Here is a 55,539-nt window from a genome sequence, read left to right on the forward strand (position 1 = left end):
AAGCGCTAGCGGCTATGCTTAAAAATCGTCACCCGACCCCATCGCCAGGTTCTCGAACCGTGTCTGGTTTTTCTGGAAGAACAGCTTGATCGTGCCGGTGGGTCCGTTCCGCTGCTTGCCGATGATGACCTCGGCCACGTTGGGCTCCTTGGAGTCCTTGTTGTAGTAGTCGTCGCGGTAGATGAACATGATGATGTCCGCATCCTGCTCGATGGCGCCGGATTCGCGCAGGTCGGACATCATGGGACGCTTGTCAGTGCGCTGCTCCACCGAGCGGTTGAGCTGCGACAGCGCGATCACCGGGCACTGCAGCTCCTTGGCCAGCATCTTGAGGCCCCGGGAAATTTCCCCCAGCTCCGTGGCCCGGTTGTCCGAGCCCGATGAGCCTGAGCCGCTCATGAGCTGCAGGTAGTCCACCACGATCAGGCCCAGCTTGCCGCACTGGCGCGCCAGGCGCCGCGCGTTGGCGCGCAGTTCGCTCGGTGTGAGGCCCGGGGTTTCGTCGATGTGCAGCGACACGGTGCGCAGCTTTTCGATGGCTTCGGTCAGGCGTGGCCATTCGTCGTCGGTGAGCTTGCCGGTGCGCAGGTTGCCCTGATTCACCCGGCCAATCGAGCCCACGATACGCACCGCCAGCTGTGCGGCGCCCATTTCCATCGAGAAGATGGCGACCGGCAGACCTTCGTTGAGGGCCACGTGCTCGGCGATGTTCACGGCAAACGAGGTCTTGCCCATGGACGGGCGCGCCGCCAGCACCACCATGTCACCGGCCTGCAGGCCACTGGTCATCCGGTCGAGATCGGCAAAGCCGGTGGGTACGCCAGTGACGTCCACGGGGTTGTCCGCCATCTCCTGCACGCGGTCGAGCAGGTCGATCACCAGGGTGTCGAGCGACTGGAAGCCTTGCTTGGTGCGCGAGCCCTCCTCACCGATGGCAAAGATCCTGGCTTCGGCCTCGTCCAGGATGCGTTCCACCGTCTTGCCCTGCGGGTTGAAGGCGTTGGTGGAAATCTCGTCGCTGGCCGTGACCAGTTTGCGCAGGATGGCGCGCTCGCGCACGATCTCGGCATAGCGCCGGATGTTGCTGGCGCTGGGCACGTACTGCGCCAGGTTGTTCAGATAGGTCAGCCCGCCCATCTCCTGCGCCTTGCCCTGGTTTTGCAGGTGCTCGAACACGGTGATCACATCGGCCGGCTTGCTGGCGTTGATAAGCGCGCCGATGGCCGTGTAGATCATCTGGTGTTCATGGCGGTAGAAATGGCTCTCCACCAGCAGGTCGCCCACACGGTCCCAGGCGTTGTTGTCCAGCAGCAGGCCGCCCAGCACGCTGGATTCGGCCTCGATGGAGTGCGGTGGCACACGCAGCTGGGCAATTTCACGGTCCGGCACGGGCGTGAAGCCATCGTCAAGCGGGGGGAAAACGGCAGACATGGGAATCCTCGGAGCTAACCCGGCATGCTAGCGCCCGTGCGGCGCGCCGTCATGGCACAAGTCTGTGGATAAGGTTGGGGCAACCGGTGGGCAAGCGTGTACAAACCAGTGCAGCACAAAAACAAAAGCCGCCCGAAGGCGGCTTTGCGTGAAACACCGAAGTGAATCTCAGGCGGTTTCGCCGTAGACCGACACGGTCACGTCCACCACCACGTCGGTGTGCAGGGCCACCGACACGGTGCTTTCGCTCACGACCTTGATGGGGCCGTTGGGCAGGCGAACTTGCGACTTGGCAACCTTGTAGCCTTGCTTGTTCAGCTCTTCGGCGATGTCGTGGTTGGTCACGGAACCAAACAGACGGCCATCGACGCCAGCCTTTTGCGTCAGCTTGACGGTGGTGCCGGCCAGCTTTTCGCCTTGGGCCTGGGCTTCTGCCAGCTTGGCAGCCGCCGCCTTTTCGAGTTCGACGCGCTTGGCTTCGAACTCAGCCTTGTTGGCTTCGGTGGCGCGACGGGCGCGGCCCGAAGGGATCAGGAAGTTGCGGGCGTAGCCGTCCTTGACCTTGACGATTTCACCGAGGTTGCCGAGGTTCACAACCTTGTCGAGCAGGATGATTTGCATGGGTTGTGCTCCTTAGATCTTGTGCTGGTCGCTGTAAGGCACCAGGGCCAGGAAGCGTGCGCGCTTGATGGCGGTGTTCAGCTGACGCTGGAAGATGGCGCGCGTGCCGGTCAGGCGTGCGGGGATGATCTTGCCGTTTTCGGCGATGAAATCGCGCAGCGTGTCGACATCCTTGTAGTCGATTTCTTCAACACCGGTCACCGTGAAGCGGCAAAAGCGCTTGCGCTTGAACAGCAGGGACTGGGTGTTGCGCTTTGGGCGCTTGTCTTTGTTGAACTTCTTGAACGTGGCCATTGCGGACCCCTTGAAAATTAATTTTGTTGAATATCCTGGATGTGCAGCACTGCGGTCTTGCCATTGCGCGGGTTGGCCAGAAATCCCTCAAAAGTCCAGAGACTTCCAATGTTCTGCCGTGCCAGTCGCTCGGCCATCGCTCCAAAAGCAATGGCCTTCATGGCGGCCTTGACTTCGCGGGGGTGGCCTGCTTCGTTTTGCCGGGATTCGTGTTCGAGGCGCAGCGAAAGGGCAGGTAATCCGGCGGGTGTGTAGCGCAGGGGTTCAGCCTCTGCGATACAAGCGGTCAAGACGACGCGGTTCTCCACTCCAACGAGGATGGATCAGCGCTCGGCGCGCTCGCCACGGTCCTGGCGTTCGCCGCCGGCAGCTGCGTATTCAGCCTGGCTGGCCTTGCGGGCTTCTTCGCGCTCAACGGTCTTCATCATGGAAGATGGACCCGTATCGGCCTTCTTCTTTTGAACGGTGAGGTGGCGCAGCACGGCGTCGTTGAACTTGAAGGCGTGCTCCAGTTCAGCCATCACGGCCTGGTCGGCTTCGATGTTCACGCACAGGTAGTGGGCCTTGGCCAGCTTGTTGATCAGGTACGCCAGTTGACGGCGGCCCCAGTCTTCCACACGGTGCACCTTGCCACCGCCAGCGGTGATCATGCCCTTGTAGCGCTCCAGCATGGCTGGAACTTGTTCGCTTTGATCCGGATGGATCAACAAAATGATTTCGTAATGACGCATGCAGACTCCTTTTGGGCAAGACCACCCACCGCGTCCAGAAGTGGTGTGGCAAGGGAAAGCCTGCGATTATAGCCCGGCCGCTGCCGCTTGTACACTCCGCGCTGCGCCAATCCACGCAGGGCTTGGCGAGACCGAAGGCTTTGCAGCGCTACGAACCCGGAAAACCGGGCGATACACTCGTTCGGCTCTTGCAAATCAGGATGGCGGGCCGACATGCCCTACACCTGGATGCTCCTAACCGTACGGCCAGCCACGACATATCCCTGGCGCAGGCCTTGATTTAAGGCGGGGCATCCCCAGATGCCGCGCGTACTGCTTGCGCGTCGACTGATTCATTCACCTCTTACAGATCAAGACATGTCAGATAACAGCCAAACCACCGCGTCCCAGAACAACCCTGCCCCCGAAGAAGTCGAGGCCGCCATGGCTGCCCACACATCCGATGAGCTGGCGCGTCTGCAGGGCGAGCTGGCCGAGCTCAAGGCCAAAAGCGCCGATCTGGCCGACCAGTTCCTGCGCGCCAAGGCGGAGGCCGAAAACGCCCGCCGCCGTGCAGAGGACGAAGTCTCCAAGGCACGCAAGTTCGGTATCGAAAGCTTTGCAGAGAGCATGCTGCCGGTCTGCGACAGCCTGGATGCAGCCCTGGCCATCAAGGAGGCCACCGCCCAGCAATTGCGCGAGGGTTCGGACGCCACTTTGCGGCAGCTGACATCGGCTCTGGAGCGCAACAAGGTGCTGGCCATCAATCCAGAGGCCGGAGCCAAGTTCGACCCCCACCAGCACCAGGCCATCAGCGTGGTGCCCGCCGAGCAGGAAGCCAACACCGTCGTGGCCGTGCTGCAAAAGGGTTATGTGATTGCTGACCGCGTGCTGCGCCCGGCACTGGTGACCGTCGCGGCTCCCAAGTAAGAAAACCTCAAATAAATCAGCACGGACGACTTGAACCCCTGCAGGTTATCCACAAGTTACTAGCCATCCAAACCATTCAAGCATTCGGAGAATAATCATGGGAAAAATCATCGGCATTGACCTGGGTACGACCAACAGCTGCGTCTCCATCATGGAGGGCAACACGACCCGCGTGATTGAAAACAGCGAAGGCGCGCGCACCACGCCCTCCATCGTGGCCTACCAGGAAGACGGCGAGATCCTCGTCGGTGCCTCGGCCAAGCGCCAGGCCGTGACCAACCCCAAGAACACGCTGTACGCCGTCAAGCGCCTGATCGGCCGCAAGTTCACCGAAAAAGAAGTGCAAAAGGACATCGACCTGATGCCCTACAAGATCGTGGCCGCCGACAACGGCGACGCCTGGATCGAAGTGCGCGGCAACAAGCTGTCGGCCCAGCAGGTGTCTGCCGACATCCTGCGCAAGATGAAGAAGACCGCCGAAGACTACCTGGGCGAGCCCGTGACGGAAGCCGTCATCACCGTGCCCGCGTACTTCAACGACGCACAGCGCCAGGCCACCAAGGACGCCGGCCGCATTGCGGGCCTGGACGTCAAGCGCATCATCAACGAACCCACCGCAGCAGCCCTGGCCTTTGGCCTGGACAAGCAGGAAAAGGGCGACCGCAAGATCGCCGTATATGACCTGGGCGGCGGCACGTTCGACGTGTCGATCATCGAAATCGCCGACGTGGACGGCGAAAAGCAGTTTGAAGTGCTGTCCACCAACGGCGATACGTTCCTGGGCGGCGAAGACTTCGACCAGCGCATCATCGACTACATCATTGACGAGTTCAAGAAGGAATCGGGCGTCAACCTCAAGAACGACGTTCTGGCCTTGCAGCGCCTGAAGGAAGCGGCCGAAAAGGCCAAGATCGAACTGTCGAACTCGGCCTCGACCGACATCAACCTGCCTTACGTAACGGCCGATGCATCGGGCCCCAAGCACCTGAACATCAAGCTCACGCGTTCCAAGCTCGAAGCCCTGGTGGAAGAACTGATTGAACGCACCATCGCTCCTTGCCGCATGGCCATCAAGGACGCTGGCGTGTCGGTGTCCGACATCCATGACGTGATCCTGGTGGGCGGCATGACCCGCATGCCCAAGGTGCAGGAGAAGGTCAAGGAATTCTTCGGCAAGGACCCCCGCAAGGATGTGAACCCCGATGAAGCCGTGGCCGTGGGCGCCGCCATTCAGGGCCAGGTGCTGTCGGGTGACCGCAAGGACGTGCTGCTGCTGGACGTGACTCCGCTGTCGCTGGGCATTGAAACCCTGGGTGGCGTGATGACCAAGATGATCCAGAAGAACACGACCATCCCGACCAAGTTCGCACAAACCTACTCGACGGCCGATGACAACCAGCCTGCCGTGACCATCAAGGTCTACCAGGGTGAACGTGAAATGGCATCGGGCAACAAGCTCCTGGGCGAGTTCAATCTCGAGGGCATCCCACCTGCAGCGCGCGGCGTGCCACAGATCGAAGTGTCGTTCGACATCGACGCCAACGGCATCCTGCACGTAGGCGCCAAGGACAAGGGCACGGGCAAGGAAAACAAGATCACCATCAAGGCCAACTCGGGCCTGTCGGAAGAAGAGATTCAGCAGATGGTGAAGGACGCCGAGCTCAACGCCGCCGACGACAAGAAGAAGCTTGAGCTGGTGCAGGCCCGCAACCAGGGCGAAGCCGCCGTGCACAGCGTGAACAAGAGCCTGGCCGAACACGGCGACAAGCTCGACGCGGGCGAAAAAGACGCGATCACCGCTGCCGTGAAGGCGCTGGAAGACGTTCTGAAAGGCGAAGACAAGGCCGCGATTGACGAGAAGACGACCGCGCTGATGGCTGCCAGCCAGAAGCTGGGCGAGAAGATGTATGCAGACTCCCAGGCAGCGCAAGCGGCCCAGGCTGCTGGTGCTGCCGACGCAGGCGCCTCGGCGTCCGCGTCTTCGGCCAAGCCTGCTGACGACGACAACGTCGTCGACGCCGAAGTCAAGGAAGTCAAGAAGGGCTGAGCGAGCCCCCGTTGACCCGAGCCGCCGCGCAATGCTCTTGAGGGAGCTGCGCGGCGTTCCTGTTCCAACCGGGTTCTGAATCACTATGTCCAAACGAGACTTTTACGAAATCCTGGGCGTTCCCAAGAACGCCTCGGATGAAGAGATCAAGAAGGCTTATCGCAAGCTGGCGATGAAGCACCACCCTGACCGCAATCAGGGGGACGCGGCCAAGCCTGCCGAAGAGAAATTCAAGGAGGCCAAGGAGGCCTATGAGATGCTCTCCGACCCGCAAAAGCGGGCGGCGTACGACCAGTATGGCCACGCGGGCGTGGACCCCAACATGCGCGGCCCCGGGGCCCGGGCGCAGAAGGTTTTGGCGGATTTGCCGAGGCTTTCGGCGACATCTTTGGCGACATGTTCGGCCAGCAAGGTGGGCGGCGCGGTGCAGGTGGGCGTCAGGTGTACCGGGGCAGCGACCTCAGCTACGCCATGGAGATCACCCTGGAGGAAGCCGCGCGCGGCAAGGATGCGCAGATCCGCATCCCCTCGTGGGAGAGCTGCGACACCTGCCACGGCAGCGGCGCCAAACCCGGCACCAGCGCCAAGACCTGCGGCACCTGCCAGGGTGCAGGCACGGTGCAGATGCGCCAGGGCTTCTTCAGCGTGCAGCAGACCTGCCCGCACTGCCGGGGCACGGGCAAGATCATTCCCGAGCCCTGCACCACCTGCCATGGCCAGGGCAAGCTCAAGAAGCAAAAGACGCTGGAAGTGAAGATCCCTGCGGGCATCGACGACGGCATGCGCATCCGCTCCACCGGCAACGGCGAGCCGGGCACGAATGGCGGCCCACCGGGCGACCTGTACATCGAGATCCGCCTGAAGAAGCACGACATCTTCGAGCGCGACGGTGACGACCTGCACTGCCAGGTGCCGGTGAGCTTCATCACAGCGGCGCTGGGCGGCGAGATCGAAGTGCCCACGCTGCAAGGCAAGGCCGCCATCGACATCCCCGAAGGCACCCAGGCCGGCAAGCAGTTCCGCCTGCGCGGCAAAGGCATCAAGGGCGTGCGCGCCAGCTACCCGGGCGACCTGTACTGCCACATTGCAGTCGAGACACCCGTGAAGCTGACCGAGCACCAGCGCAAACTGCTGCGCGAGCTCGAAGATTCCCTCAAGAAGGGCGGCGCGCGCCATTCACCCAGCGGCGAGAGCTGGACGGACCGGCTGAAGAATTTCTTCAGCTGACCGGGACCGGCAATACCGCGATCACCGCCTGCGGCCTTGCGCCCCAGGCGGTTTTTTCTTGATGCAAGGCAAGAAATAACCAGTGGCCGCAGGCTTTCGCCGCCCGGCGCAGTACGATGAAACCCATCATCGAACAACCGGAGCATTGGCACATGGACGTCAACATCACCTTTCTGGGTGGCTCCGGCACCGTCACCGGCTCCAAATACCTGGTGCGCCACAACGGCAAGAGCATGCTGGTTGATTGCGGCCTGTTCCAGGGCTACAAGCAACTGCGCCTGCGTAACTGGCAGCCGCTGCCCGTCACGCCGCACCAGATCGACGCCGTGGTGCTCACCCACGCCCACCTGGACCACAGCGGCTACCTGCCTCTGCTGGTGCGTGACGGCTACACCCGCGCCATCCACTGCACGCCGGGCACGCGCGACCTCTGCACCATCCTGCTGCCCGACAGCGGGCACCTGCAAGAAGAAGACGCGGCCTTTCTCAATCGCCACAAGCTCAGCAGCCACAGCCCGGCCCTGCCGCTCTACACCCGGCTGGATGCGCTGCACTGCCTCAAACAGTTCCAGATTCACCCATTTCACAAGGCGTTCGAACCCCTGCCCGGCTGGCGTGTGACCTTCTCGCCCGCTGGCCACATTCTGGGCGCCGCCAGCGTGCTGCTGGAGGTGGGCGGGCGGCGCATTCTGTTCTCGGGCGACCTGGGCCGGCCCGATGACCTGCTCATGAACCCTCCCGATGCGCCGCCCCAGGCCGACACGGTGCTCATCGAATCCACCTATGGCGACCGCGAGCACCCGCCCGAAGGCCTGCTCGACGAACTGGGCCCCGCCCTTCAGCGCCTGGCAGCGCGCGGCGGCATTGCCGTGGTACCGGTGTTCGCCGTGGGGCGCGCGCAGGTCGTGCTGCATGCCATTGGTCTGCTCAAGGCGCAGGGTGTGGTGCCCGCATCGCTCAAGGTGTTTCTGGACAGCCCCATGGCCGTCAGCACCACCGGCCTGTTCCAGCACCACATGCAGGAACACCGTTTGAGCAGCCGTGAAGTCCACGCCCTGGAGCGCGGGGCCACCATGGTCCAGACCACCGAGCAATCCAAGGGCCTGGCCAAACTGCACGGCCCCATGGTCATTCTGTCGGCCAGCGGCATGGCCACCGGCGGCCGCGTGCTGCACCACCTGGCACTGCATGCGGGTGACCACCGCAACATGATCATCCTGACCGGCCACCAGGCGCCCGGCACACGCGGGGCGCGTCTGGCCGATGGAGAAAAGACCATCCGCATCCACAGCCAGAACGTTGCCGTGCGGGCCGAGGTGGTGCGGCTGTCGTCCGCATCCGCCCATGCCGACGGCAACCAGCTCATCGCCTGGCTGCGCAGCATGGGCCACGCACCCGACCAGGTGTATGTGGTGCATGGCGAAATGGGTGCCGCCGACATGCTGCGCCAGCGGATCGAGCACGAACTGCGCTGGCGGGCCGCGGTGCCGGAACACGGCAGCACTCTGGCTGCGTAGCCAAGCCAGCCTGCTGCTTCAAAAAAAGGAGCTGTTTGCGCTTGTATTTATTGGTTTTCAGCATGAAAAGTACCTGAAACCCTTTTTAATCAAGCGCAGGCAGCTCACTTTTTTAATCAACTGCCCCCATGCACGATGATTGCCATCGCATTCAGCGACGACAACATCGAATAAATGGGTGGAAAATACAAAGTCTTCGTGAAACAAGAAGACCCACCCCATCCATGAAAAGCTCCGAGCGCAGCTTTGCGCGCCGCATCGACCTGACCTCGCTACAACTGTTTGTAGCGGTGTGCGAGCTCGGCAGCATTGGGCGCGCGGCCGAGCGTGAGTTCATTGCCGCATCGGCCGTCAGCAAGCGCCTGTCTGACCTGGAAGCGGCCGTGGACACGCAGCTGCTGTACCGCCACAGCCGGGGCGTGACGCTCACCCCCGCGGGCGAGAGCCTGCTGCACCACGCGCGCACCGTGCTGTTTGGGCTGGAGCGCATGCAGGGCGAGCTCAGCGAATATGCCGACGGCGTGCGCGGCCATGTGCGCATGCACGCCAACATCTCGGCCATCTTTCAGTTTCTGCCCGAAGACCTGGGCGCCTTTGCGCGCGAACACAGCCAGATCAAGATCGACCTGCAGGAGCACCTCTCCAGCGACGTGCTGCATGCCGTGCAGGAGGGCGCCGCCGACCTGGGCATCTGCAACGTGGGCATGGCGAGCGGCGGGGGCGCCCTGCCGCTGCAAAGCCGCCCCTACCGCGCCGACAATCTGGTGCTTGTAGTGCCCCGGGCGCACGCCCTGTCTGCGCTAACAGCTATCAATTTTGAAGAAGTGCTGGACTGGGACATCGTGGGCCTGCACGCCAACAGCAGCATCAGCCTGGCCATGCGCGCCGCTGCTGCTGCCGCAGGGCGCCCGCTGCGCCAGCGCATCCAGGTCACGGGGCTCGATGCCATGTGCCGCATGATCGACAACGGCCTGGGCGTGGGCCTGCTGCCCGACCGGGCGTTTGCGCTGATGCGTGGCGTGGGCAACCTGCAGGCCATAGCGCTGACCGACGCCTGGGCCCACCGCGAGCTGCGCGTGGTGGCCCGCGACTTCGACGCCCTGCCCGTCACGGCGCGGCTGCTGGTGGAACACCTGTCACCCCGGCCAGACCCCGACACTAAAATCCAATCACCCACCTGAAAAGCAGAAAGAAAGCCACGCCATGGGACGCACGCTGTACGACAAGATCTGGGACGAGCATGTCGTCCACACCGAAGAGGACGGCACGTCCATCCTCTACATCGACCGGCATCTGGTGCACGAGGTGACCAGCCCCCAGGCGTTTGAAGGCCTGCGCGAGGCGGGCCGCAAGGTCTGGCGCATGAGCTCCATCGTGGCCACCGCCGACCACAACACGCCCACCACGGGCTGGGAAAACGGCTACGACGGCATCACCGACCCGATCAGCAAAGAGCAGATCACCACGCTGAACGACAACATGGCGCAGATCTCGCCCGCTGCGTTCTTCCCCTTCATGCACAAGCGCCAGGGCATCGTGCACGTGATCGGCCCTGAAAACGGCGCCACGCTTCCGGGCATGACCGTGGTGTGCGGCGACTCGCACACATCCACCCACGGCGCTTTCGGCGCGCTGGCCCACGGCATCGGCACCTCCGAGGTCGAGCATGTGATGGCCACGCAGACCCTGCTGGCCAAGAAAGCCAAGAACATGCTGGTGCAGGTGGACGGCACGCTCGCCAAGGGCGTGACGCCCAAGGACGTGGTGCTGGCCATCATCGGCAAGATCGGCACGGCCGGCGGCACGGGCTACACCATCGAATTTGCGGGCTCCGTCTTCCGCGCGATGAGCATGGAAGGCCGCATGACCGTGTGCAACATGGCCATCGAAGGCGGCGCGCGCGCGGGCCTGGTGGCGGTGGACGACAAGACCATTGAATATGTCAAAGGCCGCCCCCTGTCGCCCACGGGCGTGGAATGGGACCAGGCCGTGGCCTACTGGAAGACGCTGCACTCCGACCCCGATGCCAAGTTCGACACCGTGGTCAAGCTCGACGCCTCCGAGATCGTGCCGCAGGTCACCTGGGGCACCAGCCCCGAGATGGTGCTGGGCGTGGACGCCCGCGTGCCCGACCCCGACAAGGAAAAAGACGCCAACAAGCGCGGCGCCATCGAGCGCGCGTTGACCTACATGGGTCTTGCGCCCGGCAAGGCAATCAACGACATCACCATCGACAAGGTGTTCATCGGCAGCTGCACCAACAGCCGCATCGAAGACATGCGCGAAGCCGCCGCTGTGGTCAAGAACCTGGGCCGCAAGGTGGCCAGCAACGTGAAGCTGGCCATGGTGGTGCCGGGCTCGGGCCTCGTCAAGGAACAGGCCGAGCGGGAAGGCCTGGACAAGATTTTTGTGGCTGCAGGTTTTGAGTGGCGCGAACCCGGCTGCAGCATGTGCCTGGCCATGAACGCCGACCGCCTGGAGCCCGGCGAGCGCTGCGCCTCTACCTCCAACCGCAATTTTGAAGGCCGCCAGGGCGCTGGTGGCCGCACCCATCTCGTCAGCCCCGCCATGGCAGCAGCCGCCGCCGTGCACGGTCATTTTGTGGACATTCGCCAATTCGCCTGAAGGAGACCGCCATGAAGAAGATTGCCACCCTCATCGCCCTGTCCGCCGCTTTCGTGCTGGCCGGCTGCAACACCGTCAAGGGCGTGGGCCAGGACGTTCAACGGGCCGGAGGCGCGCTTGAGCGCGCCGCCAAGTAACAAAGAACGTCATGCAGAAATTCACCAAGCTCCAGGGCCTTGTGGCCCCGATGGACCGCGAGAACGTCGACACCGACGCGATCATCCCCAAGCAGTTTCTAAAGTCGATCAAGAAGACCGGCTTCGGCGTGAACCTGTTTGACGAATGGCGCTACCTGGACCACGGCGAGCCGGGCCAGGACCCGGCCAGCCGCAAGCCCAACCCCGACTTCGTGCTGAACCAGCCGCGCTATGCAGGCGCCTCCATCCTGCTGGCGCGCAAGAATTTTGGCTGCGGCTCCAGCCGCGAACACGCCCCCTGGGCGCTGGACCAGTACGGCTTTCGCGCCGTGATCGCGCCGAGTTTTGCCGACATCTTCTTCAACAACTGCTTCAAGAACGGCCTGCTGCCCATCGTGCTGCCCGAGGCCACGGTGGCCCAGCTGTTTGATGAAGTGCACGCTTTCCCCGGCTACCAGCTCACCATCGACCTGGAGCGTCAGATCATCGTGCGCCCTCAGGGCGAAGAGATCCCGTTCGAGGTGCAGGCATTCCGCAAATACTGCCTGCTCAACGGCTTTGACGACATCGGCCTGACCCTGCGCCAGTCCGACAAGATCAAGGCTTTTGAAGCCCAGCGCCTGGCCACCAAGCCGTGGCTGGCACATTCGATGGTGTCCTGAGCCAGATTTCAAGCAAAAATGGCCTTCAGCGCAGGTATATCAATCGCTGACAGCTATCAAAAACAGAGCAAACAACAATGAAGATCGCAGTTCTGCCGGGTGACGGCATCGGTACCGAAATCGTGGCCGAGGCCGTCAAGGTTCTCAAGGCGCTGGACCTCCCATTCGAGATGGAGTCCGCCCTGGTTGGCGGTGCCGCGTACGAGGCCCACGGCCACCCGCTGCCCGAAGCAACACTCAAGCTCGCCAAGGAAGCCGACGCCATCCTGTTCGGCGCCGTGGGCGACTGGAAGTACGACAAGCTCGACCGTCCCCTGCGTCCCGAGCAGGCCATCCTGGGCCTGCGCAAGAACCTGGGCCTGTTCGCCAACTTCCGCCCCGCCATCTGCTACGAGCAACTGGTGGGCGCATCGAGCCTCAAGCCCGAGCTGATCGCGGGCCTCGATATCCTCATCATCCGCGAGCTGACGGGCGACATCTACTTTGGCCAGCCGCGCGGCCGCCGCGTGGCCACTGACGGCCACTTCCCCGGCGCCGAGGAAGCGTTTGACACCATGCGCTACAGCCGCCCCGAGATCGAACGCATCGCCCACGTGGCCTTCCAGGCCGCCCGCAAGCGCAGCAAGAAGGTCACCAGCGTGGACAAGGCCAACGTGCTCGAAACCTTCCAGTTCTGGAAGGACGTAGTCACCGACGTGCACAAGGAATACCCCGACGTCGAACTGCAGCACATGTATGTGGACAACGCGGCCATGCAATTGGTGAAGGCCCCCAAGGCGTTTGACGTGGTGGTCACGGGCAACATGTTTGGCGACATCCTGAGCGACGAAGCCTCCATGCTCACCGGCTCCATCGGCATGCTGCCGTCGGCCAGCCTCAACAGCAGCAACCAGGGCCTGTACGAACCCAGCCACGGCAGCGCGCCCGACATCGCCGGCAAAGGCGTGGCGAACCCGCTGGCCACCATCTTGAGCGCCGCAATGATGCTGCGCTTCAGCCTGAACCAGGAAGAAGCTGCCCAGCGCATCGAAGCGGCCGTGCAAAAGGTACTCGCCCAGGGGCTGCGCACGCCCGACATCTACAGCGAAGGCACCACCAAGGTGGGCACGGCGCAGATGGGGGATGCGGTGGTGAAGGCGCTGCGATAGCAGATCGCCTGCCTTTACGCCTGGCACCCGAGGCGGCTCCTGCGATGGGTCCCCTCGCGCATCTGCAAGCCAGGCGAAAGCGTCCATCCCGTACAATCCGTGTCCATGTTTGCCGCCCTGCCGTTCGCCCTGAACCATGCATCCGCCTGCCAGGCTGGTGTGGCCGCGCGCGCAATCACCACCAAAACCACGACCATTATTAAGGGCTGACCCAGCTCCGGTATCGTCGTGCGCCCTCCCTGGCCTAGACGAGCCGGGGCAGAAGTCAGTCTCGGTCGGGCACTGTTTCTTAATCTGAAAGGGGCGTTGAAATGAGCAAGTTGGTAGGTTTGGTCGGCTGGCGTGGCATGGTCGGCTCGGTGTTGATGGACCGCATGGTCGAAGAAAAAGACTTCGACCTGATCGAGCCATTGTTCTTCTCCACCTCCAATGCAGGCGGCAAGGCCCCTGCGCAGGCCAGGAACGAAACGACCCTGCAGGACGCGTTCAACATCGACGCCCTCAAGCGCTGCGACATCATCATCACGGCCCAGGGTGGCGACTACACCTCCGAAGTGTTCCCCAAGCTGCGCGCCACCGGCTGGAACGGCCACTGGATCGATGCTGCGTCCACCCTGCGCATGGAAAAGGACGCAGTCATCATCCTGGACCCCGTCAACATGCCCGTCATCAAGGACGCGCTGGCCAATGGCGGCAAGAACTGGGTCGGTGGCAACTGCACCGTGAGCTGCATGCTGATGGGCGTGGGTGCGTTGTACAAGGCGGGGCTGGTGGAGTGGATGAGCACCCAGACCTACCAGGCAGCCTCGGGCGGCGGCGCGCAGCACATGCGCGAGCTGCTCACGCAGTACGGCACGCTGAACGCCGAAGTGAAGGCGCTGCTCGACGACCCCAAGAGCGCCATCCTGGAAATCGACCGCAAGGTCATCGCCAAGCAGCGCAGCCTGAGCGCCACGGAAACCGCCAACTTCGGCGTGCCCCTGGGTGGCTCGCTGATCCCCTGGATCGACAAGGACCTGGGAATCGGGAAGAGCCAGGACGAGCCTGGCTGGGGCATGTCCAAGGAAGAATGGAAGGGCATGGCCGAAACCAACAAGATCCTGGGCCAGGGCGAAGGTTTCAGCACTGCCGCCATCCCGGTGGACGGCTTCTGTGTGCGCGTGGGCGCCATGCGCTGCCACAGCCAGGCGCTGACCTTCAAGCTCAAGAAGGATGTGCCCGTGGCGGACATCGAAGCCATGATCGCTGCCGACAACCAGTGGGTGAAGGTGGTGCCCAACACGCGCGAAGCCACCATCAAGGACCTGACACCTGTGGCCGTGACTGGCACCATGACCATCCCCGTGGGCCGCATCCGCAAGCTGGCCATGGGCCCGGAATATGTGGGCGCCTTCACCATTGGCGACCAGCTGCTGTGGGGGGCTGCGGAGCCCCTGCGCCGCATGCTGCGCATCCTGCTCAACGCCTGATTCTCACCCCCGGCCAGCGCGCGCAACCCTGTTGCGCGCGCATTTTTGCGCCCAGGCTTTCGACACACTCGGTTACGCCACGTTGGCAATTGGCAACAATTAATTGCCCCAATTTGGTGCAGCCGGACCTCACTCAAAGCTTCGGCAGCACCTCAGCTTGTCAGTGCAAAACATTGATGCTATGGTGCTTTTTACATATTTTCACGCGCCGGGGCGGGACCAGACCATGAGAAAAAAAGCACCGCTCGACCGAGCCGCACAAAAACCTAATCAGCTGTTGGCAAACATGCATCGTTGGAAATTCTCTGTCCTGGCGGCTGCGGCCGTTGCGTCGGCCGGCTTTTACGCTGGCGACGCCTCGGCCCTGGCGTTGGGCCGCATCACCGTGCAGTCTGCCCTGGGCGAACCTCTGCGCGCAGAAATCGAACTCCCCCAGATCACCCCGGCCGAAGCAGACACGCTGCGCGCCACCACCGCCACCCCGGAAGTCTTTCGCGCCCAGGGGATGGAATACACGCCTACCATGAGCAACCTGCAGATCCGTCTGCAGCGTCGTCCCGATGGAACCGCCGTGCTGCGACTGAGCAGTGACCGCCCGGTGAATGAACCCTTCCTGGACCTGGTGCTGGATGCCAACTGGGGCACCGGGCGCATCGTGCGCAGCTACACCATGCTGCTGGACCCACCGGCATTGCGCCGCAGCGCCCCAGCGGTCACCGCTTCACCCCAGATTTCTGCCTCCCCTGCGGCGCCAGCACCCACGGTGCGTGCCCCATCGGTCGCGCGCAGCAGTGAGGCTCCGGCCGCCACCCCCTCTGCGCCGCGCCAGAGCCCTGCGGCCGCGCGTCCGGCCCCCGCGGACGGTGTCCGCGTGCAGTCCGGAGACACCGCCGGCCGCATTGCCAATGCCTACCGCCCGGCGGGCGTGTCGCTCGACCAGATGCTGGTCGCGATGATGCGCGCCAACCCCGATGCTTTCATTCAGGGCAATGTGAATCGCCTCAAGGCGGGTGCCGTGCTCCAGATGCCCGATGAGGCTGCTGCACAGGCCACCCCCGCACCGGAAGCGCGCCAGATCCTTGCAGCGCAAGCCAGGGATTTCAACGAATTCCGCCGCAAGCTGGCCGGCGCAGCCCCCACCACAGCGGTGGCTGCGGCAGAACGCTCTGCAACTGGCACCGTGCAGACCCGCGTAGAAGACAAGAGACCCGCCACCGCCGCCCCCGACAAGCTGACCCTGTCCAAAGGCTCGGTCACCGGTCAAAAGGCTGCCGAGGATGAGCTTGCCAAGGAAAAGCAGGCCAGCGAGGCGGCAACGCGGATGGCGGAGCTGTCCAAGAACATTACCGACCTGAACAAGATCGGCGCCGCATCCGCCGCTGCGGGTGCCGCCGCGCCAGCACCCGCGGGGGGCGCTGCCAGCTCCCCCGCGGGCGTGGCTGTCCAGGTCCCGGCCGTGCCGGCGACCCCTGCGGCGCCTGCTGAACCCCTCGCTGCAGCCTCTTCCTCCGAGTCGCCCGCCAGCGCGCCAGGGGAAAGCGCCATTCCCGCAGAAACCGCCTCCGAGGCAGCTTCATCACCGGAGCCTGCTGCCTCGGCACCTGCCCCGGTTCCCACGCCAGTTCCCGTACCCGTGCCAGCGCCCGTGGAAGAACCGGGCTTCATGGCAGGGCTCATGGAAGACCCGATTCTGCCGCTTGCCGGTGGCGGGCTTCTGGCCCTGTTGCTGGGTTATGGCGCATACCGTGTGGTGCAGCGTCGCCGCCAGAACGCCGGCGTGGACAGCTCTTTCCTCGAAAGCCGTATCCAGCCCGACTCATTCTTTGGCGCCAGTGGCGGCCAGCGTGTGGACACCGCCAACAGTGAAATGACCACCGGGTCGTCCATGGCCTACTCACCGAGCCAGCTCGATGCCGGTGGCGACGTGGACCCCGTGGCCGAAGCCGACGTGTACCTGGCCTATGGCCGCGACCTGCAGGCAGAGGAAATCCTCAAGGAGGCGATCCGCCACAATCCCGCCCGTGTGTCGGTTCATGTCAAGCTCGGCGAAATCTATGCCAAACGCCAGGACCGCAAGGCACTGGAAGCGGTGGCAGGGGACGTGTTCAAGCTCACCCAGGGCGAAGGCCCGGACTGGAACCGCATTGCTGAACTGGGTCGCGATCTGGACCCCGAGAACCCGATGTACCAGCCAGGCGGCCGTCCAGGCTCGGCTGAGGATGAGTCTCCTTCGCTGCCCCCAGGGGGTTTCCCCAGCACCTACAGCGGTGCAGCTGGCGCTGCGGCCACAGCGGCACTGCCGCCCGATCTCGACCTGGACCTGGATCTCGACCTGCCCGACGATGCGCTGAGTGATGCGCCTGGCACCACGCCACCTCCCGGCGGGTTCGCAGCCGCTGCTGCGGCAGCAGCGTCCACGACCGCAATGCGCCCCGCCGCCGACGCGGCCCGCGACGAACCCCAGACCTTGCGCCCGGAGCTGGAACTGCCCGAGTTGCCTTCTGCTGCGGCTCCCGCCTGGAATGCCCAGGACACGGCCCCAAGTCCCATGATGGCTCCACCGCCAGTGGCAGACCTTGATTTTCCTAGCGCGGACGATCTGAGCATGGCGCCCTCAGGGCCCATGCCCCTCTCAGCCGATGCCAAGGACTCCGGGCCCATGGAGTTTGACCTGGGAGAGCTGTCGCTGGACCTGAATGCCCCGTCGAAACCGATGGCAGCCCCCGCGCCCGTCGCGCCGGCGCCCGTGGCGGAGTTCGTCGATGACGGCTCTGCAGCGGCCCAGGACGACCCCCTGGCCACCAAACTGGCGTTGGCCGAAGAGTTCAACGCCATTGGCGACACCGATGGCGCCCGCACACTGATCGAAGAAGTGGTGGCAGAGTCCAGCGGTGCCCTCAAGACCCGGGCCCAGCGCATGCTGGCTGAACTGGGTTGATGCGCCCGCGTCCGCCAGCCTTGCATTTGCCCCTCGCCCAGGCCGCCCCATGACACGGGTGGCGCTGGGAGTCAGCTACAACGGACAGGCCTATAGTGGCTGGCAAAGCCAGCTTTCTGGCAACACCATCCAAGACAAACTCGAAGCGGCCCTGGGCCGCTTTGCTACGCACCCTGTCAGTACCTTGTGTGCAGGCCGCACCGACGCGGGGGTCCATGGATTGATGCAGGTCGTGCACTTTGACACGCACCTGAACCGCCCCGCCTCCTCCTGGGTGCGTGGCACCAATACCTTTCTACCTGCCGATATCGCCGTGCAATGGGCCCAGCCTGTGCCGGATGGCTTCCATGCCCGCGCCAGCGCGGTGGCGCGCCGCTACTCCTATGTGCTGCTGCAGTCCCCCGTGCGGCCGAGTGTGGACGCCGGTCGGGTGGGCTGGGTCTTCCATCCCCTGGACCATCAGGCGATGCGGCAAGCTGCGCACTACCTGCTGGGCGAGCATGATTTCACCTCGTTTCGCGCTTCGGCGTGCCAGGCCAAGACCCCCGTCAAGACCCTGCAGCGCATCGACATCACGCGCCGGGGCATGGGTGAGCCCCACCCGGAGCTGGGCTGGAGCCCCTGCTACTGGCGCTTTGAGTTCGAAGCCAACGCTTTTTTGCACCACATGATCCGCAACATCATGGGCTGCCTGATTGCCGTGGGCCAGGGCAACCAGCCGCCGGAATGGATTGCGCAGGTCCTCGCCGCCAAATCGCGCGATGCTGCAGCGCCCACGTTTTCGCCGGATGGGCTGTATTTTCAAGGCCCGGTCTACGAAGCCCACTGGGGCCTGCCCCAGCGCACGGCTGCGTATGATTGGCTGCCATGAAAGCCACGGAAACATCCTCGCTACGGCCCGCTGCCGCGCGCACCCGCATCAAGATCTGTGGACTGACACGCGAACAGGACGTGGACGCCGCTGTAGCTGCGGGCGCCGACGCCGTGGGGTTCGTTCTCTACGCCAGCAGTCCGCGCGCGGTCACACCGGAGCGCGCAGCCCAGCTTGCCCGGCGCCTGCCACCCTTTGTCACGCCGGTGTTGCTGTTCGTGAACGAAATCGCTACGAATGTGATAGCTGCCAGCGCTTTGATTGCGGGCGCTACCATCCAATTCCACGGTGATGAGTCGCCGCAGGACTGCCTGGCAGCCACCGGCCAGGGCGCCCGCCCCTACCTGCGTGCGGCCCGAATTCCCCTGGGCGACGGAGCGGCGCAGTTTGACCTCGTAAAATACGCCCACGATTACTCTCACGCCCAAGCCATCCTGCTCGACGCCCATGTCGAAGGTTTTGGCGGCGGCGGCAAGGCATTCAATTGGTCACTCCTTCCACCAAGCGTCAGCTCTCACCTCGTTTTGTCTGGTGGACTCACGCCTGCAAACGTGACCGATGGCATTTTGCAAGTCCGCCCGCGGGGTCTCTCGCTGGCGGTTGATGTCAGTTCCGGCGTCGAAGCCGACGGCCCCGATGACAAACCCGTCAAGGGCATCAAGGACGCCGACAAGATCCAACGCTTCGTAGCCGCCGTGCGCGCGGCCGATGCACAACTTGCAAAGAACCCCCATGAATTCCTATCAGCAACCTGATCCCTCGGGCCACTTCGGCCCCTACGGCGGCAGCTTCGTCAGCGAAACCCTGACCCACGCCATCCAGGAACTGCGCGAGGCCTACGCGCGCTACCAGAACGACCCGGAGTTTTTGGCCGAGTTTCACTATGAGCTCAAGCACTTTGTGGGCCGCCCTTCGCCCATCTACCACGCAGCCCGCACCAGCTTTGAGATGGGTGGCGCGCAGATCTACCTCAAGCGCGAGGATCTGAACCACACCGGCGCCCACAAGATCAACAACGTGATCGGCCAGGCCATGCTCGCCAAGCGCATGGGCAAGCCCCGCGTGATTGCCGAAACAGGCGCTGGGCAGCACGGCGTGGCCACAGCCACCATCTGCGCCCGGTATGGGCTTGAATGTGTGGTGTACATGGGTGCAGAGGACGTCAAGCGCCAGAGCCCCAACGTGTACCGCATGAAGCTGCTGGGCGCCACCGTGGTGCCTGTGGAATCCGGCAGCAAGACCCTGAAAGACGCCCTGAACGACGCCATGCGCGACTGGGTGGCAAATGTGGACAACACCTTCTACATCATCGGCACCGTGGCAGGCCCGCACCCCTACCCCATGATGGTGCGCGACTTCCAGAGCGTGATCGGCAAGGAGTGCATCGAGCAGATGCCCTCCATGCTGGCAGAGCAGAAGGTGCTGGGCCAGCAACCCGACGCCGTGATCGCCTGTGTCGGCGGCGGCAGTAATGCCATGGGCATCTTCCACCCCTACATTCCGTTCGAGAAAACGCGCCTCATCGGCGTGGAGGCTGCGGGTGAAGGGCTGGAGTCCGGCCGGCACTCCGCTTCGCTGCAAAAGGGCAGCGCGGGCGTGCTGCACGGCAACCGCACCTTCATCCTGCAGGATGACAACGGCCAGATCACCGAAACCCACAGCATCAGCGCGGGCCTGGACTACCCCGGCGTGGGCCCGGAGCACGCCTGGTTGCAGGAAATCGGCCGCGCCGAATACGTCGGCATCACCGACAAGGAGGCTCTGGAAGCCTTCCACTATCTGTGCCGCACCGAAGGCATCATCCCCGCGCTCGAATCCAGCCATGCCGTGGCCTACGCCATGAAACTGGCCAAAACCATGCGCCCTGACCAATCGATCCTGGTCAACCTCTCGGGCCGTGGCGACAAGGACATTGGCACCGTGGCCGACCTGAGCGGCGCCGATTTTTACTGCCGCCCCAGCTGCCAGGGGCAGGCCGTCAAGGGCGGCGAGCAACCCATCAAGGTGGTGAAATAAATGAGCCGCATCGCATCCACCTTCTCGGCCCTGCAAGCGCAGGGTCGCAAGGCCCTGATTCCTTATGTGACCGCCGGCTTCCCATTCGCCGACATCACCCCTGCACTTATGCACGGCATGGTGGAGGCCGGTGCCGACGTGATTGAGCTGGGCGTGCCCTTTTCCGACCCCATGGCCGATGGCCCGGTGATTCAAAAGGCGGGCGAAAAAGCCCTCAGCCTGGGCATTGGCATGGTGCAGGTGCTCGACCATGTGCGCGAGTTCCGCAAGCGCAACAACACCACACCCGTGGTGCTGATGGGCTACGCCAACCCCGTGGAACGCTACGACCAGAAGCACGGTGAAGGTGCGTTTGTGCGCGACTCCGCGGCAGCGGGCGTGGACGGCGTCCTCATCGTGGACTACCCGCCCGAAGAGTGCGAAGCCTTTGCCGCCAGCCTGCGCGCGCACGGCATGGACCTGATCTTCCTGCTGGCCCCCACCAGCACGGATGAACGCATGGCCGAGGTGGCGCGCGTGGCCAGCGGCTACGTGTACTACGTATCGCTCAAGGGCGTAACGGGCTCTGGCGCGCTGGACACGGCAGCCGTGGAGCAGATGCTGCCCCGCATCCGCCAGCACGTGACGATCCCCGTGGGTGTGGGCTTTGGCATTCGCGACGCGGCCACCGCCCAGGCCATTGGCAAGGTGGCCGATGCCGTGGTCATCGGCAGCCGCATCATCCAGCTGATTGAAGACCAGGAGCACGCCAAGGTGGTGCCCCTGACCATCGACTTCCTGCGCGGCATCCGCAAGGCCCTGGACGCCTAGTCGCATAATGCAGCCCGGCGCGCCAGCCCACCCACTGGGGCGTGGCGCGCCACAAATTCAATCCGGCTTGCCCCCAGCGCCCCGGCAGGCCGAGCCACTGAAGAGGAGAACACCATGTCCTGGCTCGAAAAACTTCTACCCTCCAAGATCCAGCAAACCGACCCCACCGAGCGCCGCCAGGTGCCGGAAGGGCTGTGGATCAAGTGCCCGAGCTGCGAAACCGTGCTGTACAAGGCCGACCTGGAGCACAACCAGAACGTGTGCCCCACCTGCAGCCACCACCACCGCATTGGCGCCCGCGCGCGGCTGGACGCCTTTCTGGATGCCGAGGGCCGCTACGAGATCGGCCAGGAAGTGCTGCCGGTGGATGCCCTCAAGTTCAAGGACAGCCGCAAATACCCCGAGCGCCTGAAAGAAGCCCTGGAGAACACCGGCGAGACCGATGCCCTCATCGTCATGGGCGGCGCGGTCAAGAGCATCAACGTGGTGGCAGCGTGCTTCGAGTTTGACTTCATGGGCGGCTCCATGGGCTCCGTGGTGGGCGAGCGTTTTGTGCGCGGCGTGGAGACCGCCATCGAGCAGAAGGTGCCCTTCATCTGCTTTACCGCCACCGGCGGCGCACGCATGCAGGAAGGTTTGCTGTCACTGATGCAAATGGCCAAGACCAACGCAGCGCTGACCCGCCTGGCCAAGAAGGGCTTGCCCTACATCAGCGTGCTGACCGACCCCACCATGGGCGGCGTGAGCGCAGGTTTTGCATTTGTAGGCGACATCGTGATCGCCGAGCCCAAGGCACTGATCGGCTTTGCCGGCCCGCGCGTGATCGAATCCACGGTGCGCGTGACCCTGCCCGAAGGCTTCCAGCGTGCCGAGTTCCTGCAGACCAAGGGTGCGGTCGACTTCATCTGCGACCGCCGCGAACTGCGCAACACCGTGGCCAGCAGCCTGGCCATGCTGCAGCGTTTGCCTGCTGACGCAGTGATGTAACACCACCGGGTGGGTGCGTGCGCAAAGCCTCGTGCAGAGGTGATGCGCCCGCCAAAGCTGCGAAATCACTATCATTTTGATAGCTGCTAGCGCTTTATGGATAAGCGCCAGGGGTCAATTTCACTGATATTTTGGTATCAGATATCTATTGCCGCGCATCATGCGCAGCCGCCGAAACCGGCGCGGCCCCAACCAGGGACGGCAAGCAAGGGCCGCCCCGCAGCAAGGCCGTCGTCCCCCTGGGGGGAAGGCGCCAAAGGCGACTCAGGGGGGCTACTTCATTACGCTGGCCTGCAAATGGCCCAGCACGATCATCACCACCTGCAACAACACCAGTACGGCCAGCGGCGACAGGTCGATACCGCCCACCAGCGGGATGATGCGGCGAAATGGCCGCAGGACGGGTTCGCACAGCCGGGCAATCACATCGGCCAGGGGTGACCGCGCCTGCACCCACGACATCACGGCGTAGACGATCAACAGGCCAATCAGCCCCGACACCGCCACCCGCGCAAGACCAAACAATGCCAGCCACGGCAGCCAGGCCCATGCCGAGGCAGCGCCCAGCAGCAAGGTCAGCAAAAAATACTGCGCCAGCTGCAGCAACACGGCTGCTACGAGGCTCGATACATCCCAGCGCCCCACGGGCGGGATCACACGGCGCAGCGGCATGATGAGCCAGTCCGTCAGCGCAAACACCAGACCGCCGACGGGGTTGGAAAACGGAATCCGCTGCCACTGCATGTACAGCCTGAGCAGGCATACCCCGGCGAGCAGGCCACCAACAACATCGAGCAGGAAAGAGGCGATCTGGTAGAGCATGGACGAGACAAAAATAAGGGGCCCCTGCGAAAGCAGGCTGTGCCATGGGATGATAGCGGGCCAAGGCGTCGCCCTCCCCATGACACAACCCCTCACCCTGTCATCCCTGCCCCTTTTTCCCCTCGGCTCCGTGCTGTTCCCCGGCGGCCTGCTGGCGCTGCGCGTGTTCGAGGTGCGCTACCTGGACATGGTGCGCAAATGCCACCAGGCGGGCGCGCCATTTGGTGTGGTGGCCCTTACGCAAGGCCGCGAAGTGCGCCATGCAGGCGCGCCCGAAGAACAGTTCAACGATGTGGGTACCCTGGCCGTCATCGAGCAGATCGATACACCCCAGCCCGGCCTGATCACATTGCTGTGCCGTGGCAGCCAGCGCTTTCGCATCACCCAGCGCAGCCACCTTCCCCATGGCCTGTGGATTGCCGATGTAGGGCACCTTGACCAGGACCTGACCGTGCCGGTGCCAGAGGACCTGAAAATGGCATCGACAGCGCTCGCCCAGGTGCTGCACACCCTGAAGCAGCGTGACCCGGACGCAACGACTGCGATGGTGCCCACCGCAGTCCAGCTCAACGACTGCGGGTGGGTAGCCAACCGCTGGTGCGAGCTTTTGCCGGTGCCCCTGGAACTCAAGCAGCGACTGATGGAGCTGGACAACCCGCTGGTGCGGCTGGAACTGGTGGCCGACGTGCTGGAGCGGACCGGAATTGCCCCCACACAATGAGCCGTCGGACCGCTACTGCCCCCTCTTCTTCTCATAGCCCATGCTGAACCGCATCCTGGGCTGGTCACGCGCAGCCAAGCGCATGGTGGTGGTGGCCATGGACATCTGTCTGGGCATCATCGCCATGTGGCTCGCCTTCACGCTGAGGCTGGAGACGCCCCACTGGCCCTCAGGCATGCAGTGGCTGGCCTATGCGCTGGCCCCGGCACTGGCCTTCCCGATTTTTGCCAAGCTGGGGCTGTACCGCGCCATCTTCCGCTACACGGGGATCACGGCGCTCATCACCACCGGCAAGGCCGTGGCCATCTACGGCGCCCTGCTGCTGGGCTGCCTGCTGGCGGCCCAATGGGAGGGCGTGCCCCGCAGCGTCGGCATTTTGCAGCCCCTGCTGTTCATGCTGCTGGTCGGTGCCAGCCGGGCGCTGGGGTGGCTGGCGCTGGCGGGGCGCAGCAGCCATGCGCCGTACCGCCTGCTGATCTACGGCGCTGGCAGTGCGGGCGCCCAGACGGCGGCGGGGCTGGGCAGCATGCGCCAGTACCTGCTTAAGGGGTTTGTGGACGACGATGCCAGCAAGATCGGGCGCAGCATCAACGGCGTGCGTGTGCACGCCTCCAACACGCTGCCCGAGGTGGTACGCCGCCTTGGCATCACCGACGTGCTGCTGGCGCTGCCCAGCACCACGCGCGAGCGACGGCGGCAAATCATCGAAAGCCTGCGCGAGCTGCCCGTGCGGATCCGCACGCTGCCGGGCCTGTCGGACCTGGCCAGCGGCCGGGTGACCGTCACGGACTTCCAGGACCTTGAAATCGAAGACCTGCTGGGCCGGGAGCCGGTGGCGCCGGACCCGGGGCTCCTGGGGCGCAATCTGGCGGGCACCGTGGTTCTGGTGACCGGCGCGGGCGGCAGCATTGGCAGCGAGTTGTGCCGGCAGATCGTGCGCGAGGGGCCGCGCCAGTTGCTGCTGGTGGACCACAGCGAATACGCGCTGTACTCCATCCACCACGAGATGGAGGCGCTGGTGCACCAGGGCGAGCATGCGTGTGCCCTGGTCCCCCTCCTCGCCAGCGTCACCCACAAGGCGCGCATGGCAGACATCTGCCAGCAATACCGGCCCACCTCCATCTACCACGCGGCCGCCTACAAGCACGTGCCCATGGTGGAGGCCAACGCGGGCGAAGGTATTTTGAACAACGTGTTTGGCACCTTGAACATGGTGCAGGTGGCGCTGGAGTGCGGTGCCAACCATTTCGTGCTGATTTCCACCGACAAGGCCGTGCGCCCGACCAACATCATGGGCGCCACCAAACGTGTGGCAGAGATGGTGCTGCAAGCAATTGCAGCGTCGCCCCGAGCGCCTTTCCCGCAGCTTGCCGACAGCTCACCCGCCTGGACTTGCCCCACCCGCCTGTCGATGGTGCGCTTTGGCAATGTACTGGGCTCTAGTGGCAGCGTGATACCGCTGTTTCGCAAGCAGATCGCGGCCGGTGGCCCCCTTACCGTGACGCACCCGAACGTCACGCGCTACTTCATGACCATTGCCGAAGCCGCCCAGCTGGTACTGCAGGCAGGGGCGATGGCCGAGGGCGGCGACGTGTTCCTGCTGGACATGGGCGAGCCGCTGCAGATCCTGGAGCTGGCTGAGCGCATGGTGGCCCTGTCGGGATTGACGGTGCGCGACGATCTGCACCCCGAAGGAGATATCGAAATCGTTTTCACCGGGCTGCGCCCGGGTGAAAAACTTTTCGAGGAACTGCTGATTGGAGACAACCCCTTCCCCACCGACCACCCCCGCATCCTGCGGGCGCGTGAAGAATACCGCCCATGGGAGGAGCTGCAGACCTTGCTCCAGGCATTGCAGAAGGCAGCCCAAGCGGGCGACCCCATCGCCATGACCGCTCTGCTGCAACAGCTGGTGCCTGGCTACCACCCCGAAACGCAACCCGTACTGCCATGAAGTCGGGACTTGTACGGGCAACGCTGACCCTGCTCACGGGCAGCGTTGCAGCCCACGCCATCCCGCTGGTGCTGGGCCCCGCACTCACACGCCTCTACAGCCCTGAGGACTTCGGACAGTTTGCACTGCTGTGGGCGCTGGCCACCAACCTGGCGGTGGTGGGCTGTGCGCGCTATGAATTCGCACTCCCCCTCGAAAGCACCGAGCCGCGCGCCGCCCAGCTCATGGCGCTGTGCGCTCGCATCTTGCTCGCTGTCACCACGGCATCTGCTGCAGCCGCAGCCGTGCTTCTCCTGTGGCGCGGCATGCCGATGGTGTGGGCGCTGCCATTGGCGGTGTTCGCAGGCGGCGCTGTGCAATGGCTCACCCTGTGGGCAACTCGGTCCCAGCGCTTTGGTCTGCTGTCGGCGGCCAGGCTGCTGCAACAAGGCGGTGGCGCCATCCTGCAATTGCTGTTCGGATTCATGAAGACCGGCCCGCTGGGTCTGGTGCTGGGCGCCACATTGGCCAGCCTGGGCGCGGCATGGATGCTGGCCAGGCCTGCCCCTGCGGGTGGCTGGGTGGGTCTGTGGCGCCAGCCGTTGGCCACCCTCCGGTCCATGGCCCAACAGCACCGGGACTTTCCGTTGCTCAACACACCCCACGCTTTCATGGGGGCGCTGCAGGACACCCTGACTCTGGTGCTGGTGGCGGCCTGGACCGGAGATGCCGCAGCGGGGTTCTGGGCGCTGGCGCTGCGCTACCTCAAGGCCCCTGCGACCCTCATCGGCGGGGCCTTGTCGCAAACCTTGTACCCCCGCCTTCTGAAGGCGCAGAGCCCCAACGAAGCGCGCACCCTGGTGCGCCAGGCCATGATGGGGCTGGCCGCCCTGGCCTGCCCGCTGGCGGCAGTGCTGCTTGCCTGGGGCCCGGACATCTTTTCCCTGGCCTTTGGCGACCAATGGGCGCAGACCGGGGAACTGGCCCGGGCCATTGCGCCGTACATCGCCGTGCATTTCATGGCATCGCCCCTCGCGGTGGTCACCATGGCCTGGGGCGCGCAGGCCTGGGCGCTGCGCCTGGCGTTGGTTGGACAATGCCTGTTTTTCGCGGGCCTGCTGCTGGGCCTCCATCTGGGCGGGCTGACCGGTGCCGGATGGGGGGTGTCAGCGAGCATGCTGGCCTACTTTGCCTACTATTTCTGGGCGTTGGCAAACTGGAAGGACATCCCCCATGAGAGCCGTGCTTAACCGCTGGCGCCGCCGCCTCTGGCAGGCGCTGTTCTACCGCATGGTGTTCGGGGAAAGCGACCACCTGGGCCGCGGCCTGCCCCACACCCGCATTGCCCCCAGCACCTGCATCGAAGGCGCCGAGGGGCTGCGGCTTTCCGACCACGTGTTCATTGGGCAATTCAACTTCATCGACGCCACGGCAGGCCTGCAGATTGGGCAAGGGGTACAGATCACCAACTTCGTCAGCATCGTCACCCACAGCTCCCACCGCGCCATTCGCCTCCTGGGCAGCAGCTACGCAGTCCACGAGGGCCCCAAGCCTGGCTACATCAGCGCGCCCGTTGAGATCGGCGCCTACACCTTTGTTGGCCCCCACAGCCTGATCGAAGCGGGTACACGCATCGGCAAGGGGGTGGTGGTGTGCGCCTACGCGCAGGTGCGCGGCGAAGTGCCCGATTTCGCCATCATGGCAGGGGCCCCAGCGCGCCAGATTGGCGACGTGCGCGAGCAGGATGAGCGCCTGCTGTCGCAGCATCCGGAACTTCGCTCCCAATACGAATCCTGGACACGGGCGAGCTGACATGGCCACACACCTGTGCCTGCTGGGCGATGCCACCAGCCCCCATGTCCAGCGGTGGGCGCGGGAGATGCTCCAGCGTGGCTACCGCGTTTCGCTGATCACGGCCCGCCCCGCGTCCATCGATGGCGCCACGGTGCGGACCATCCGGCCTGTGCACCGATCGCTGGACTGGCTGCTCCGTGTACGGGAAACGAGGCGCCACGTGGCCGAACTGGCGCCTGACCTCCTGCATGCCCATTACGTCACCTCCTACGGCTATCTGGCCGCACGTTGCGGCAAACATCCGCTGGTGATGACCGCCTGGGGCAGCGACCTGTTGGTGACCCCCGGCAAAAGCGCCTGGATGCACTGGCTGACCGGCTGGATACTGCGCCAGGCTGACCTCATCACGGGCGACTCAGCGAGCCTGATGAGCGCGGTGGCAGACTTCCGCCCGCCCGGCGCTGCCGAGGAAATCCATTGGGGTGTGGAACTGCAACGCTTCCACCCCGTTCCCTGGAGTCACAAGCAAGGCAGCCAGCTGGTGAGCCTGCGCGCGTGGGAACCCAACTACAACATCGACACCATCATCGAAGCGTTCGCCCTGCTGCAGGCGCGATTGCCGGGCGCCGATCTGCGCTTGCACCTGCTCGGCGGAGGCAGTCTGGAAGATGCCCTGCGCAGCCAGGTGCACACGGCGCAGCTGGACAACAAGGTGCAGTTCCACGGCCGACTCGATGACGCGGGCATGACCCGGGTACTGGGCGAAAGCAAGATATCTGTGTCGGTGCCCAGCAGCGATGCCACATCGGTCGCCATGCTGGAGAGCATGGCGTGTGGCCTCGCCGTGGTGGCCAGCGAACTGCAGGCCAACCGGCACTGGATCGACGCTCAGTGGCTGGTTGCAGCCGGAGATGCCACAGCGCTCGCCGCCCGGCTGGAAGCCCTGATTGCCAATGACGCCATCGCGGAACAAGCCGGGCTGCAAAATGCTGCCCGCATCGCGCAAGACGGCGACCGCGCGGTGCAAATGAACCGCATGCACGCGCTGTACCAGCAACTGCTCCGTACACCTTGAACCCCATGCCCCAAGGCCTTGAATTGGACAACCTGATCAGCGTCATCGTGCCGTGCCGCAACGAGCGCCAGCACATCGACGCTTTCTGCAACTCCGCCCTGCGCCAAGAACTGCCCGCAGGCTGGCGCATGGAAGTGCTGATTGCAGACGGTGACAGCGATGACGGTACGCGCGAACACCTCGCGCAGCGCTGCGCCGCAGACCCCCGGCTCGTGCTGGTGGACAACCCCGGCCGCATTGTGTCCACCGGACTCAACGCCTGCATTGCCCGCGCACGGGGCGGCACCATTGCCCGCATGGACGTGCACAGCCAGTTTGCCCCCGACTACCTTGCGCAGTGCATCGAGGCGCTTGAACGCACCAGCGCTGACAACGTGGGCGGCCCCTGGGTTGCCCACGGAACGGGCCCCACCGGGGCCGCCATAGCCGCCGCCTTCCAATGCCGCTGGGTGGTGGGTGGCGCACGGTCGCGCGATGTGCAATACGAAGGCGAGGTGGATACCGTCTACCTCGGATGCTGGCCCCGCGGCGTGTTTGACCGATTCGGGCTGTTTGACGAAACGCTGGTGCGCAACCAGGACGACGAGCACAACCTGCGCATGCGCCTGGGGGGTGCACGCATCTGGCAGAGCAGCCGCATCCATTCCACCTACCACCCGCGCAATTCGCTGAGGCACCTGTTCGCGCAACAACGGCAATATGGCTACTGGCGGCCTTTTGTGATGCGCAAACATGGGCAGCCGGGCTCCGTGCGACAACTGGTGCCCGCAGCTTTTGTGGCCGCAGCAGTGGGCGCCTCCGCTGCCTTGCCGTGGTCCGCCTGGCCCTTGGCTGCACTGGGCATCGCCTACGCCGGGTATCTTCTGGCGGCATCCGTGGCTGCAGCCCGGTCGGCCCGCAACGGGGGACTGCTGCCCCGCCTCCCGGCGACGATTGCAGCGTTTCATGTGGGCTACGGCCTGGGCACCTGGCGAGGACTGTGGGACATTGCGCGCTCGCGCGCCCCTTCGTCCGACTTTGCACGCATCACCCGATGACCGACAACGAACCCCAGGCCGTCAAGGCCCGCTACGCCCGGCGCGACACAGTGGCCGACGAAGCGCGCTACAGCCTGTATGCCAACGCTGCGGCGCTGCAGGCGCAGCAGGAGCGCCTGCGCGCCATGGCACGCATCTGGCAAGCCCACGGCTGGAGCAGCCTGGCCCAGCGGCCCATGCTGGAGGTCGGCTGCGGAAGCGCGGGCAATCTGCACGATCTGGTGCGGCTGGGCGCCACGCCCGCTTGCCTGACGGGCCTGGAGCTTTTACCCGAGCGTGCCGCCGCAGCGCGCGCCTCGCTGCCAGCAGGCGTGGCCATTGTCGAAGAGGATGCCGCCCTGGCCCCGGTGCAGCCCGCCAGCCAGGATGCCGTGCTGGCGTTCACGCTATTCAGCTCCTTGCTCGACGAGGGCTATCGCCGCCATCTGGCCGACGTGATCTGGCAATGGGTTGCGCCCGGCGGCGGTGTTCTCGTCTATGACTTTGTCGTCAACAACCCCGCCAACAGCGATGTACAGGGCATTCCACTGCGCGAACTGGGCATCCTGTTTCCAGGGGCACAGATACACTCCCGCCGCGTTACGCTGGCACCTCCGCTGGCACGGCGCCTGCCCGCGCCAGCGATTGCGCCAGCGTCCGCACTGCTGTGGTTTCTGCGCACCCACCGCCTGACCTGGGCCGTGAAGCCACGCTGAGCGCCGCCTCGCTCTGGCCCATTCAGCACGCACAAATACCCATGAACTCCGCCACCGACCTGCCCTTTCTCCCGTTCGCCCGCCCCGACATCGGGCCGGCAGAAATCGATGCCGTCAGCGCGGCCATGCGCTCGGGGTGGGTCACGACCGGGCCCAAGACCAAGGAGTTCGAGCAGGCATTCACCGCCTTTCTGGGCGGCAATGGTTTACAGAGCATCGCGGTCAACTCCGCCACGGCAGGCCTGCACCTTGCGCTGGAGGCCCTGGGCATCGGCCCCGGCGACGAAGTGATCGCGCCCACACTGACCTTCACCGCCACCGTGGAGGTGGTGCGCTACCTGGGCGCCGACCCGGTACTGGTGGACGTGGACCCGGTGACCCTCAATATCGACCCGGCCAAGGTGCGCGCGGCCATCACACCCCGCACCAAAGCCATCATGCCCGTGCACTACGGGGGCCTGGCCTGCGACATGGACGCCATCCTGGCCATCGCCAAAGAACATGGCTTGAAGGTGGTGGAAGACGCAGCCCATGCCTTGCCCACCACCTGGCGCGGCACCCTGGTGGGGCAGTTGCAGTCCGATGTCACGGTGTTCAGCTTCTACGCCAACAAGACCATCACCACCGGCGAAGGCGGCATGGCCGTCACGCACGACCCGGCGCTTGCGCAGCGCATGCGCACCATGCGCCTGCATGGCATGAGCCGGGATGCGTTTGACCGCTTCACCTCCAAAACCCCGGCCTGGTACTACGAGGTGGTCGCACCCGGTTTCAAATACAACATGACGGACGTTGCCGCCGCCATGGGCGTGGAGCAACTGGCGCGGCTGCCGCAGTTTGTGCAACGGCGGCAAGACCTCGCAACCCGTTACAACACACAGCTGGCGCCTCTGCCGCTCATATTGCCAGCCGATGCACCACAAGGCGACACCCACGCATGGCACCTGTATGTCATCCGGCTGCGGGCGGACGCACCACTGGGGCGTGACGAGGTCATCCAGGCGCTGTCGGACCGGGGGATCGGCACCAGCGTGCACTATGTGCCGCTGCACCGGCACCCGTACTGGCGGGACCGCTATCAGCTCACGCCTGAGATGTTCCCCCAGGCCGATGCGGCCTACCAGGCCATGATCAGCATTCCCCTGTTCACCGCCATGGGTGACAGCGATCAGAACCGTGTGATTGCCGCGCTGCACGAGGTGCTGGGCTGACATGCCCAAGCGGCTGTTCGACCTGTTCTTTGCCGCCCTTGGGCTGCTGCTGCTCGCGCCCGGGCTGCTGGCCGTGGCACTGTGGGTGGTGTGGGATTCGCCCGGCCCGGCATTCTTTCGCCAACATCGTGTGGGCCGCGCAGGCAGGTTGTTTCGCATCGTCAAGTTCCGCACCATGCACCCGCGTGCAGAAGCTGCGGGCCCGGCGATTACCGTGGGGGCCGACGCCCGCATCACCCGGGCGGGCCACTGGCTGCGGCGCACCAAGATCGATGAATTGCCGCAGCTTTTCAACGTGCTGCTGGGCCATATGAGCCTGGTCGGCCCCCGGCCCGAGGTGCCGCACTATGTGGCGCTTTACCCGGACTCTGTGCGAGACCTGGTGCTCAGCGTGCGGCCCGGCATCACGGACCGCGCCTCCATCGAATTTCGCGACGAAAGCACTTTGCTGGGCCAGAGCAACGATCCGGAGCGCACTTACGTGGAACAGATCCTTCCCATCAAGCTGCGCTATGCCGCCGAGTACGCCCGTTCCAACACGCTCTGGGGCGACCTCAAGATCATCATCAGCACGGTCGCAGCACTGTGGAATGACCGCCCCGCCGGGGGCGTAGGAACTTGACGGCACCCCGTAGCCGATAAAATCAGCGGTTTGGCTGAACCCAGCCCCTCCATTTCACGCCCCGCACCGACGGCACCTATGTCAGACCAAAACCACGCCCCCGCGCCCCAGGACGACAACCAGCTCATCGCCGAGCGCCGCGAAAAGCTCCGCGCTCTGCGCGAAGCCCAGGCCAACGGCGGTGGCGTTGCTTTCCCCAACAACTTCAAGCCCGGCCACAAGGCTGCCCAGTTGCACCTGGAGCACAGCGCTGCCACGAACGAGTCCCTTGAAGCCACGCCCGTGACTGTCTCGGTGGCGGGCCGCATGATGCTCAAGCGCGTAATGGGCAAGGCCAGTTTTGCCACGATCCAGGACGGCTCGCTGGGCGAAGTTGGCGGGCGTATCCAGCTCTATGTAACGCGCGACGCCTTGGGCGAAGACCTGTACGCCGCCTTCAAGCACTGGGACCTGGGCGACATCGTGGGCGCCGAAGGCACGCTGATGAAGACCAAGACGGGCGAGCTGTCGGTCAAGGTGACCAGCCTGCGCCTGCTCACCAAGAGCCTGCGCCCCCTGCCCGACAAGTTCCACGGCATGGCCGACCAGGAGCAGAAGTACCGCCAGCGCTATGTGGACCTGATCACCGACGAGCAGGCCCGCAAGCGCTTCATGGCACGCAGCAAGGCCGTGAGCGTGCTGCGCGAGTTCATGGTGAGCCATGGCTTCCTTGAAGTCGAAACGCCGATGCTGCACCCGATCCCGGGCGGCGCCAATGCCAAGCCGTTCGTCACGCACCACAACGCGCTGGAGCAGGAGATGTACCTGCGCATCGCACCCGAGCTCTACCTCAAGCGCCTGATCGTGGGCGGCTTCGAGCGGGTGTTCGAGATCAACCGCAGCTACCGCAACGAAGGCATCTCGGTGCGCCACAACCCCGAGTTCACCATGATGGAGTTCTACGCGGCGTACTGGAACTACCTGGACCTGATGGACTTCACCGAGACGCTGATCCGTGAAGTGGCCCTGAAAGCCACGGGCTCGCTGCAGATGACCTACCAGGGCCGTGCGGTGGACCTGACCCAGCCCTTTGCGCGCCTGACGATCCGCGAAGCCATCTTCCAGCACACCGAAGCAGGCGCCCATGTGGACGATGCCGCCTGGCTCATCAGCGCATTGAAGAAGCTGGGCATGACGGAAGAGAAGGACAAGCTCTCGGCCCGCACACTGGCCAGCCTGCAGGTGCTGTACTTTGAAGAAACGGTGGAAGACAAGCTGTGGCAGCCCACCTTCATCATGGAACACCCCACCGAAATCTCGCCCCTGGCGCGCGCCAACGACCTGCGCCCCGAGGTGACGGAGCGCTTTGAGCTGTATATCACCGGCCGCGAGTTCGGCAACGGTTTCAGCGAACTGAATGATGCGGAAGACCAGGCCGCACGCTTTCACGCCCAGGTGGCGGCCAAGGACAGCGGCGACGACGAAGCCATGTTCTACGACCATGACTTTGTGCGCGCGCTGGAATACGGCATGCCGCCCACGGGGGGTTGCGGCATCGGCATTGACCGCCTCATGATGCTGCTGACCGACAGCCCCAGCATCCGCGACGTGATCCTGTTCCCCGCGCTGCGCCGCGAGTCCTGAAAACCAGGCAGACCCGGGGCACACCCCGGGCCAGCACGCCGTCAGGCCCCAGGAGTTCCACCGTGCCCTTCAGTTCCACCAACGCCCCGTATCCGCCCGCCGCGCCCCTGCCCGAGGGCAATGCCTTTTCGGTGCTGGTGGTGGAAGACCAGGGCTCGGTACGCGCTGCACTGGTGGCCGAACTGCGGCGCGCTGGCGTGTCGGAGATCCTGGAGGCCGCCGAGGGCGCGGCCGCACTGCACCTGTTCAAGGCCCACAGACCCGACCTGGTGTTGCTCGACATCCGGCTGCCCGGCCACGATGGCTACTGGGTGGCCCAGCAGATGCGCGAGAGCGAAGCCGGGGACTGGACGCCGATCATTTTCCTGTCGGGCCTGGACCACGAGCTGGACGTCTGGCGCGGCATTGAAGTGGGCGGAGACGACTACCTGGTCAAGCCCGTCACCCCCATCGTGCTGATGGCCAAGCTGCGCGCCATGCGGCGCCTGCTGGACATGCGCCGCCGGCTGGTGGCCATGTCGGCCGAGCTGCACCTTGCCAACCAGCGCCTCAACGAGATGGTCGAGGTGGACGCCCTCACCGGTCTGGTGAACCGCCGCGGGTTCGACCGCATCCTGCACAACGAAATTCTGGCGGCCCGCCGCGATGGCACGCCCCTCACGCTGATGCTGTGCGATCTGGACCATTTCAAGCTCTTCAACGACGCCAGCGGCCATGTGCAGGGCGACGCCTGCCTGAAAGAGGTGGGGCGCCTGCTGCGCGAGGTGTGCGTGCGCCCCCGGGATGTCGCCTCGCGCTACGGCGGCGAGGAATTTGCCCTGATCCTGCCCAACACACCGCGCTCGGGTGCGATGACCTTCGCGCGCGCACTGGGGCAGCTGCTCAAGGTGCGCGCCATTGCGCACGCCGATTCACCCCTGGGGAGCACCCTGACCCTGTCGGGCGGCATCACCACGTGTGTGCCCGACGACAGCACCAACGCCGAAAGCATGATCATGCGGGCCGACCAGGCGCTGTATGCCGCCAAGGCGCAGGGCCGCAACCGGTTTTTCAGTTTTGAAATGCAAATGGACACTGTGGAGCAACTGCGCAATTGACTTTCTTTTCCCCACTATCGTTTGAAGCCACAGAGCGCAGCGCCCGAACCGTGGCGTCCCGCATGCAGGTCCTGAAAACCCGTCTGCCCGAATGGGTGCAGGACTGGCTGGAAGTGATCGTGCCCGGCATGCAGATCCTGCTGATCCTGCTGGCGGCATGGATGCTGCAGCGCGTGCTGCGCCGCATCGTGCGCCGTGCCAGCGTGCACTACCAGGTGCCGGACGAACTGCTGGTGCCCATGAACGGGCTCATCCGGTGGTTCATCGTGGCGGGCGCGCTGCTGCTGGTGCTGGAACGCATGGGCGTCTCGGCCACCGTGCTGTGGACGGCGTTCACCGGCTTTGCCACCGTGGGCGCCGTGGCGTTCTTTGCCGCGTGGAGCGTGCTCTCCAACCTGTTTTGCGCGCTCCTGATCTTCACCGTGCGGCCATTCCGCATCGGGGACTACATCGAAGTGCTGGACACCGCCGAAAAGCCGGGGGCCAAGGGGCGCGTGGTGGATATCAACCTGCTCTACACCACGCTGGAAGACCACGACGCAGCCGCCGGCCAGCCTGCCTGGCTGCAGATTCCGAATTCGCTGGTGTTCCAGCGCGTGGTGCGCCGCTTCAGGGGCGTTCCACCACCCCCTGCGCCGCCAGCACCCCCTGCCGAGGCGCCGGAAGCCGATCCGCCAGCGCTGCCGCCGGTCACGCCCGGGCCCTTCAATACGCCATAGCAGCCAAATCCAGAGTGCAGCATGGCCCGGCCCGGCAGCGGGCCACGCGCGCCCCCACCGTCAGGGCAGCAGGTCCAGCGCCTGCAGGTAGGCGGGCTGGTACATCAGGTCGTCCCAGGCCTGGGGCAGCGTTTCGGGCAGCAGCGCCAGCCGGCGGGATTCGCTGTCCACGCTCGGCTGCCAGCGGCCCTGCTGGCGGGCGTTCGCAAGGCCATCGATGAGTTCGTCCACGGCCTTGCCATCGCCCACGCTCTGGTTGCACAGCAGCACCAGGTCGCAACCCGCCTGCAGCGCTGCCACGGCGGCGTCGGTGTAGCTCACCACCTGGCCGTCCAGCCGGCGCGCGCCTTCCATGCTGAGGTCGTCGCTGAAGATGGCGCCGTCAAACCGCATCTGGCGGCGCAGGATGTCCTGCAGCCAGCGCTGCGAGAAACCGGCCGGGCGGCTGTCCACCTTGGGGTAGATCACATGGGCTGGCATCACGCTGGTGAGCGTGCTGCTGAGCCAGGGGTACGGCGCTGCATCGTCGGCCAAAATGGCCTTGAGGCTGCGCTTGTCCACGGGCACCTCGGTATGCGAGTCGGCTTTGACAAAACCGTGGCCCGGGAAATGTTTGCCGCAGTTGGCCATGCCCGCCTGCAGCAGGCCGTGCATGAGGCTCTTGGCGAGCAGCGCCACCACGCGCGGGTCGCGGTGGAAGGCGCGGTCGCCAATCACGCCGCTTTCACCCCAGTCCAGATCAAGGACCGGTGTGAAGCTGAAATCCACGCCGCACGCGCGCAGCTCGCTGCCCAGCACATAGCCCGCCGCAGTGGCTGCGTTGGTGGCGCGCAGCGCGCCGCTGCCGGGCACGGCCTTGGCGCCTTTGCCATCCTGAAGCCACATCTCGCCAAAGGCGCGCATGGGGGGCAGATGGGTGAAGCCATCGGTGCGAAAGCGCTGCACCCGGCCGCCTTCGTGGTCCACGCAGATGAGCAGATCGTCGCGCACGGCCTTGATGGATGCGGTGAGCTGCAACAGCTGCGCGCGGCTGTCCCAGTTGCGGGCAAACAGGATCACGCCGCCGGTCAGCGGGTGGGCCAGGCGGCGGCGGTCGGCGGCAGTCAGCTCTGTGCCTGCCACGTCGAGGATGAGGGGGGCGTGTTCGGTCATAAGGTGTCAAACATCAGGTTGCTACGTAAACAATAGCTGTTAGCGCTTATCCATCAAGCGCTAGAGCCCATTTTTAATCATATTTCTCTACCACACAGAAGCTGGCGGCATAGTCGGTTTCGTCGGTCACGCTCAGGTGCGCTCTCAGCCCTTTGGCGTCGAACCATTCCTTCAACGCACCGTGGAGCACGATCACGGGCTGGCCGCTCGCAAGCTTGGCCACCTCGCAGTGGCGCCATGTCATGGGCATGCGCATGCCAAGGCCAATGGCTTTGCTGAACGCTTCTTTGGCCGAGAACCGCGTGGCCAGGTAGCGCAGGCCGCGGTCGGGCCAACGGCCACTCCTCTCGCGCCAGGTGGCCAGTTCGCCGTCGGCCAGCACCTTCTGGGCAAAGCGCTCGCCGTGGCGTTCCAGGCTGGCCGCGATGCGGCGCACGTCGCAGATGTCGGTGCCAATGCCGTAGATCATGGTTTTTGAATGAAATTTGGCTCTAGCGCTTATCCATCAAGCGCTAGCAGCTATCAAATCAGGAGTCATCAGGTTGTGCGGCACAACCCGACTGGATGCAGCCCAGGTAGGCCGACACCGTGGCGGCGTAGCCCAACTCCAGCGCGTCGGCAATCAATGCGTGGCCAATGGAGACTTCCAGCACGCCGGGCACCTCGCGCACAAAGGCGGCGAGGTTGTCGCGGTTGAGGTCGTGGCCTGCATTCACGCCCAGCCCCACATCCAGCGCGGCCTGGGCGGCGGCGGCGTAGCGCTTGAGCTCCACATCCTGCTGCGGCGTCCCCCAGGCTGCGGCATAGGGCTCGGTGTACAGCTCCACCCGGCCCGCGCCCACCGCCCGGGCGGCGGCCATCTGCTCGGGCACGGGGTCCATGAACAGGCTCACGCGCACGCCCAATGCTTTGCACTCGGCGATCAGGGGCGCCAGGCGCTCGGCATCCTGCGGAAAGCTCCAGCCGTGGTCGCTGGTGAACTGGTCTTCGCTGTCGGGCACAAAAGTGGCCTGGTGCGGGCGAGCCTGGCGGATGAAATCCATCAGGTTCTGCGACGGATTGCCCTCGATGTTGTATTCGCGGTCGGGCCAGGCCTTCATCAGCGTGGCCAGCTCGAACACGTCCTGGCTGCGGATGTGCCGCTCGTCGGGCCGCGGGTGCACGGTGATGCCCTGGGCGCCCGCCTGCAGGCACAGCTCGGCCGCACGGGTGACGCTGGGAATCCCCAGGTGGCGCGTGTTGCGCACCAGGGCGACCTTGTTGACGTTGACGGACAAGGCCGTGGGGCGGGATGTGCGTGGGGGCTGGTTCATAGGGCCTGCAGATCGATCATGAGCTGGCGGGTGCGCAGCGTGGGGCTGCCGCAATGGTATTGCAGCAGGGTGCGCAGCTGGGGTTTGAGTTCGGCCGCCACCGGCGCACACGCCCGCAAGGTGGCGGTGTAGCTGGCCGCATCGTCCAGCGCGCTCTGCAGCGCCTGCCACTGGCTGCCCAGCAGCCCGGCGCGGTCGGCAGGGGATGCGGCGCGCAGGCCGCCTTCGGGCACCAGGGTGTAGCGCACGCTTGCTCCCAGGGGCTCCAGGGTCATGGTCTGTGCATCCAGGCCCGGCAGCAGGCCGATTTCGCGCAGCAGCAGCAGCTCGAAGCTGCGCAGCACGGGCTCCAGCGCATCGCCGTGTTCGCTGGCCAGCACGCGCACCACGCCGGCATAGGCATCAAACAGGGCCACATGCGGATCGGCGCGCGCCAGCAGGCGCAGCAGCAGCTCGTTGAGGTACATGCCCGACAGCAGGGCGTCGCCCGTGGGCATCACATGGCCGCCCACCCATTCGGCGCCTTTGAGGGTGTGAATGTCTGCGCTGCCGTCGCCCGTGAGCGTATAGGTCACCAGCAGGGGCTGCAGCGGCAGCAACACGGGGCGGAAATTGGAACTGGGCTTCTTCGCGCCCTTGGCCACCAGGGCCACGCGCCCCTGGCGACGGCAGAAGGCTTCCAGAATCAGGCTGGACTCGCTCCAGTCGTAGCTGTGCAGCACGAAGGCGGGTTCATCGGAGATGCGCTTGGCGGCAGCCATTGGCTTCAGGCCCGCAGAAATGCATTCGGCTGGCAAGCGCCAGACAGCTTGTGCCGCCCGGGCAAGACAGGGTCGCGGGCGGGCACGGAATTATTCGTAACCGAACGAACGCACACGCGCTTCGTCGTCGGCCCAGCCAGAGCGCACCTTGACCCAGAGTTCGAGGAACACCTTGGCGTCCATGAGCTTTTCTAGCTCCTGGCGGGCCTCGGTGCCGATGCGCTTCAAGCGTTCGCCCTTGTCGCCAATCACCATCATCTTGTGGTTGTCGCGCTCGACCACGATGGTGGCCGCGATCTTGACCAGGCGCTTGTGCTGCTTGCTGGCCTCTTCATCGAACTTGTCAATCACCACGGTGGAGGTGTAGGGCAGCTCGTCGCCCGTGAAGCGGAACAGTTTCTCGCGCACCGTCTCGGACGCGAGGAATTTCTCGCTGCGGTCGGTGAGCTCGTCCTCGCCGTACCACCATGCCTGCTCGGGCAGGTATTTGGCGCAGATGCCGAAAAGGCGCTCGATGTCGCCCTTGTTCTTGGCCGACATGGGCACAAACTCGGCAAACGGGTGGCGCTCCTGCATGCTCTTGAGCCAGGGAGCCAGCTCGGCACGGCGGTGCACCATGTCGAGCTTGTTGGCCACCAGCAGCGTGGGAATGCCGGGCTTGAACAGCGACAGCACCTTGGCATCGGCCAGCGTGAAGTTGCCAGCCTCGACGACGAAGAGAATCAGGTCCACATCGCCGATGGCGCCCATCACGGTCTTGTTCAGCGACTTGTTGAGCGCGGTGGCGTGGCGGGTCTGGAACCCGGGGGTGTCGACAAAAATGAACTGCGTCTGCTCGCGCGTGCGGATGCCCGTGATGCGGTGCCGCGTGGTCTGCGCCTTGCGCGAGGTGATGCTGATCTTCTGGCCCACCAGCGCGTTGAGCAGGGTGGACTTGCCCACGTTGGGCTTGCCCACGATGGCAATCACGCCACAGCGCTGGCCGGGCACCGCCGCCGGAGCGCCCGCCGCAGCCAGCATGGCATCAAGGTCATTTTGGACCTCAGGGCTTACCGGATGGGCGTCACCAGCTACATCTTTGGTAGCATCATTCATAATTTCTTTGCTTTCAATGTGGCCAGCATGGCCGCAGCCGCCGCCTGCTCGCCCGCCCGGCGGGAGCCGCCGATGCCGCGTTCGGTCAGGCCCAGTTCAGGAATATCGCACTCGACGTCGAAGGTCTGGCGGTGCGCAGCACCCACGGTGGCCACCACCTTGTACTGCGGCAGCTTCATTTTGCGGCCCTGAAGCCACTCCTGCAATGCCGTCTTGGCGTCTTTGGACGCCGCCTGCATCTGCGGGTTGATCTCCACACCCTGGAAAAGGCGGTGCACCAGGGCTTCGGCACTCGGGTATCCCGCATCGAGGTACACCGCGCCGATCAGGGCCTCCAGCGCGTCCGCCAGGATGGAGGGGCGCTGCTGCCCCCCGGATCTGGACTCGCCTTCACCCAGGCGAAGCACTTCGGAGAGCTTGAGACCCAGCGCCAGCTGGTGCAAGGTGTCCTGCTTGACAAGGTTGGCCCGCACGCGGGAGAGATCTCCTTCCGGCAGGGCCGACAGCTGCCGGTACAGCAGGCTCGCAACGGCCAGGTTCAGCACGGAATCCCCCAGAAACTCCAGCCGCTCATTGTGGTCGGCCGAGAAACTGCGGTGCGTGGTGGCGCGCTGTAAAAGGGAGGGATCGGAAAAAACATGCTGCAGACGGCTCTGCAGCGCTTGAAGGCCGGGTTGCACTAGTTGGTCTGTCCTTCAAATCGGTACACCAGGTAGGCGGGGCCCGCCAGAGCGATTTCACGGGAGTACTTGAAGGACACCACCACCTTGTCTCCGCGCTTGCTCACCTCCAGGTCCTTGCCCTGGATGGAGTTGATGGTGTCGATGGCGGCAGCCCGGTCAAAAGAGGCGCGCACGTCCGCGACGGTGCTGCCTTCCTTGGCGGCCTTGGCAGCAGCCTTGTTGATCGCCTGGTACTCCAGAAAGATCGGCACGGACTGGCCGCCGATGGCAAAGGCAGCCACGGCCAGCAAGCCGATGAAGATCACACCAATGAAAGACAGGCCACGCTGGCGACCGCGTGCAGCAGAACGTTGAATACGCATGTGTTTCCCCCTTTTGTGTTCTTGAAAGCCAATCGCCCATCAATGAAATGAGCCGATGCGCTTGAGATTACCGAAATTCATCCAGACAAAAAAGGCCTTCCCCACGATATTGCCCTCCGGGACGAACCCCCAATAGCGCGAATCGAGCGAGTTGTCCCGGTTGTCACCCATCATGAAATAGTGGCCTTCCGGCACCTTGCACACCACGCCCTCGACACTGTAGCGGCAGTTCTCACGATAGGCAAAATTGCTCGCGCCCTGCACAAAGGCCGGTACGTCGGCGTTGTTCAGCAGCCGGTGGGGCTGGGCTCCCAGTTGCTCTTCAAACTGCTTGAAGTAGCGCATCGAGTCTTCTTCAAAAAAGTCCGGCAGCGCCTTGGTATCTACAGGTTGTCCGTTGACGGTCAACCGCTTGTTGAGATAGGCCACCTCGTCGCCAGGCACGCCAACCACCCGCTTGATGTAGTCCAGGCTCGGCTGCGGCGGGTAGCGGAACACCATGACATCGCCGCGTGCCGGCGGCGTACCCTCGGTGATCTTGGTGTGGATCACCGGCAGACGCACCCCGTAGGTGAACTTGTTCACAAGAATCAGGTCGCCCACGAGCAGCGTCGGAATCATGGAGCCCGAAGGAATCTTGAAAGGCTCGAACAGGAACGACCGCAGCAGGAACACCGCGGCAATGACGGGAAAGAGCCCCGCCGTCCAGTCCAGCCACCATGGCTGCATGAGCAGGCGACTCTTGGCCTCCTGGACATCCACATCCACCTTCTGGATGCCCATGCGGTCCAGCTCAGCGCGTCGCTGGGCTGCGGCATCTTCGACGGCCTGAGCAGCGCGGCGCCGCCTGGGCAGAAAGTACAGGCGCTCGGCCAGCCAGTACGCACCCGTCACGACGGTGGCAAGAAACAGCAGCAAGGCGAAGTTGCCTTCCAGCGCGCCGAAGTACCAGGCACCCACATAGCCCCCGAAGGCGGCCAGCAGCAATGCGGTAAGGATCTGCATGAACTGGAGCATCAGTCTTCCACCTGCAAAATGGCCAGGAATGCCTCTTGGGGCACCTCCACCGATCCGATCTGTTTCATGCGCTTCTTGCCTGCTTTCTGCTTTTCGAGGAGCTTGCGTTTGCGGCTGACGTCACCGCCGTAGCATTTTGCCAGTACGTTCTTGCGCAAGGCCTTGATGGTTTCGCGCGCAATGATGTTGGCGCCAATGGCGGCCTGGATGGCCACGTCATACATCTGGCGGCTGATGATTTCGCGCATCTTGGCCACCACGGCACGGCCGCGGTACTGCGACTGCGAGCGGTGCACGATGATGGACAGCGCATCCACCTTTTCACCGTTGAGCAGGATATCAACCTTCACCACGTCGGAGGCCCGGTACTCCTTGAACTCGTAGTCCATGGAGGCATACCCGCGCGACACCGACTTGAGCTTGTCGAAAAAGTCGAGCACGATTTCGCCGAGCGGCATTTCATAGGTCAACATCACCTGGCGGCCGTGGTATGCCATGTTCATCTGCACGCCGCGCTTCTGGTTGGCCAGCGTCATCACCGGGCCCACATAGTCCTGTGGCATGTACAGATGCACCGTGACGATGGGCTCGCGGATTTCCTCCAGACGTCCCTGGTCGGGCATCTTGGAAGGGTTCTCGACCATGATCACCTCGCCATCGGCCTTGACCACCTGGTACACCACGCTCGGCGCCGTCGTGATGAGGTCCTGGTCAAACTCACGCTCCAGACGCTCCTGCACGATCTCCATGTGCAGGAGACCCAGGAACCCGCAACGGAATCCGAATCCCAGTGCCTGGCTGACTTCGGGTTCGTAGTGCAGTGATGCATCGTTGAGCTTGAGCTTCTCGAGCGCATCGCGCAGCGAGTCGTACTCGCTGGCCTCGGTGGGGTACAGCCCGGCAAACACCTGCGGCTGGATTTCCTTGAAACCGGGCAACGCCTCAGCGGCCGGGCCCGCATTGTTGGGCAATTTCTTTTCGAGCGTGATGGTGTCGCCCACCTTGGCCGCCTGCAGCTCCTTGATGCCGGCAATGATGTAGCCCACCTGCCCCGCATCCAGCGAGTTGCGCGGCTCGTTGGCGGGCGTGAACACGCCCAGGTTGTCGGCGTTATACACCGCACCACTGGCCATCATCTTGATGCGCTCACCCTTGAGCAAGCGGCCGTCGACCACGCGCACCAGCATCACCACGCCCACGTAGCTGTCGAACCAGCTGTCGATGATCATCGCGCGCAGCGGACCCTGGGCATTGCCACGCGGCGCAGGCACCTTGGCCACGATGGCTTCCAGGATCTCGTCAATACCCATGCCCGTTTTGGCCGAGCATGGAATGGCGTCGGTTGCGTCTATGCCGATCACATCTTCGATCTCGGCTTTTGCATTGTCCGGATCGGCGTTGGGCAGGTCCATCTTGTTGAGTACCGGCACCACCTCGACACCCAGATCCAATGCGGTGTAGCAGTTCGCAACGGTCTGAGCCTCCACTCCCTGCGACGCATCGACCACAAGCAATGCACCCTCGCAGGCAGACAGCGAGCGACTCACTTCATACGAGAAGTCCACATGCCCCGGCGTGTCGATCAGATTGAGGTTGTAGACCTGTCCATCCTGCGCCTTGTATTGCAGCGCTGCGGTCTGCGCCTTGATGGTTATCCCACGCTCTTTTTCGATATCCATCGAGTCCAGAACCTGGGCCTCCATCTCACGGTCCGCAAGGCCTCCGCAGCGCTGGATCAAGCGATCGGCAAGCGTCGACTTGCCGTGGTCGATGTGCGCAATGATGGAAAAATTTCTGATGTGGTTCATCAACGGAAAGCGTCAAGTGATTGAATTAAAACGGAGCACACAAGAAAAAAGGGCGCGTCGAATGGCGACGCGCCCTGAACCAACAATCATTGGCAACTGCGATAGTTGGACCTTCATTGTAGGCAAAAAGCCCGGCGGATAACGCCCACCCGACTGCATCCAAGGGGAGTTGCCATGGTGCAACAGGAAACTTATCAACAACTTATTCACAGTCTGCACAACTACAACGCTGGACAACTTGTGGGTGAACTGTGAATGAGTTGTGTATTACACCGTCACATCCCGCATCGTGAATCAACGTTCAACCAATATATGAATTAGCGTTGAACAGGGGTTCGTATTCTATCGAAACCGGTTGATAGCATTCCGGCATAAGTTAGTTTGAACTAACTTGGGGACGGAGCGAGATCCGGTACTTGCGGCCGACAATCCGCCAAAAAAACTGAGTGAGGGGGCCAACCGCCCGTATTGCCCCTCCCTTTTTCGCAGCTTTTCAGCGGGCCGGACGAATCAAGGCGTATTGCGCCCATTCGCCGCGACGGTACAACACGTTGACTGGTTTCGTCTTATCCGCCTTGGCCAGCGTGGCTTCAAAGTCCTTCACACCCGTCACTTCGGTATTGGCGATTGCAAGGATGACATCCCCTTCCCGCAGTCCGGCGCGCGCTGCTGCGTCCGTAGCAGCCGCCACGATCACGCCGCCCTTGAGCTTGAGTTCCTTCTTCTGAGCCTCTGAAAGCTCCGTCACGGCCAACCCCATTTGCTGGGCGGCCGGTGAGGCCTTGGGTTTCTCTTCGCTCGCGGCTGCCTTGGCTGCCGGCTTGTCGGGTTCAATCTCGGCAATGGTGATGCTCAGATCCCGCGAGGAACCTCGGCGATGAACGGTCATCGTGCTCTTGGTTCCCGGCTTGGTATTTCCCACAAGGCGGGGAAGATCCGCGACCTTCTCGATCGCCTTGCCGTCAAAACGGGTGATGATGTCGCCCGCCTCCACACCGGCCTTGTCGGCCGGCGAGCCCGCCTCCACACCCGTTACCAGGGCGCCCTGCGCCTTGCCCAGCCCGATCGATTCGGCGACATCTTTCGTGACCTGTCCGATCTGCACGCCGATTCGTCCTCGCGTCACGCGGCCAGAGGAGCGCAACTGCTCACTCACGCGAATGGCTTCGTCCATGGGTATGGCAAACGAGATGCCCATGAACCCTCCGGAGCGCGAATAGATCTGGCTGTTGATCCCGACCACTTCGCCACGCATGTTGATGAGCGGCCCACCCGAGTTGCCAGGGTTGATCGCGACGTCGGTCTGGATGAACGGAAGGTAGTCGCCGGTATCGCGCTGCTTGGCACTGACAATGCCTGCCGTCACAGTGTTCTCAAGTCCAAACGGCGATCCGATGGCCATCACCCATTCGCCCACGCGAAGGCGGCTCACATCCCCGACCTTGATGGCAGGCAGCCCGGTGGCCTCGATCTTGACCACAGCCACGTCCGTGCGTTTGTCTGCGCCAATGATCTTGGCTTTGAACTCACGCTTGTCGGTCAACGTGACAACCACTTCATCCGCGCCGTCCACGACGTGCGCGTTCGTCATGACAAAACCATCAGAGGTCAGGATAAAACCCGAACCCACGCCGCGAGGTTGCTCGTCGTCTTGTGGTCGCTGCGGTCGTTGCTGCCGCGGAGCGTTGGGAATGGGCACACCGAAACGGCGAAAGAACTCCAGCATTTCTTCATCCATGCCGTTGGCGTTCGCGCGGTTTGACACCCTTTCCACCGTCCGGATATTGACCACGGACGGCCCGACCTGATCCACCAGATCCGTGAAGTCAGGCAGACCGCGCACGGCCGCTGCAGGCTGGGCCAGCGCAACCTGCGGCATAACCATTGCACCGGAGATCCCGGCAAACATGCATGCAAACGCTACGGAGCGCAGCGCATTTCCATCGAGCTTCGGCATCATCGACCTTTCATGAATAGTGGCGAATGCAGTCATCCAACTGTGTGTAACTGTGAAGAGTGTGGCGCCATTTGGTTCCCAAATCGCCACGTCATTTGCGTGCCGTTGCCCTGACAACGTCATGCCGCACAGGGCCTTGGCGCCATGCCCATGTGGCTTCAGCGGGTGCGTTCCAGTTGCCCCGCGAACAATCGAAGGGTCTGCAAAGGAACCTCGCCCACCGCCGTGAGCCACACGTCTGGCGCAATACGCTGGGCAAGCAACTGGGTTGCGCCTACGCTGGAAATCTGCGTTTGAGCGGAATGGCGCCGCGGGTCAAACAGCTCCATGAACAGCGATACGGATGCGAGTCCGTCCGAGAAAAGGCACTGCAAAACCCCGTCTGCGCCATCGTCCGGTGACACCACACGGCGATGACAACTGACTGGCACAAAGCCCGCAATAGGCTGCCTCAATGCCCAGCCTTCCGCCGCGGCAGTGGTTTTGACAACCACCGGAGCCACCACCTTGTACCCCGTGGTCTCGTCCATCAAACGCGAAAGCTGCTCGACACGCACCGGCGCATCCAAATCGAGCTCGGAGAATGCAGCTTGCTCAAGTACACGGCCCCGGACGTCCAGGGTTTGCAGCTTGATGACGAGACCCGTCTCCCGCTCGCTCCACAGTCTGTAGCCAAAGCGCAGGGAGTCCACCGGCTTGAACCAGACCACATCGGCGGTGAAACCTGCAACCCGCTCCTGACCCAAGGCATGGGAGGCATAAAACTGCGAAATCGACGTTCCGCCAATCAACGGCACGCGGGGAAACAGGCTGGCTGCGTCTCTGCGGTCTGACCGCACCACACGGGTCTGCGGCCAGAAGGTGCGAACTTCGTCATTGCGACGAAAAACCGTGCGGGGCGTGCCGCTCAATGCTTCCACCCGTTCCATCTGTTGCACGCCATCACAGGCATGCCAGATCCGCGAACTGGCCATTGCGCCCGAGGCGGCAAGTACGACAAACGTGCCTGCGTAGGGACGCGCACAGGGTGCGCTGTGCATGCGATCGATCCATTTGACGATGCCCTGGTCAGCAGCGGTCGACGGCACTTGATTCGGTGAAGGGCCGTCGGCGGACCAGACGCCAAAGCCTGCGAAAAGCCCCGACGCCCAGAGGCCAACCACTACCCAAGGCTTTAATTTTCTACCGAGCGCGATCGACCCACTGCTGACAACTTCAGTACGGCTCATTGCACAGTCTCAACCCGTTGAGCAGAACCCCTCACATTTCAACGGCCAGGGGACTCGAACGTTGCGTTTCGCAGGAACCCGGCTGGCATCTGCAACGCGGACGTGCTCCCGAACTGTTTGTGGGCCGCGAGTAATTCGTCAAGGCGGGGATCCCGGATCATCACCTGGGATCCACCCTCGGCATCAGCAACGGCAACCACCGGTGCGGCACCAGCCCCTGGATTGGACTCGGGAGACCGCGCCAGTTGCGCGCCGCCCGAAGGATTCAGGGCACCGCCGTCCTGCAAAGCGCTCAATGAAGTCCAGCCAATCGCCGCCACCGCCGCCAGCGAGGCAAATCCGGCGACCATCTTCCAGCGGAATACGGAAGCGTTCGCTGCGTTCTCCATCACCGGTGCCACCACCTCAAGCTGAGTGGGGGCCTGCGACCGAACCGCACCACCCTCTTGGGCAAGCTGAGCCCGCAAAGCCGCCATGAAATCGGGCCTTGCGGGTCGCGCCAGCTCGGGGGAGCGCAGCACGTCGCCTACGAGGTGGTACACCTGCCACGTCGCGTGCCCTTCGGACTCCTCCGCGTAAGCCAGAGCCCTTGTCAGTTCTTCGCCATGCAACTGACCGTCTGCCAACGCAGACAACAGTTCACGCCCACTCAAGGGATTGCCCACCACGCCGTTGGCGACCGCATTGCTTTGTACAGCTTTGTCCATTTCCATACCTCACCACCGTTTACCCGTCTGGTTCTCAAGCAGGGGACGCACCTTGGCCGAGATGGCTTCGCGCGCCCGAAAAATCCGGGATCGCACCGTGCCAATGGGGCAATCCATGGCGGTAGCGATCTCTTCGTAACTCAAACCCTCGATCTCACGCAAGGTAACTGCCTGCCGCAAGTCATCCGGAAGCGCCTCCATGGCCGCATTCACGGCTTGCGCGATTTCTCGGGCTGCGAGCACGGTTTCAGGGGTTTCTTCGCTGGTTAGTTCGTGCCCGAGGCGGGAAGTTTCATCTTCATCCTCATTCCCGCGCAGCGCGTTTTCCGAAATGACGGGGTTGCGCTTCATGTCCATCAACGCCTTCTTGGCGGTGTTCACGGCGATCCGGTACAGCCAGGTGTAGAACTGTGCGTCGCCGCGGAACTGGTGCAACGCCCGGTAGGCCCGGATGAATGTCTCTTGGGCGATGTCCTGAACCAGGTCGGTATCACGCACCATGCGCCCGATTAGACGCTCAATACGACGCTGGTACTTGATGACAAGCAACTCATACGCACGCTGATCGCCCGCTACCGTGCGCTCCACCAGTTGGAAATCGCTGTCTTCGGAAGGGGATGGCGGAATTACAGTCATGGATTCTCAGGATTCACGCCCACGGCTGCTGGCCGGGGCGGTTTCATCAACGTGCTCAGCGCCCGGTCTGGCGCGCGAATATACCGCACGCCGCAAATCCAGCCAACGCTCGGGCCGGGAGGAGCGCTCAAGCCACAACCAGATGGGGCCATGCCCCGGTGTACGTGCACGCAACCACAGGTACATCTGCACGTCGACGAGGACCTCTGGAGCCTCCGAAAGCGCCACCCAAGGGATTCCGGCGGACGGTGATTCCAGTGTCCAGTTGTGACCGTCCCAGTGAATGTCCCCCGAAAATTGCGTCCACCAGCTGTGGACTGCACCGGCAACCCCCACACAACCGAGAGCAATCGCAAACCCTGTAGCCCACCCGGGAGCTGCGCCATCACTGGAATAGAGCCAGGCACACAGCCCAGAGGTACCCAGCAGAACCACCGCCCCCAACAAGATGCCCAAGGATCGGCTGCGCCGCACAGGGTATCGCACTGCGGGGGGCTTGCGGGAGACCGCACTCATGCCATGTTCCGCCACGACTGCTGCGCCCCCTCAGAAAGGACATGCGCACGCGGGCACACGGGCGTCGCTGGAATACCTTCCAGAGATTTCGTGGCGCCGCTACGCCGCGCAGTTGCGTTGTGTGAAGTGGTCAGATGCGCTTGAAGACCAGGGTTCCGTTGGTGCCGCCAAAACCAAAATTGTTCTTGACCGCAACGTTCACTTCCATATCACGCGCAGTGTTGGCGCAATAGTCAAGATCACATTCAGGGTCAGGGTTCATCAGGTTGATGGTGGGCGGCACCTTCTGCTCATGCACGGCCAGGACAGTGAAAACACTTTCGATGCCGCCAGCGCCGCCCAGCAAATGGCCCGTCATGGATTTTGTGGAGCTGATGACGGTCTTGTAGGCGTGTTCGCCCAATGCAGCCTTGATGGCATTGGTTTCGTTCACATCACCCAGCGGGGTGGATGTGCCGTGGGCGTTCAGGTAGTTGACCTCATCAACATTGACACCCGCATTGCGCAGGGCACTCAGCATGGCGCGGCGCGGGCCATCCATGTTGGGGGCCGTCATGTGTCCGGCGTCGGCGCTCATGCCAAACCCGCTGAGCTCGGCATAAATTTTGGCACCCCGGGCTTTGGCGTGCTCATATTCTTCCAGCACAATGACCCCGGCGCCTTCACCCAGCACGAATCCGTCTCGGTCCCTGTCCCACGGGCGGGAGGCCGTTGTCGGGTCGTCGTTGCGGGTGGACAGGGCACGCATCGCAGCAAACCCGCCAATGCCCAGCGGAGAGACAGTCGCCTCCGTTCCACCGGCCACCACAATGTCGGCGTCCCCGTATTCGATCATGCGCCCTCCTTCGCCAATGCAGTGCAGGCCCGTGGTACAGGCGGTCACTACGGCAAGGTTCGGCCCCTTGAAGCCGAAACGCATGGAGACATGGCCAGCCACCATGTTGATGATGGATGCAGGCACAAAAAACGGCGTGATGCGCCGAGGGCCCCGGCTGACCAGCTCCGCATGGGTGTTTTCAATCAGCGGCAGGCCGCCGATCCCGGAGCCGATCACACAGGCGATGCGTGTGGCGAGTTCCTCATCCAGCGCCTCGCCCGTTGGCAGGCCAGCGTCTTGCACCGCTTGCGCAGCCGCGGCAATGCCAAAGTGGATGAAGGTATCCATCGCGCGCGCATCCTTGGCGCTGATGTACGACTCCAGGTCAAGGCCTTTGACCTCACCTGCGATCTTGCAGGCGAAGTTCGACGCATCGAACTTGGTGATGAGGTCAATGCCGGATTTCCCGGCAAGGAGATTGGCCCAGGATTCGGCCACCGTGTTACCCACGGGGCTGACGCAACCCAGGCCGGTCACGACAACGCGACGACGGCTCATGCGTAAAAAACCTTCTGCTGATCGCTTGAGTCAGGCGCAGGGCGCCGCTCAGGCCTTCTGGTGGGTGTTGGCGTAGTCGATGGCGTTTTGCACCGTGGTAATCTTTTCGGCGTCTTCGTCCGGGATCTCGATGCCGAATTCGTCTTCCAGAGCCATCACCAGTTCCACCGTGTCGAGCGAGTCGGCACCGAGGTCTGCCACGAAGGCCTTTTCATTGGTGACTTGGGACTCTTCCACTCCGAGTTGTTCGGCAATGATTTTTTTGACGCGTGCTTCGATATCGCTCATGGTTTCCCTCTGGGGGTTGTGAATGAATCCGCGATTCTAGCCGCTTAAGGAGAAGCCCCTAAGCAGCCCGCCGTCCGGATGAACCGGCGTTAACTTGTCTCAATTACATGTACATGCCGCCATTGACGTGCAACTCCTGCCCCGTCACATAGCCAGCCTCGCGCGAGGCAAGGTACGCCACCGCGTGCGCGATGTCTGCAGGCTTGCCCATGTGGCCCAGCGGGATCTGCGCATTGAGCGCTTTTTGCTGATCTTCGGGCAACACGGAGGTCATGTCGGTCTCGATGAAACCAGGCGCAACGCAGTTCACGGTGATGTTGCGGCTGCCCAGTTCACGGGCCAGTGCGCGCGTCATGCCCGCCACACCTGCCTTGGCGGCGGCATAGTTGGCCTGGCCAGGATTGCCCGACGCACCCACCACGCTGGTGATGCTGATGATGCGCCCAAAACGCTGCTTCATCATCGGACGGATGGCGGCGCGACTTGTGCGGAATACCGCCTTGAGATTGGTGTCCAGCACGGCATCCCAGTCGTCGTCCTTCATGCGCATGGCCAGGGTGTCGCGCGTGATGCCGGCGTTGTTCACCAGCACATGCAGGCCACCCTGCTGCTTGACGATGGCGTCCATCAGGGCCTCGACCGCAGCCCCATCGTTCACGTTCAGGTTGGCACCCCGGCAACCGGGGTAAGCCGACAGCGCCTGGCTGATGCGCGCAGCGCCTTCATCCGTTGTAGCAGTGCCAACCACCTGGAAGCCGCGCACCGCCAACTCCAAGGCAATGGCAGCACCGATGCCGCGCGAGGCGCCGGTCACCAGCGCCACTTGCGCCGCTGTCTGGGTCGATTCCGTCATGCCAACAACTCCCGGGTTTCAGCCAGCGTGGCCGGGTCAAACAATGCAGCGCCCACCAGCTCGGGGTCGATGCGCTTGGTGAGGCCAGCCAGCACCTTGCCGGGGCCACATTCAATGATGTGCGTCACGCCACGGCCTTTCAGCGCATGCACGCAGTCGACCCAGCGCACAGGTCCGAACGCCTGGCGGTAGAGCGCGTCGCGAATCGCATCGGCATCCTGCTGAACGGCCACGTCCACGTTGTTGACCACTGGAATCTGCGGGGTGGCCAGTGCCACCTCGGTCAACGCCACGCGCAGCCTTTCGGCAGCGGGCTTCATGAGGCTGGAGTGGAAAGGCGCCGACACCGGCAGTGGCAATGCACGCTTGGCACCCGCCGCCTTGAGCACGTCGCAGGCCTTGTCCACACCGGCCTTGGTCCCTGCGATCACGGTCTGGATCGGATCGTTGAAATTGACCGCCTCCACCACCTCGGTGGTGCCAGGCCCGAACGATGCCAAGGCCTCAGCACAGCCAGCGATGACCTTGGAAGCCTCCATACCCAGGATGGCGGCCATGGCGCCGGTACCCACCGGCACAGCCTCTTGCATGGCCGCTGCACGCAGGCGCACCAGCGGAGCTGCCTGCGCCAACGTCAGCACGCCCGCCGCCACCAAGGCCGAGTATTCACCCAGCGAGTGCCCGGCAACGGCCACCGGGGCTGCGCCGCCCTCGGCACGCCAGACACGCCAGGCGGCTACACCCGCCACCAGCATCACCGGCTGGGTGTTAGTGGTCAGGGCCAAAGCTTCCTTGGGGCCTTCCTTGATCAGCAGGCCTACATCCTCGCCCAGGGCATCCGAGGCTTCCTGCAGGGTCTGCGTCACCACCGGGTGGTCGCCCCAGCCGTCGAGCATGCCGACGGACTGCGAGCCCTGCCCCGGAAAGACAAATGCAAAAGACTTCATGAAAATTATCCAGAATATGAATGAAATTTGCCTTCAGCGCTTATACAGTAAGCGCCAATAGCTATAATTTCAGGAGCACAGCACCCCAGGTAAAACCACCGCCCACCCCTTCGAGCAGCAGGGTCTCGCCCTTCTTGACCTGCCCAGAGCGCACGGCATGGTCCAACGCCAGGGGAATGGATGCCGCCGAGGTGTTGCCGTGCTGGTCCACCGTAACCACCACCTTGTCCATCGACATCTTCAGCTTGCGGGCGGTGCTCTGCATGATGCGGATATTCGCCTGATGAGGAATCAGCCAGTCGATATCTGCCTCGGTCAGGCCCGCCTTGGCCAGCACGGCATGGGCGGCTTTTTCGAGCACACCCACCGCCAGCTTGAACACGGCCTGACCGTCCATCTTGAGAAGCGGGTCACCGAGCACCCCGCCGCCAGATACATGGCCCGGCACACACAGGATGTCCACGTGTTTGCCATCGGCATGAAGATCACTGGACAGGATTCCCGGGCTGTCCGACGCTTCCAGCACCACAGCCCCTGCGCCGTCTCCGAACAGTACGCAGGTGGTGCGGTCGTTGAAATCCAGGATCCGGCTGAAAACCTCAGCCCCGACAACCAGCGCGCGGTTGGCAGCGCCTGACTGGATCATGGCATCTGCCACCGACAGGGCATAGACAAAACCGCTGCACACGGCTTGCACATCAAAGGCGGCACAGCCATTGGCGCCCAGCTTGTTCTGCAGGATGCAGGCCGCGGACGGGAACACCATGTCCGGCGTGGACGTGGCCACAATGATCAGATCGATGTCCGTCGGCTTCAGGCTGGCGGCCTGCAAGGCGTTGCGGGCAGCTTCCAGACCCAGGTCACTCGCCGTGACGTCGGGCGCAGCAAAGTGGCGTGCCCGGATCCCGGTGCGCTCCACAATCCATTCGTCGGAAGTTTCGATACCGCGCTGGCCCAGTTCGGTCACCAGATCGGCGTTGGTCAACCGGCGGGGAGGCAGATAGCTGCCGGTGCCGGTAATGCGGGAATAACGTCTCATTATTGTGCGGTCGCCGCAACGCCAGGCTGGGGCTGGGCATCTGCAGGCGCCAGCAGAGGCGCCGCGTGCGCAATCCGGGTCCGGACACGGTCGAGCAGGTTGTTGCGGGCTGCATCATACGCCCGGTTCAAAGCCTGCTCGAAGGCCATGGCGTCGGCCGAGCCGTGGCTCTTGAACACGAGCCCACGAAGCCCCAACAGCGCAGCACCGTTGTAGCGGCGGTAATCCATGCGCTTCATCAGCGCCTTGAGGATCGGATAGGCGACGATAGCGGCAGTTTTGGTCAAGATATTGCGAGAAAACTCTGTTTTCAGCGCGCCAATGATCATGGAGGCCACGCCTTCGCTGGCCTTGAGCGCCACATTGCCGACAAAGCCGTCACAGACAACGATGTCCACCGTGCCCTTGAAGATGTCGTTGCCCTCGACATTTCCATAGAAATTCAAATCGCCAGAATTAGCCGCAGATCGCAGCAATTCACCCGCTTTTTTGATGACTTCACTGCCTTTGATCGCTTCTTCACCAATATTCAGCAGCCCCACCGTCGGCTCGCGCCCCTCTTGCAACACCGACACCAGGGCCGACCCCATCACGGCGAACTGCAACAGGTGCTCGGCCGAGCAATCCACATTCGCCCCCAGGTCGAGCACCGTGGTGGCGCCTCCGGTGGCATTGGGCAACTGGGTGGCGATAGCGGGGCGATCGATGCCATCGAGCGTTTTCAACAGGTAGCGTGCAATGGCCATCAGCGCGCCGGTGTTGCCCGCCGAGACGGCCGCGGCAGCAGCCCCGTCCTTGACCTGCTGGATGGCCACGCGCATCGAAGAGTCCTTCTTCTTGCGCAGGGCAATTTCCACAGGATCATCCATGGCCACCACTTCCGAGGCAGGAACGATGGTGGCGCGGTCGTGGGAAAACGATTGCAGACTGTCCGCCAGGCCAACGAGCAGCAGGCGGGCATCGGGATGGTGGTCGAGAAACTGGCGGCACGCCGCGAGCGTGACGCGGGGGCCATGGTCGCCCCCCATGCAGTCAACAGCCAGTGTGATCATGGGCGACTTGTCCGGCCGGCCAGACGGGCCGGAAATATAAATACGACGGTCAAAACAAAGGCCCGCGCTACGGATTTAGTAGCAACGGGCCTTTGGATGGGGCGAAGGTCAGGCTTCAGACTTGTTCTTCAGCACCTGACGGCCACGGTAGAAACCGTTGGGGCTGATGTGGTGACGCAGGTGGGTTTCACCGGTGGTGGGTTCCACCGCAATGCCCGGCACATTCAGGGCATTGTGCGAGCGGTGCATGCCGCGCTTGGAAGGGGACTTTTTGTTTTGCTGAACGGCCATGATGGCTCCTGATCTGGAATAGGTTGGTAAAAACGCGATCAGCCCAAAAAGACACGATGGGGTTCGCGTGAAGCCCACGATTATAACCCAAATGCTTTTTGCCCCCCAATCAGCCTTTGCTGTCTTTGCGCAGCGCGGCAAGCGCCGCAAAAGGATTGGGTTTTTCCTCGTTGGCTTCCTCAAAATCATCGTCGGAAGACGCCAGCGGCACGGCAGTTGGGCACTCGTCGTGCTTGGGCACCACGGGTAACGCCATCAGCAGTTCGTCCTCGATGAGTTCGTGGAGGTCAAATTCGCGGCTGATGGCCAGCAGGTCTTCTTCGCTCTCGTCGTCCAAGGCCTCCGCCGTGGCCTCGTCGGCCACAAACCGAAACTCGCGCTCCACCTCCAGCGGCACATCCACAGGCGTCAGGCAGCGCTGGCATTCCATGGGGAAGCTCGCCCGCACCTTGATGCGCAACCAGACCTGTCCCATGCCCCCCAGCGCGGTCCGCACTTCGCCGACTGCCTCCCAATCCACCAGCAGATCAGGATGCAATCCCTTGGCCTCCTGGGCCAGGCGCTCGTACTTCAGCAGTGATTCGTGGCCCACCAGCCGACCCCCGGCCTGTGCGAAGGCTTTCACGTCGAGGCGCTGGGCGGAGAATTCCTTGGTCATGGCGGCAGTGT

Annotated in this window: 55 protein-coding genes and 1 pseudogene; 28 read left to right on the plus strand and 28 right to left on the minus strand. The window is 63.8% G+C overall.

Going from position 1 to position 55,539, the window contains the following annotated elements:
• Positions 1-18: 18 nt before the first annotated feature.
• The 5 genes from dnaB to rpsF form a co-directional block, all read right to left on the minus strand.
• A complete protein-coding gene (dnaB, locus tag KYG_RS05770; RefSeq protein WP_008903909.1) occupies positions 19-1,431 on the minus strand; it encodes a replicative DNA helicase in 1,413 nt (470 codons plus the stop codon).
• A 168-nt stretch (positions 1,432-1,599) separates the two neighbouring features.
• On the minus strand, positions 1,600-2,052 hold the full coding sequence (gene rplI, locus KYG_RS05775) for a 50S ribosomal protein L9 (protein ID WP_008903910.1): 453 nt from the start codon (positions 2,050-2,052) through the stop codon (positions 1,600-1,602).
• Between the two features lie 12 nt (positions 2,053-2,064).
• Complete coding sequence (gene rpsR, locus KYG_RS05780) at positions 2,065-2,346, minus strand: 30S ribosomal protein S18 (protein WP_005795932.1); 282 nt, start codon at positions 2,344-2,346, stop codon at positions 2,065-2,067.
• A 17-nt stretch (positions 2,347-2,363) separates the two neighbouring features.
• Positions 2,364-2,654 (minus strand): primosomal replication protein N, encoded by a 291-nt coding sequence (gene priB, locus KYG_RS05785; RefSeq protein WP_034693348.1) that lies wholly within the window; start codon positions 2,652-2,654, stop codon positions 2,364-2,366.
• A 15-nt stretch (positions 2,655-2,669) separates the two neighbouring features.
• Complete coding sequence (rpsF, locus tag KYG_RS05790; protein WP_008903912.1) at positions 2,670-3,077, minus strand: 30S ribosomal protein S6; 408 nt, start codon at positions 3,075-3,077, stop codon at positions 2,670-2,672.
• Positions 3,078-3,434: 357 nt separating this feature from the next.
• Here rpsF and grpE point away from each other — a divergent pair, with 357 nt between their 5' ends.
• From grpE to dnaJ, 3 genes and pseudogenes are all read left to right on the plus strand, one after another.
• Positions 3,435-3,986: a nucleotide exchange factor GrpE gene (gene grpE / locus KYG_RS05800; protein ID WP_008903914.1), complete on the plus strand. Its 552-nt coding sequence runs from the start codon at positions 3,435-3,437 to the stop codon at positions 3,984-3,986.
• Positions 3,987-4,083: 97 nt separating this feature from the next.
• Positions 4,084-6,033, plus strand: coding sequence for a molecular chaperone DnaK (dnaK, locus tag KYG_RS05805; protein ID WP_008903916.1), 1,950 nt, complete (start codon positions 4,084-4,086; stop codon positions 6,031-6,033).
• 85 nt (positions 6,034-6,118) lie between these two features.
• Positions 6,119-7,260: pseudogene (gene dnaJ, locus KYG_RS05810) on the plus strand (molecular chaperone DnaJ).
• Here dnaJ and KYG_RS25335 read toward each other — a convergent pair.
• Positions 7,253-7,387, minus strand: a complete 135-nt coding sequence (locus tag KYG_RS25335) for a hypothetical protein (protein WP_255344416.1) — start codon at positions 7,385-7,387, stop codon at positions 7,253-7,255. The pseudogene dnaJ and the gene KYG_RS25335 overlap by 8 nt on opposite strands.
• Positions 7,388-7,412: 25 nt before the next feature.
• Here KYG_RS25335 and KYG_RS05815 point away from each other — a divergent pair, with 25 nt between their 5' ends.
• The 13 genes from KYG_RS05815 (at position 7,413) to accD (ending at position 22,440) form a co-directional block, all read left to right on the plus strand.
• Positions 7,413-8,777, plus strand: coding sequence for an MBL fold metallo-hydrolase (locus KYG_RS05815; protein WP_008903918.1), 1,365 nt, complete (start codon positions 7,413-7,415; stop codon positions 8,775-8,777).
• 224 nt (positions 8,778-9,001) lie between these two features.
• A complete protein-coding gene (locus tag KYG_RS05820) occupies positions 9,002-9,958 on the plus strand; it encodes a LysR family transcriptional regulator (RefSeq protein WP_008903919.1) in 957 nt (318 codons plus the stop codon).
• Positions 9,959-9,980: 22 nt separating this feature from the next.
• Entirely contained in the window at positions 9,981-11,402 is a 1,422-nt protein-coding gene (gene leuC / locus KYG_RS05825; RefSeq protein ID WP_008903920.1) for a 3-isopropylmalate dehydratase large subunit, read from the plus strand.
• 11 nt (positions 11,403-11,413) lie between these two features.
• Positions 11,414-11,539 (plus strand): entericidin A/B family lipoprotein, encoded by a 126-nt coding sequence (locus tag KYG_RS05830; RefSeq protein WP_008903921.1) that lies wholly within the window; start codon positions 11,414-11,416, stop codon positions 11,537-11,539.
• A gap of 11 nt (positions 11,540-11,550) precedes the next feature.
• Positions 11,551-12,201, plus strand: a complete 651-nt coding sequence (gene leuD / locus KYG_RS05835; protein ID WP_008903922.1) for a 3-isopropylmalate dehydratase small subunit — start codon at positions 11,551-11,553, stop codon at positions 12,199-12,201.
• A gap of 77 nt (positions 12,202-12,278) precedes the next feature.
• On the plus strand, positions 12,279-13,349 hold the full coding sequence (gene leuB, locus KYG_RS05840) for a 3-isopropylmalate dehydrogenase (RefSeq protein WP_008903923.1): 1,071 nt from the start codon (positions 12,279-12,281) through the stop codon (positions 13,347-13,349).
• A gap of 311 nt (positions 13,350-13,660) precedes the next feature.
• Positions 13,661-14,818, plus strand: coding sequence for an aspartate-semialdehyde dehydrogenase (asd, locus tag KYG_RS05845; RefSeq protein WP_008903925.1), 1,158 nt, complete (start codon positions 13,661-13,663; stop codon positions 14,816-14,818).
• A gap of 286 nt (positions 14,819-15,104) precedes the next feature.
• Positions 15,105-17,756, plus strand: coding sequence for a FimV/HubP family polar landmark protein (locus KYG_RS05850; RefSeq protein WP_008903926.1), 2,652 nt, complete (start codon positions 15,105-15,107; stop codon positions 17,754-17,756).
• Positions 17,757-17,805: 49 nt separating this feature from the next.
• Positions 17,806-18,627, plus strand: a complete 822-nt coding sequence (truA, locus tag KYG_RS05855) for a tRNA pseudouridine(38-40) synthase TruA (protein ID WP_008903927.1) — start codon at positions 17,806-17,808, stop codon at positions 18,625-18,627.
• On the plus strand, positions 18,624-19,382 hold the full coding sequence (locus KYG_RS05860) for a phosphoribosylanthranilate isomerase (protein ID WP_008903928.1): 759 nt from the start codon (positions 18,624-18,626) through the stop codon (positions 19,380-19,382). The genes truA and KYG_RS05860 overlap by 4 nt, the downstream gene beginning before the upstream one ends.
• The gene (gene trpB / locus KYG_RS05865; protein WP_008903929.1) at positions 19,360-20,643 is read left to right on the plus strand and encodes a tryptophan synthase subunit beta; all 1,284 of its coding nucleotides are present in this window, start codon (positions 19,360-19,362) and stop codon (positions 20,641-20,643) included. The genes KYG_RS05860 and trpB overlap by 23 nt, the downstream gene beginning before the upstream one ends.
• Positions 20,644-21,453, plus strand: coding sequence for a tryptophan synthase subunit alpha (gene trpA / locus KYG_RS05870; protein ID WP_008903930.1), 810 nt, complete (start codon positions 20,644-20,646; stop codon positions 21,451-21,453).
• Between the two features lie 114 nt (positions 21,454-21,567).
• Positions 21,568-22,440: an acetyl-CoA carboxylase, carboxyltransferase subunit beta gene (accD, locus tag KYG_RS05875; protein WP_008903931.1), complete on the plus strand. Its 873-nt coding sequence runs from the start codon at positions 21,568-21,570 to the stop codon at positions 22,438-22,440.
• Positions 22,441-22,713: 273 nt separating this feature from the next.
• Here accD and KYG_RS05880 read toward each other — a convergent pair whose 3' ends face one another.
• A complete protein-coding gene (locus KYG_RS05880; protein ID WP_008903932.1) occupies positions 22,714-23,262 on the minus strand; it encodes a YggT family protein in 549 nt (182 codons plus the stop codon).
• A 79-nt stretch (positions 23,263-23,341) separates the two neighbouring features.
• On the opposite strand from KYG_RS05880, the gene KYG_RS05885 reads away from it, so the two are divergent.
• The 12 genes from KYG_RS05885 (at position 23,342) to KYG_RS05940 (ending at position 35,789) form a co-directional block, all read left to right on the plus strand.
• Positions 23,342-23,983: an LON peptidase substrate-binding domain-containing protein gene (locus KYG_RS05885; RefSeq protein ID WP_008903933.1), complete on the plus strand. Its 642-nt coding sequence runs from the start codon at positions 23,342-23,344 to the stop codon at positions 23,981-23,983.
• A gap of 40 nt (positions 23,984-24,023) precedes the next feature.
• Positions 24,024-25,937: a nucleoside-diphosphate sugar epimerase/dehydratase gene (locus KYG_RS05890; protein ID WP_008903934.1), complete on the plus strand. Its 1,914-nt coding sequence runs from the start codon at positions 24,024-24,026 to the stop codon at positions 25,935-25,937.
• On the plus strand, positions 25,934-27,166 hold the full coding sequence (locus KYG_RS05895) for a lipopolysaccharide biosynthesis protein (protein WP_008903935.1): 1,233 nt from the start codon (positions 25,934-25,936) through the stop codon (positions 27,164-27,166). The genes KYG_RS05890 and KYG_RS05895 overlap by 4 nt, the downstream gene beginning before the upstream one ends.
• On the plus strand, positions 27,150-27,728 hold the full coding sequence (locus tag KYG_RS05900) for an acyltransferase (RefSeq protein ID WP_008903936.1): 579 nt from the start codon (positions 27,150-27,152) through the stop codon (positions 27,726-27,728). The genes KYG_RS05895 and KYG_RS05900 overlap by 17 nt, the downstream gene beginning before the upstream one ends.
• A gap of 1 nt (position 27,729) precedes the next feature.
• Positions 27,730-28,785 (plus strand): glycosyltransferase, encoded by a 1,056-nt coding sequence (locus KYG_RS05905; RefSeq protein WP_008903937.1) that lies wholly within the window; start codon positions 27,730-27,732, stop codon positions 28,783-28,785.
• Positions 28,786-28,790: 5 nt separating this feature from the next.
• Complete coding sequence (locus KYG_RS05910) at positions 28,791-29,822, plus strand: glycosyltransferase family 2 protein (protein ID WP_034693351.1); 1,032 nt, start codon at positions 28,791-28,793, stop codon at positions 29,820-29,822.
• Positions 29,819-30,517, plus strand: a complete 699-nt coding sequence (locus KYG_RS05915; RefSeq protein WP_008903939.1) for a class I SAM-dependent methyltransferase — start codon at positions 29,819-29,821, stop codon at positions 30,515-30,517. Before KYG_RS05910 ends, KYG_RS05915 begins: the two co-directional genes overlap by 4 nt.
• Positions 30,518-30,558: 41 nt before the next feature.
• Positions 30,559-31,728, plus strand: coding sequence for a DegT/DnrJ/EryC1/StrS aminotransferase family protein (locus KYG_RS05920; RefSeq protein WP_008903940.1), 1,170 nt, complete (start codon positions 30,559-30,561; stop codon positions 31,726-31,728).
• Between the two features lies 1 nt (position 31,729).
• Positions 31,730-32,350 carry a sugar transferase gene (locus KYG_RS05925; RefSeq protein WP_008903941.1) on the plus strand — a complete coding sequence of 207 codons (621 nt, stop codon included), beginning with the start codon at positions 31,730-31,732 and terminating at the stop codon, positions 32,348-32,350.
• A gap of 78 nt (positions 32,351-32,428) precedes the next feature.
• Complete coding sequence (lysS, locus tag KYG_RS05930; protein ID WP_008903942.1) at positions 32,429-33,973, plus strand: lysine--tRNA ligase; 1,545 nt, start codon at positions 32,429-32,431, stop codon at positions 33,971-33,973.
• Positions 33,974-34,035: 62 nt separating this feature from the next.
• Entirely contained in the window at positions 34,036-35,070 is a 1,035-nt protein-coding gene (locus tag KYG_RS05935) for a diguanylate cyclase domain-containing protein (protein WP_008903943.1), read from the plus strand.
• Between the two features lie 62 nt (positions 35,071-35,132).
• The gene (locus KYG_RS05940) at positions 35,133-35,789 is read left to right on the plus strand and encodes a mechanosensitive ion channel family protein (RefSeq protein ID WP_008903944.1); all 657 of its coding nucleotides are present in this window, start codon (positions 35,133-35,135) and stop codon (positions 35,787-35,789) included.
• A gap of 60 nt (positions 35,790-35,849) precedes the next feature.
• Here KYG_RS05940 and nagZ read toward each other — a convergent pair whose 3' ends face one another.
• The 21 genes from nagZ to KYG_RS06045 form a co-directional block, all read right to left on the minus strand.
• Positions 35,850-36,941, minus strand: coding sequence for a beta-N-acetylhexosaminidase (gene nagZ / locus KYG_RS05945; RefSeq protein ID WP_008903945.1), 1,092 nt, complete (start codon positions 36,939-36,941; stop codon positions 35,850-35,852).
• A gap of 73 nt (positions 36,942-37,014) precedes the next feature.
• Complete coding sequence (acpS, locus tag KYG_RS05950; protein ID WP_008903946.1) at positions 37,015-37,410, minus strand: holo-ACP synthase; 396 nt, start codon at positions 37,408-37,410, stop codon at positions 37,015-37,017.
• Between the two features lie 58 nt (positions 37,411-37,468).
• Positions 37,469-38,254 carry a pyridoxine 5'-phosphate synthase gene (locus tag KYG_RS05955; RefSeq protein ID WP_008903947.1) on the minus strand — a complete coding sequence of 262 codons (786 nt, stop codon included), beginning with the start codon at positions 38,252-38,254 and terminating at the stop codon, positions 37,469-37,471.
• Positions 38,251-39,015: a DNA repair protein RecO gene (gene recO, locus KYG_RS05960; RefSeq protein WP_008903948.1), complete on the minus strand. Its 765-nt coding sequence runs from the start codon at positions 39,013-39,015 to the stop codon at positions 38,251-38,253. The genes KYG_RS05955 and recO overlap by 4 nt, the downstream gene beginning before the upstream one ends.
• 90 nt (positions 39,016-39,105) lie before the next feature.
• Positions 39,106-40,110, minus strand: a complete 1,005-nt coding sequence (era, locus tag KYG_RS05965) for a GTPase Era (RefSeq protein WP_008903949.1) — start codon at positions 40,108-40,110, stop codon at positions 39,106-39,108.
• Positions 40,107-40,790, minus strand: a complete 684-nt coding sequence (gene rnc, locus KYG_RS05970) for a ribonuclease III (RefSeq protein WP_008903950.1) — start codon at positions 40,788-40,790, stop codon at positions 40,107-40,109. The genes era and rnc overlap by 4 nt, the downstream gene beginning before the upstream one ends.
• A complete protein-coding gene (locus KYG_RS05975; RefSeq protein ID WP_008903951.1) occupies positions 40,790-41,155 on the minus strand; it encodes a DUF4845 domain-containing protein in 366 nt (121 codons plus the stop codon). Before KYG_RS05975 ends, rnc begins: the two co-directional genes overlap by 1 nt.
• 39 nt (positions 41,156-41,194) lie before the next feature.
• Positions 41,195-42,172, minus strand: a complete 978-nt coding sequence (gene lepB, locus KYG_RS05980) for a signal peptidase I (protein WP_008903952.1) — start codon at positions 42,170-42,172, stop codon at positions 41,195-41,197.
• Positions 42,172-43,980 (minus strand): translation elongation factor 4, encoded by a 1,809-nt coding sequence (gene lepA / locus KYG_RS05985; protein ID WP_008903953.1) that lies wholly within the window; start codon positions 43,978-43,980, stop codon positions 42,172-42,174. Before lepA ends, lepB begins: the two co-directional genes overlap by 1 nt.
• Before the next feature lie 493 nt (positions 43,981-44,473).
• Complete coding sequence (locus tag KYG_RS05990; protein ID WP_034693366.1) at positions 44,474-45,937, minus strand: Do family serine endopeptidase; 1,464 nt, start codon at positions 45,935-45,937, stop codon at positions 44,474-44,476.
• Between the two features lie 158 nt (positions 45,938-46,095).
• Positions 46,096-47,166: a MucB/RseB C-terminal domain-containing protein gene (locus tag KYG_RS05995; protein WP_139019306.1), complete on the minus strand. Its 1,071-nt coding sequence runs from the start codon at positions 47,164-47,166 to the stop codon at positions 46,096-46,098.
• 38 nt (positions 47,167-47,204) lie between these two features.
• Positions 47,205-47,879 carry a sigma-E factor negative regulatory protein gene (locus KYG_RS06000; protein ID WP_008903956.1) on the minus strand — a complete coding sequence of 225 codons (675 nt, stop codon included), beginning with the start codon at positions 47,877-47,879 and terminating at the stop codon, positions 47,205-47,207.
• 3 nt (positions 47,880-47,882) lie between these two features.
• Positions 47,883-48,509, minus strand: coding sequence for an RNA polymerase sigma factor RpoE (gene rpoE / locus KYG_RS06005; protein WP_008903957.1), 627 nt, complete (start codon positions 48,507-48,509; stop codon positions 47,883-47,885).
• Positions 48,510-49,155: 646 nt separating this feature from the next.
• Positions 49,156-50,400 carry a beta-ketoacyl-ACP synthase II gene (gene fabF / locus KYG_RS06010; protein ID WP_008903958.1) on the minus strand — a complete coding sequence of 415 codons (1,245 nt, stop codon included), beginning with the start codon at positions 50,398-50,400 and terminating at the stop codon, positions 49,156-49,158.
• Positions 50,401-50,448: 48 nt separating this feature from the next.
• Positions 50,449-50,688 carry an acyl carrier protein gene (gene acpP / locus KYG_RS06015; protein WP_003058049.1) on the minus strand — a complete coding sequence of 80 codons (240 nt, stop codon included), beginning with the start codon at positions 50,686-50,688 and terminating at the stop codon, positions 50,449-50,451.
• Positions 50,689-50,791: 103 nt separating this feature from the next.
• Complete coding sequence (gene fabG, locus KYG_RS06020) at positions 50,792-51,541, minus strand: 3-oxoacyl-ACP reductase FabG (RefSeq protein WP_008903959.1); 750 nt, start codon at positions 51,539-51,541, stop codon at positions 50,792-50,794.
• Positions 51,538-52,488, minus strand: a complete 951-nt coding sequence (gene fabD / locus KYG_RS06025) for an ACP S-malonyltransferase (RefSeq protein ID WP_008903960.1) — start codon at positions 52,486-52,488, stop codon at positions 51,538-51,540. The genes fabG and fabD overlap by 4 nt, the downstream gene beginning before the upstream one ends.
• A gap of 61 nt (positions 52,489-52,549) precedes the next feature.
• Positions 52,550-53,527: a beta-ketoacyl-ACP synthase III gene (locus KYG_RS06030; protein WP_008903961.1), complete on the minus strand. Its 978-nt coding sequence runs from the start codon at positions 53,525-53,527 to the stop codon at positions 52,550-52,552.
• Positions 53,527-54,579, minus strand: a complete 1,053-nt coding sequence (gene plsX / locus KYG_RS06035) for a phosphate acyltransferase PlsX (RefSeq protein WP_008903962.1) — start codon at positions 54,577-54,579, stop codon at positions 53,527-53,529. Before plsX ends, KYG_RS06030 begins: the two co-directional genes overlap by 1 nt.
• Positions 54,580-54,687: 108 nt before the next feature.
• On the minus strand, positions 54,688-54,870 hold the full coding sequence (gene rpmF, locus KYG_RS06040; protein WP_005794249.1) for a 50S ribosomal protein L32: 183 nt from the start codon (positions 54,868-54,870) through the stop codon (positions 54,688-54,690).
• Positions 54,871-54,979: 109 nt separating this feature from the next.
• Positions 54,980-55,528: a DUF177 domain-containing protein gene (locus tag KYG_RS06045; RefSeq protein WP_008903963.1), complete on the minus strand. Its 549-nt coding sequence runs from the start codon at positions 55,526-55,528 to the stop codon at positions 54,980-54,982.
• Positions 55,529-55,539: the final 11 nt, after the last annotated feature.

Origin of the sequence: Acidovorax sp. NO-1 (assembly GCF_000238595.1) — a bacterium.
Taxonomy (GTDB): domain Bacteria; phylum Pseudomonadota; class Gammaproteobacteria; order Burkholderiales; family Burkholderiaceae_C; genus Acidovorax.

What these genes read in the sequence shown, in the direction of transcription:
- fabD (WP_008903960.1), bottom strand. Translation starts at nt 52,488, where the DNA reads ATGAAGTCTTTTGCATTTGTCTTTCCGGGGCAGGGCTCGCAGTCCGTC.
- dnaK (WP_008903916.1), top strand. Translation starts at nt 4,084, where the DNA reads ATGGGAAAAATCATCGGCATTGACCTGGGTACGACCAACAGCTGCGTC.
- recO (WP_008903948.1), bottom strand. Translation starts at nt 39,015, where the DNA reads ATGGCTGCCGCCAAGCGCATCTCCGATGAACCCGCCTTCGTGCTGCAC.
- leuD (WP_008903922.1), top strand. Translation starts at nt 11,551, where the DNA reads ATGCAGAAATTCACCAAGCTCCAGGGCCTTGTGGCCCCGATGGACCGC.
- lepA (WP_008903953.1), bottom strand. Translation starts at nt 43,980, where the DNA reads ATGAACCACATCAGAAATTTTTCCATCATTGCGCACATCGACCACGGC.
- dnaB (WP_008903909.1), bottom strand. Translation starts at nt 1,431, where the DNA reads ATGTCTGCCGTTTTCCCCCCGCTTGACGATGGCTTCACGCCCGTGCCG.
- asd (WP_008903925.1), top strand. Translation starts at nt 13,661, where the DNA reads ATGAGCAAGTTGGTAGGTTTGGTCGGCTGGCGTGGCATGGTCGGCTCG.
- KYG_RS05815 (WP_008903918.1), top strand. Translation starts at nt 7,413, where the DNA reads ATGGACGTCAACATCACCTTTCTGGGTGGCTCCGGCACCGTCACCGGC.
- KYG_RS25335 (WP_255344416.1), bottom strand. Translation starts at nt 7,387, where the DNA reads ATGGGTTTCATCGTACTGCGCCGGGCGGCGAAAGCCTGCGGCCACTGG.
- acpS (WP_008903946.1), bottom strand. Translation starts at nt 37,410, where the DNA reads ATGATCTACGGCATTGGCACCGACATCTGCGACGTGCGCCGCATCGCG.
- KYG_RS05820 (WP_008903919.1), top strand. Translation starts at nt 9,002, where the DNA reads ATGAAAAGCTCCGAGCGCAGCTTTGCGCGCCGCATCGACCTGACCTCG.
- KYG_RS05925 (WP_008903941.1), top strand. Translation starts at nt 31,730, where the DNA reads ATGCCCAAGCGGCTGTTCGACCTGTTCTTTGCCGCCCTTGGGCTGCTG.
- KYG_RS05900 (WP_008903936.1), top strand. Translation starts at nt 27,150, where the DNA reads ATGAGAGCCGTGCTTAACCGCTGGCGCCGCCGCCTCTGGCAGGCGCTG.
- trpB (WP_008903929.1), top strand. Translation starts at nt 19,360, where the DNA reads ATGAATTCCTATCAGCAACCTGATCCCTCGGGCCACTTCGGCCCCTAC.
- lysS (WP_008903942.1), top strand. Translation starts at nt 32,429, where the DNA reads ATGTCAGACCAAAACCACGCCCCCGCGCCCCAGGACGACAACCAGCTC.
- leuB (WP_008903923.1), top strand. Translation starts at nt 12,279, where the DNA reads ATGAAGATCGCAGTTCTGCCGGGTGACGGCATCGGTACCGAAATCGTG.
- KYG_RS05890 (WP_008903934.1), top strand. Translation starts at nt 24,024, where the DNA reads ATGCTGAACCGCATCCTGGGCTGGTCACGCGCAGCCAAGCGCATGGTG.
- KYG_RS05850 (WP_008903926.1), top strand. Translation starts at nt 15,105, where the DNA reads ATGCATCGTTGGAAATTCTCTGTCCTGGCGGCTGCGGCCGTTGCGTCG.
- KYG_RS05920 (WP_008903940.1), top strand. Translation starts at nt 30,559, where the DNA reads ATGAACTCCGCCACCGACCTGCCCTTTCTCCCGTTCGCCCGCCCCGAC.
- fabG (WP_008903959.1), bottom strand. Translation starts at nt 51,541, where the DNA reads ATGACGGAATCGACCCAGACAGCGGCGCAAGTGGCGCTGGTGACCGGC.
- KYG_RS05975 (WP_008903951.1), bottom strand. Translation starts at nt 41,155, where the DNA reads ATGCGTATTCAACGTTCTGCTGCACGCGGTCGCCAGCGTGGCCTGTCT.
- KYG_RS05990 (WP_034693366.1), bottom strand. Translation starts at nt 45,937, where the DNA reads ATGCCGAAGCTCGATGGAAATGCGCTGCGCTCCGTAGCGTTTGCATGC.
- rplI (WP_008903910.1), bottom strand. Translation starts at nt 2,052, where the DNA reads ATGCAAATCATCCTGCTCGACAAGGTTGTGAACCTCGGCAACCTCGGT.
- era (WP_008903949.1), bottom strand. Translation starts at nt 40,110, where the DNA reads ATGAATGATGCTACCAAAGATGTAGCTGGTGACGCCCATCCGGTAAGC.
- grpE (WP_008903914.1), top strand. Translation starts at nt 3,435, where the DNA reads ATGTCAGATAACAGCCAAACCACCGCGTCCCAGAACAACCCTGCCCCC.
- KYG_RS05860 (WP_008903928.1), top strand. Translation starts at nt 18,624, where the DNA reads ATGAAAGCCACGGAAACATCCTCGCTACGGCCCGCTGCCGCGCGCACC.
- leuC (WP_008903920.1), top strand. Translation starts at nt 9,981, where the DNA reads ATGGGACGCACGCTGTACGACAAGATCTGGGACGAGCATGTCGTCCAC.
- KYG_RS06000 (WP_008903956.1), bottom strand. Translation starts at nt 47,879, where the DNA reads ATGGAAATGGACAAAGCTGTACAAAGCAATGCGGTCGCCAACGGCGTG.
- accD (WP_008903931.1), top strand. Translation starts at nt 21,568, where the DNA reads ATGTCCTGGCTCGAAAAACTTCTACCCTCCAAGATCCAGCAAACCGAC.
- fabF (WP_008903958.1), bottom strand. Translation starts at nt 50,400, where the DNA reads ATGAGCCGTCGTCGCGTTGTCGTGACCGGCCTGGGTTGCGTCAGCCCC.
- lepB (WP_008903952.1), bottom strand. Translation starts at nt 42,172, where the DNA reads ATGCTCCAGTTCATGCAGATCCTTACCGCATTGCTGCTGGCCGCCTTC.
- plsX (WP_008903962.1), bottom strand. Translation starts at nt 54,579, where the DNA reads ATGATCACACTGGCTGTTGACTGCATGGGGGGCGACCATGGCCCCCGC.
- rpsR (WP_005795932.1), bottom strand. Translation starts at nt 2,346, where the DNA reads ATGGCCACGTTCAAGAAGTTCAACAAAGACAAGCGCCCAAAGCGCAAC.
- rpoE (WP_008903957.1), bottom strand. Translation starts at nt 48,509, where the DNA reads ATGACTGTAATTCCGCCATCCCCTTCCGAAGACAGCGATTTCCAACTG.
- KYG_RS05995 (WP_139019306.1), bottom strand. Translation starts at nt 47,166, where the DNA reads ATGAGCCGTACTGAAGTTGTCAGCAGTGGGTCGATCGCGCTCGGTAGA.
- rpmF (WP_005794249.1), bottom strand. Translation starts at nt 54,870, where the DNA reads ATGGCCGTTCAGCAAAACAAAAAGTCCCCTTCCAAGCGCGGCATGCAC.
- KYG_RS05910 (WP_034693351.1), top strand. Translation starts at nt 28,791, where the DNA reads ATGCCCCAAGGCCTTGAATTGGACAACCTGATCAGCGTCATCGTGCCG.
- KYG_RS05955 (WP_008903947.1), bottom strand. Translation starts at nt 38,254, where the DNA reads ATGAACCAGCCCCCACGCACATCCCGCCCCACGGCCTTGTCCGTCAAC.
- KYG_RS06045 (WP_008903963.1), bottom strand. Translation starts at nt 55,528, where the DNA reads ATGACCAAGGAATTCTCCGCCCAGCGCCTCGACGTGAAAGCCTTCGCA.
- KYG_RS05915 (WP_008903939.1), top strand. Translation starts at nt 29,819, where the DNA reads ATGACCGACAACGAACCCCAGGCCGTCAAGGCCCGCTACGCCCGGCGC.
- KYG_RS06030 (WP_008903961.1), bottom strand. Translation starts at nt 53,527, where the DNA reads ATGAGACGTTATTCCCGCATTACCGGCACCGGCAGCTATCTGCCTCCC.
- truA (WP_008903927.1), top strand. Translation starts at nt 17,806, where the DNA reads ATGACACGGGTGGCGCTGGGAGTCAGCTACAACGGACAGGCCTATAGT.
- KYG_RS05895 (WP_008903935.1), top strand. Translation starts at nt 25,934, where the DNA reads ATGAAGTCGGGACTTGTACGGGCAACGCTGACCCTGCTCACGGGCAGC.
- nagZ (WP_008903945.1), bottom strand. Translation starts at nt 36,941, where the DNA reads ATGACCGAACACGCCCCCCTCATCCTCGACGTGGCAGGCACAGAGCTG.
- trpA (WP_008903930.1), top strand. Translation starts at nt 20,644, where the DNA reads ATGAGCCGCATCGCATCCACCTTCTCGGCCCTGCAAGCGCAGGGTCGC.
- KYG_RS05940 (WP_008903944.1), top strand. Translation starts at nt 35,133, where the DNA reads ATGCAGGTCCTGAAAACCCGTCTGCCCGAATGGGTGCAGGACTGGCTG.
- rpsF (WP_008903912.1), bottom strand. Translation starts at nt 3,077, where the DNA reads ATGCGTCATTACGAAATCATTTTGTTGATCCATCCGGATCAAAGCGAA.
- KYG_RS05905 (WP_008903937.1), top strand. Translation starts at nt 27,730, where the DNA reads ATGGCCACACACCTGTGCCTGCTGGGCGATGCCACCAGCCCCCATGTC.
- KYG_RS05830 (WP_008903921.1), top strand. Translation starts at nt 11,414, where the DNA reads ATGAAGAAGATTGCCACCCTCATCGCCCTGTCCGCCGCTTTCGTGCTG.
- KYG_RS05885 (WP_008903933.1), top strand. Translation starts at nt 23,342, where the DNA reads ATGACACAACCCCTCACCCTGTCATCCCTGCCCCTTTTTCCCCTCGGC.
- KYG_RS05880 (WP_008903932.1), bottom strand. Translation starts at nt 23,262, where the DNA reads ATGCTCTACCAGATCGCCTCTTTCCTGCTCGATGTTGTTGGTGGCCTG.
- acpP (WP_003058049.1), bottom strand. Translation starts at nt 50,688, where the DNA reads ATGAGCGATATCGAAGCACGCGTCAAAAAAATCATTGCCGAACAACTC.